The organism is Streptomyces sp. NPDC057694, from assembly GCF_042799415.1.
Taxonomy (GTDB): Bacteria; Actinomycetota; Actinomycetes; order Streptomycetales; family Streptomycetaceae; genus Streptomyces.
This window is the reverse complement of sequence record NZ_JBHVIX010000005.1, coordinates 57,672-109,945: the sequence shown is the minus strand read 5'-3', so window position 1 is coordinate 109,945 and position 52,274 is coordinate 57,672. Positions and strand designations below refer to the sequence as shown.

Sequence of the window (52,274 nt, the reverse complement as noted above, 5' to 3'; positions counted from 1 at the left end):
TGCGCTCGCGAGGTTTCCCCCGCGGCGACATGGACAACAATACCAAGCTTTGGGGGCGTTCTTCACCTGCGTATCCGCCCACCGGGGCCCCGCGCGACGCCCCTTCACCGTACGTGACCGGGCGGTCGCGTCAGCGTCCGGGAAGGGGCTTCGACCTCGGGTTTTGCCGTCGGTGGGCGGATCTGCGGAGCTACTGCGGAGCGGCCTCCGACGGGCCGGTCACGGCATCAGGTGGTACTCGGGGAAGTTCCCGGGCAGCCGCTCCCCCGTCGGTCCCTGCGTGACGGCGCGCACCAGCAGCTCGCCACCGACGAATGCGCCGCGCCATGACGCTCCGAACCCGCCGAACAGCTCGTCCCGGTCGCCGCGCGAGCGCGGTTTGCCGTGGCCGACCTTGAAGGCGCGGATCTGCGGGGCGAGGCGCTCGTACGTCTCCTCGTCGTCGGTGGAGAGGGTCGCCACCAGGGCGCCGTTCGACGCGTTCATGGCCGCGAGCAGCTCCGCCTCCGTATCGACCAGGACGATGGTGTCGACCGGGCCGAAGGGTTCGGCGTGATGCAGCGGTGAGGACGGGGGCGGGCTGAGGAGCGTCACCGGGTGGACGTAGGCGCTGGTGTCCTGGCCGGGCAGGAAGAGGTCAGGGTCGGGTACTGCGCGGTGCAGGGGCACGGCGCCGCGGTCGATCGCCTCGCTGACCTGGTCGGTGAGTTCCTTGGCCTTGGCCGCGTTGATGAGCGGACCGAAGTCGAGCCGCGGGTACGGGTCCCCGGCGTCCTCGACGGCGAGCGGATGTCCGACGCGCAGGGTGCGTACGGCGGGCAGGTACGCGGCGAGGAACGCGTCGAAGGCGTCGCGCTGGACGACGAAGCGCGGGTAGGCGGTGCAGCGCTGCTTGCCGTAGTCGAAGAGCTTGGGGATCGCGGCCTTCAGCCCGTCCCAGTCCGTGTGGTTCCAGATGCCCCAGGTGTTGAGCCCTTCCTGTTCGAGGATGTGCCGCTTGCCGAGGTCGGCGACGGCCGTGGCCACGGCCGCGCCGGTGTCGCGTCCGCCGACGAAGGACACGCAGCCGATCTCGGGCGCCCGCACCAGCGCCTGGGAGAGCTGCCCGCCGCTGCCGCTGACGAGCGTGACGGGGATGCCCTCGCGGGCGGCGAGGGCGCAGGCGAGGGTCAGGCAGGAGACGCCGCCGTCGGTCGGGGTCTTGGCGATGACCGCGTTCCCTGCCAGTGCCTGTACCAGCATGGCGTGAACGAGCACGCTCATCGGATAGTTCCAGCTGGCGATGTTGGACACCGGTCCGGCCAACGGCGTGCGGTCGCTGAGCAGTTCGTCGATGCCGTCGACGTACCAGCGCACTCCGTCGATGGCCCGGTCCACGTCGGCCTGCGCGAGGCGCCACGGCTTGCCGATCTCCCAGACGAGGAGCAGGGCGAGCAGTTCGCGGTGCTGGGTGAGGGCGTCGAGGGTGGCGGCGACGCGGGCGCGGCGCTCGGGCAGGGGGACGTGCCGCCAGGCGCGGTGCTGGTCGAGACTGGCGCGGACCGCCTGGTGGGCGGTGTCGGCGTCGAGGCGGGGCGGGCCGGCGATGGGGCTGCCGTCGACGGGGGTGGTGGCGGGCAGCGCACGGCCGTCGGCCTGCCATTCGCCGTTCCAGAGGTTGAGGACGCGGTCGTCGCGGAAGGCCTCGGGGGCCGCGCCGAGGCAGCGCTGCCAGGCGTCGTTCCATGACGTTCCTGCTTTGAGGGTGGTTGCCATTGCTTTCGGTCTCCGCTCACGGTGCACAGTCGGGGCGGGCGTCTTGCTGGCTGTTGGTGCTGTGGACGGGAGGTGCCCGCTGGACACCTCCCGTATGCCAAGGACCGTACGGGGGTCGGCGGTTGGCACGTATGAAACGCGTCACTCGCCGCCGGCGAGACGTTCCGTCACGAGCCGCGCCGTCTCGGTCGGTGTCGAGCCGACGCGTACACCGACCGCTTCCAGCGCCTCCTTCTTGGCCTGCGCGGTGCCGGAGGAGCCGGACACGATGGCTCCGGCGTGGCCCATGGTCCTGCCCTCGGGGGCGGTGAACCCGGCGATGTAGGCGACGACGGGCTTCGTGACGTGGTCGCGGATGTAGGCCGCGGCCCGCTCCTCCGCGTCGCCGCCGATCTCCCCGATGAGAACGACCAGATCGGTCTCCGGGTCGTCCTGGAACGCGGCGAGGCAGTCGATGTGGCTGGTGCCGACGACGGGATCGCCGCCGATGCCGACACAGGTCGAGAAGCCTGTGTCCCGCAGCTCGTACATGAGTTGATAGGTGAGCGTGCCCGACTTGGAGACGAGTCCGATGGGGCCCGGTTTGGTGATGTCGGCGGGAATGATGCCCGCGTTGGACGCGCCCGGCGTGATCAGGCCCGGACAGTTCGGGCCGATGACGCGAGTGCCCCTGCGTCGCGCGTACGCGTGGAAAGCGACGGAGTCGTGCACCGGGATGCCCTCGGTGATGACGACGGCGAGGGGAATGCCCGCGTCGGCCGCCTCGACGACGGCGGCCTTGGCGAAGGCGGGCGGTACGAAGAGGACGGTGACGTCGGCGCCGGTGCGGGCCATGCCGTCGGCCACGCTGCCGAACACGGGGACGGCCCGGTCGTCGAAGTCGACGGTGCGGCCGGCCTTGCGGGGGTTGACACCGCCGACCACGTTCGTGCCCGCGGCGATCATGCGGCGGGTGTGCTTCATGCCCTCGGCACCGGTCATGCCCTGGACGAGGACCCTGCTCTCCTTGGTGAGATAGATGGCCATGTCCCGGCTCCTCAGTCGGTGTTGGTCGCGAGGTCGGCGTGGGTCGCGAGGTCGGCGTGGGTCGCGAGGTCGGCGGCGCGCCGTGCGGCGCCGTCCATGGTGGGCGCCTGCTGGATCAGCGGGTGAGCGCGGGTGTCGAGGATGGCGCGGCCGCGGGCGGCGTTGTTGCCGTCGAGGCGGACCACGAGCGGCTTGGTCAGCCGGACGCTGTCCAGGGCGCTGACGATGCCGTCGGCGACGGCGTCGCAGGCGGTGATGCCGCCGAAGACGTTCACGAAGACGGACTTCACGGCCGGGTCGGAGAGGATGACGTTCAGGCCGTCGGCCATGGTCCGGGCGGAGGCGCCGCCTCCGATGTCGAGGAAGTTGGCGGGGCGGGCGCCGCATCCGGCGACGACGTCGAGGGTGGACATGACCAGCCCCGCGCCGTTGCCGATGATGCCGACCTCGCCGTCGAGCTTCACATAGTTGAGGCCCTTGGCCGCGGCTTCCGCCTCCAGCGGGTCGTAGTGTGTGACTTCCTGACTGCCCCAACGCTCGCGCCGGAAGCGGGCGTTGTCGTCGAGGGTGACCTTGCCGTCGAGGGCGAGGATCTGCCCCTGCGCGGTGCGCACCAGGGGGTTCACCTCCACGAGGACGGCGTCCTCGCGCGTGAGGACGCCCCAGAGGCGTACGAGGACGTCGACGGTCTGTGGCGGCAGACCGGCGGCTGCCGCGATCTGCGCGGCCTTGGCCGTGGTGACGCCCTCGGCGGGGTCGACCGGGATCCGGGCGACGGCCTCGGGCCGCGTGGAGGCGACCTCCTCGATCTCCATGCCGCCCTCGGCGGACGCGATGGCGACAAAGGTGCCGACGGCGCGGTCGAGCACGTAGGAGACGTAGAACTCGCTGTCGATGTCGACCGGTTGGGCCAGCATGACCGTGCCCACGGTGTGGCCCTTGATGTCCATGCCGAGGATCTGGCGTGCCGTCAGCTCGGCGGCGGCCGGGTCGGCGGCCACCTTGACGCCGCCTGCCTTGCCCCGTCCACCGGTCTTGACCTGGGCCTTGACGACGACACGCCCGCCGAGCCTGCGGGCGATCTCGCGCGCTTCCTTCGAGGAATCGGTGATCTCCGCCCGCGGCACCAAGATGCCGTGTTCCGCGAAGAGTTCCCTTGCCTGGTGTTCGTACAGGTCCATCTCGGCTCCTGACTGAAAGTGCCGCACGCCCCCTGGACACCACCCACAGGATGCGGGATAACAAGGTTCATACAGTATTCGTCGACTGTATGCAATGTACGAGCGACGCACGAGAGCCGTGCCCCAGCCGTGCTGAACCTCGGCCGAAACGGCTCGTCAATCCCCTACGAAGGGACGGGACTTCGCCATGCCCCAGTCGTCCACCGCGGACAACGGCCAGGAACAGATCTCCGGAGGTCATCTGGTCGCCAAGGCACTGAAGGCCGAGGGGGTGGAGGTCATCTACACCCTGTGCGGCGGCCACATCATCGACATCTACGACGGCTGCGTCGACGAGGGGATCGACGTCGTCGACGTACGCCATGAACAGGTCGCGGCCCACGCGGCGGACGGATACGCCCGCATCACCGGCAAGCCGGGCTGCGCGGTGGTCACGGCAGGGCCCGGCACCACGGACGCCGTCACCGGCGTCGCCAACGCCTTCCGCGCCGAGTCACCGATGCTGCTCATCGGCGGCCAGGGAGCGCACACGCAGCACAAGATGGGCTCGCTCCAGGACCTGCCGCACGTCGACATGATGACGCCGATCACCAAGTTCGCGGCGACGGTGCCGGACACCGCGCGCGCGGCCGACATGGTGTCCATGGCGTTCCGCGAGTGCTATCACGGGGCGCCCGGCCCCTCCTTCCTGGAGATACCCCGGGACGTGCTCGACGCCAAGGTGCCGGTGGACAAGGCGCGCGTCCCGAAGGCGGGCCAGTACCGCGCCTCCACCAAGTCGGCCGGCGACTCCGAGGCGGTCGAGAAGCTCGCCGACCTCCTGGTGCACGCCGAGAAACCCGCGATCCTGCTGGGCAGCCAGGTGTGGACGACGCGCGGCACAGAGTCCGCCATCGAGCTGGTACGCACGCTGAACGTGCCCGCCTACATGAACGGCGCGGGCCGCGGCACCCTGCCGCCCGGCGACCCGCACCACTTCCAGCTGTCGCGCCGCTACGCCTTCTCCAACGCCGATCTCATCGTCATCGTCGGCACGCCCTTCGACTTCCGTATGGGCTACGGCAAGCGGCTGTCGCCGGACGCGACCGTCGTCCAGATCGACCTCGACTACCGCACCGTCGGCAAGAACCGCGACATCGACCTCGGGATCGTCGGTGACGCGGGCCTCGTTCTCAAATCCGTCACCGAGGCCGCCTCGGGACGGATCAACGGGGGCGCCGCCAAGCGCAAGGAATGGCTCGACGAGCTGCGCGCCGCCGAGCACACCGCCATCGAGAAGCGGCTGCCGAACCTGCGCTCCGACGCCTCCCCCATCCACCCGTACCGGCTGGTCAGCGAGATCAACGACTTCCTCACCGAAGACTCGATCTACATCGGCGACGGCGGCGACATCGTCACCTTCTCCGGTCAGGTCGTGCAGCCCAAGTCGCCAGGACACTGGATGGACCCGGGGCCGCTCGGCACCCTCGGCGTCGGCATCCCGTTCGTCCTCGCCGCCAAGCAGGCCAGGCCCGACAAGGAGGTCGTGGCGCTCTTCGGCGACGGCGCGTTCTCCCTCACCGGCTGGGACTTCGAGACCCTCGTGCGCTACGACCTGCCCTTCGTCGGGATCGTCGGCAACAACTCGTCGATGAACCAGATCCGGTACGGCCAGAAGGCCAAGTACGGCGACGCGCGCGAGCGGGTCGGCAACACCCTCGGCGACGTCCACTACGACAAGTTCGCCCAGATGCTCGGCGGTTACGGCGAAGAGGTCCGCGACCCGGCCGACATCGCACCGGCGCTGCGCCGCGCGCGCGAGTCCGGCAAGCCGTCCCTGATCAACGTATGGGTCGATCCGGACGCCTACGCCCCCGGAACCATGAACCAGACGATGTACAAGTGAGGTGAGTCCCTCGTGACCAAGGCCCTCGAAGGCATCCGCGTCCTCGACATGACCCACGTCCAGTCGGGCCCCTCCGCCACCCAGCTCCTCGCGTGGCTCGGCGCCGACGTGATCAAGCTGGAGGCGCCGACCGGTGACATCACGCGCAAGCAGTTGCGCGACATCCCCGACGTCGACTCCCTGTACTTCACGATGCTCAACTGCAACAAGCGGAGCATCACCCTCAACACCAAGTCCGAGCGCGGCAAGGAACTGCTGACCGAACTGATCCGGCGGTCGGACGTCATGGTCGAGAACTTCGGGCCGGGCGCCGTCGACCGCATGGGGTTCACCTGGGACCGCATCCAGGAGATCAACCCGCGGATCGTGTACGCCTCCATCAAGGGCTTCGGCGACGGCCCGTACACCAACTTCAAGGCGTACGAGGTCGTCGCCCAGGCCATGGGCGGCTCGATGTCCACCACCGGCTTCGAGGACGGGCCGCCGCTCGCCACCGGCGCACAGATCGGCGACTCGGGCACCGGCATCCACGCCGTGGCCGGCATCCTGGCCGCCCTCTTCCAGCGGGAGAACACCGGGCGCGGGCAGCGCGTGAACGTCGCCATGCAGCACGCGGTCCTGAACCTGTGCCGGGTCAAGCTGCGCGACCAGCAGCGGCTCACCCACGGCCCGCTGGCCGAGTACCCGAACGAGGACTTCGGCGACGAGGTGCCGCGCTCCGGCAACGCGTCGGGCGGCGGGCAGCCCGGCTGGGCCGTGAAGTGCGCGCCGGGCGGTCCCAACGACTACGTGTACGTCATCGTGCAGCCGGTCGGCTGGGAACCGCTCACCCGGCTCATCGGGCGGCCCGAGCTCGCCGAGGACCCCGAGTGGGCGACTCCGGAGGCGCGGCTGCCGCAGCTCACCAAGATGTTCCAGCTGATCGAGGAGTGGTCCTCGACGCTGCCCAAGTGGGACGTCCTGGAGAAGCTCAACGCCCACAACATTCCGTGCGGCCCGATCCTGTCGACCAAGGAGATCATCGAGGACGCCTCCCTGGCGGCCAACGAGATGGTCGTCGAGGTGCCGCACCCGCAGCGCGGCTCCTTCACCACCGTCGGCTCCCCCCTCAAGCTCTCCGACTCCCCCGTGGACGTGCGCAGTTCGCCGCTGCTCGGTGAGCACAACGAAGAGGTCTTCATCGGCGAACTCGGCCTCGGTGACGAGGAACTGCGCCTGCTCAAGTCGAACGGGGTGGTCTGATTGATGGCCGAGGACCGGACGCTCACGGTGCGGGCGCTGCTCGACGCCGTGCGGGCCGAGGGACGTACGGCGCTCACCGCGCCCGAGGGCAAGGTGATCGCCGACGCGTACGGGATCGCCGTCCCCGGCGAGGAGTTGGCGGCCGACGTCGACGAGGCGGTGGCGGCCGCCGCCCGCTTCGGCAAACCGGTGGTACTGAAGATCGTCTCCCCCGACATCCTGCACAAGACCGACGCCGGCGGCGTCGTGGTGGGAGTGGAGGGCGCGGCCGACATACGGGCCGCGTTCCACCGGATCATCGACAACGCGCGCGCGTACGCACCAGAGGCCCGTATCGAGGGCATTCAGGTGCAGGAGATGCTGCCGACCAGCGGCGACGCCCAGGAGGTCATCGTCGGGGCGGTCACCGATCCGACGTTCGGGAAGGTCGTCGCCTTCGGACTCGGGGGTGTGCTGGTCGAGGTCCTGAAGGACGTCACGTTCCGGCTCGCGCCCGTCGACGCCGACGAGGCGGTGGGAATGCTCGACTCGATCAGGGCGGCTGAGGTGCTGCGCGGAGTGCGCGGCGCCCGGGGTGTCGACCGGTGGGCGCTCGCCGAGCAGATCCGCCGTGTCTCCCGGCTGGTCGACGACTTCCCCGAGATCGCCGAGGTCGATCTCAATCCGGTGATCGCGACACCCGAGGGCGCGGTCGCGGCCGACATCCGGGTGATCCTCGCCGAGGGGACGGCCACGCCGCGGCGCACGTACACGCGCGAGGAGATCCTGACCAGCATGCGGCGTCTCATGGAGCCGCGGTCGGTGGCCGTGATCGGGGCCTCCAACGAGCAGGGCAAGATCGGCAATTCGGTGATGCGCAACCTCGTCGACGGCGGCTTCTCCGGGGAGATCCACCCGGTGAACCCCAAGGCCGATGACATCCTGGGCCGCAAGGCGTACAAGAGTGTCACGGACGTCCCCGGTGAGGTGGATGTGGCGGTCTTCGCGATCCCCGCCAAGTTCGTGGCAGCGGCCTTGGAGGAGGTGGGACGCAAGGGCATCCCGAACGCGGTGCTGATCCCCTCGGGCTTCGCGGAGACCGGTGAACAGGCGCTCCAGGACGAGATCGTGGCGATCGCGGAGCGGCACGGCGTACGACTCCTCGGGCCGAACATCTACGGCTACTACTCGACGTGGCAGGACCTGTGCGCCACGTTCTGCACCCCGTACGACGTGAAGGGCGGCGTCGCGCTGACCTCCCAGTCCGGGGGCATCGGGATGGCGATCCTGGGCTTCGCGCGCACCACCAAGACGGGTGTGTCGGCGATCGTGGGCCTCGGCAACAAGTCGGACCTGGACGAGGACGACCTCCTCACCTGGTTCGGCGAGGACCCCCACACCCAGTGCATCGCGATGCACCTGGAGGATCTGAAGGACGGGCGCGCCTTCGTGGAGGCCGCTCGGGCGACGGTGCCCAAGAAGCCCGTCGTCGTCCTGAAGGCGGGCCGTACGGCGGCCGGTGCGAAGGCAGCCGGGTCGCACACGGGCGCGCTCGCGGGCGACGACGCCGTGTACGACGACATCCTCAGGCAGGCCGGCGTCATCCGGGCCCCCGGCCTGAACGACATGCTGGAGTACGCGCGGGCGCTGCCCGTGCTGCCCGCCCCGCAGGGCGACAACATCGTGATCATCACCGGCGCCGGCGGTTCCGGCGTCCTGCTCTCGGACGCGGTGACCGACAACGGGCTCCGGCTCATGGAGATCCCGGACGACCTGGACGCGGCCTTCCGGACGTTCATCCCGCCCTTCGGTGCCGCGGGCAATCCCGTCGACATCACGGGCGGCGAACCCCCGTCGACGTACGAGGCGACGATCCGGCTCGGTCTGGAGGATCCGCGCATCCACGCGCTCGTGCTCGGCTACTGGCACACCATCGTCACCCCTCCCATGGTCTTTGCGGAGGTAACGGCCCGTGTGGTCGCGGAGTTCCGGGAGCGCGGCATCGAGAAGCCGGTGGTCGCGTCGCTGGCCGGGGACGTCGAGGTCGAGGAGGCGTGCCAGTACCTGTTCGAGCGGGGCGTGGTCGCGTATCCGTACACGACCGAGAAGCCGGTCGCGGTGCTCGGGGCCAAGTACCGCTGGGCCCGCGCGGCGGGGCTGATGGGGGGCGGTCGATGAGGTGATCCCCGGCGGGTCCGGTCGGCGGTGCGCGTCGGCCGGACCCAGGACCCGTGCGCGCACGAAAGCAATTTGGACAGGGGGCGCTGGCCAGATCTTTCGACGCAAGGGGTGCGACCGTCATGACGACCACCGACCTATCCTCGTCCGGTCCCGTCAGGGAGGTGAGGGACGAGAACGGCCGCCTGTACCGGATCGGACAGAGCGATCGGGACATCATGGGGCGACCACGATGGACCATGGTGCTCTTTCCCTGGATGGGCATGCTGGGCATCAGTTCCTCGGAGTACGCGTTCACTTCGGCCGAGGACACGCTGCACGAAGCCCACTTGTGGGACAGCGGGCACATCTTCTGGCTGATGGGTGTCTGGATCTTCTTCCAGGCGGCCGTGGCCTTCCCCGCCGGGCAGTTGCGGGAGAGCGGAAAGCTGCCGGCCCGGTACGCGATGATGCTGGGCGCCTGCGGCACGCTGTGCGGCTACCTGTCGCTGGCCTACGCACCACATGTGACCGTCGCCTATCTCGGCTTCGGTGTGTTCAGCGGTATCGGGGCCGGCCTGGTCTACGCGACCAGCGTCAACATGGTCGGCAAGTGGTATCCGGAGCGCAAGGGCGGCAAGACGGGCCTGGTAAACGGCGGTTTCGCCTATGGCTCCGTGCCCTTCGTGTTCGTCTTCACGTCCTACATGGACCTGTCGAACTACGAGGGCGTCCTGGTCATGGTCGGCGTGATCTGCTGCGCCGTGGTGGCCTTCGCTGGCTGGTTCCTGAAGGACCCGCCCAAGTACTGGTGGCCCGCGCATGTGGACCCCCTGAAGGTGACGAACGACCCGCGCGTGCAGCGTGCTCTGAAGAAGAACCCGCCGGCCGTGCACCAGTACACCCCGCGTGAGGCGGCCCGTCAGCCCGTGCTGTGGATGATGTGGTTCTGCCTGCTGTGCACCGCCGGGATCAACATCTACGGGATCGCCATGCAGGTTCCCTTCGGTAAGGAGATGGGGTTCGCCGGCGGCATCGTGGCCACCGCCATGTCGCTGAAGGCCATCGTGAACGGGACCGGCCGCGGCGTGATCGGCTGGATCTCGGACCGCGCCGGACGCCGCAACACATTGATCATCGTCTGTCTGGTCCTGGGGACCGCGCAGTTCGGTGTGTTCGTCTCCGGAAACATGGGCTCGATGCCCTTCTTCCTGTTCTGCTCGATGGTCTCCGGATTCGGCGGCGGGGCGATCTTCCCCTTGTTCGCGGCCATGACCGCCGACTTCTTCGGCGAGAACAACAATGCCTCCAATTACGGCATGGTCTACAGCTCGAAGCTGGTCTCCGGCCTGGTGGGCGCCGGCGGCGGGGCATTCCTCGTCGACGCCTGGGGATATGGGGGCGCCTTCGCGTTCGCCGGTTCCATCGGACTCGGCTCGGCCGTGCTCGCACTCTTCCTCAAGGCGCCCGGCAAGCCAAAACCCCAGAGGCAGCGCCGGATCGTACCCAACCCGCAACCGCTCGGTGAGGAGATGGCTTGATATGACGGCGGAGCCCATCGCCGCAGGAGATTCGAGATCGTCGACCGGCGCCTCGTATCGAGAGATCACCGATGAGAACGGCCGCGTCTACCGCATCGGAGAGACGGACCGCGACATCCTCGGCCATTCCCGTAAGTTCATGGTGTATCTGCCATGGGTCGCGATGATGGCCATCAGCGTGTCCGAGTACGCGTACGGCTCGGCGGAGGACACCCTGTCCGCCGCCCACGGCTGGACCCAGTCGAACACCTTCTGGATCCTGAGCGTCTGGGTGTTCTTCCAGGCGGGTATCGCCTTTCCGGCCGGATGGCTGCGGGAGAAGAACATTCTGCCTGCCAAACGGGCCGTGATGATCGGCTCGTTCATGTGCATGCTGGGATTCCTCGCGCTGTCGCACATGCACAACGTGTGGCTGGCGATCCTGGGATTCGGTGTCATCGGCGGACTGGGCTCCGGCCTCGTCTACTCGACCTGTATCAACATGGTCGGCAAATGGTTCCCGGAGCGCAAAGGAGGAAAGACCGGATTCGTCAACGGCGGCTTCGCCTATGGCTCGCTGCCCTTCATCTTCATCTTCAACTACGCCTTCGACACCTCCAACTACCACCGTGTGCTGGACATGATCGGCGCGTACGTCCTGGTGGTCGTTCTGGTCTGTGCGTTCTTCTTCCGTGACCCGCCGAAGAACTGGTGGCCGCACGACGTCGATCCGCTGGACAAGACCGGGACGAGCAAGCGCGCGAAGTCACTGGCGAAGAATCCGCCCGCGGTGCGCCAGTTCAGCCCGATGGAAGCCGTCAGGACCGGAATGCTGCCCCTCATGTGGCTGAGTCTGGTACTCACGGCCGGTGTGTCGATCTTCGGTATCTCGTTCCAGGTGGACTTCGCCAAGGAGGTCGGTTTCGGGCCGCTGGTCGCGGCCTCCTCGATGGGCGTCATGGCGGTCATCAACGGCGTCGGCCGGGCCGTCGTCGGCTGGCTGTCGGACATCTGGGGCCGCAAGAAGAGCCTGGTCTTCGTGATCGTCGTGCTGGGCCTCGCCCAGTTCGGCGTCATCTGGGCCGGCGACATCAAGAGCGAGTGGCTGTTCCTGTTCTTCGCGTTCCTGTCCGGCTTCGGCGGCGGCGCGTTCTACCCGATGTTCGCGGCGCTGACCCCGGACTACTTCGGTGAGAACTACAACGCCACCAACTACGGGCTCGTCTACAGCGGCAAGCTGATCAGCGGCCTGTTCGGCGGCGGGCTCGGCTCGATGGTGGTCGCCGCGTGGGGCTACAACGGGGCGTACGCGCTGGCCGGCGGGATATCCATGGTGGCGGCCGCCTTCGCGCTGCTGCTGCGTCAGCCGGGGCGCAAGGAGGTGGAGCAGGCCGTGGTCCACGGCTGAGCCATGCACCGCACGACGGAGGGCCCGGCCGGTCGGCCGGGCCCTCCGCGCGCCTCACGCGCGTGGTGCGGCGATCACTTCTTGCGCAGTGCGGCCAGGTTTCCGTAGCCGATCTTCGCGTGCTTCAGGGACTGGCCGAGGTCGGTGGAGGAGGGTGCGTTGTCCTGCTCGACCATGGGGTTGTGGTAGTTCTTCGCGCCGACCCGGCTGAAGAAGGTGGTGTAGTCGATGACTCCCGTGCCGAAGGGCACCATGTCGTAGCCCTCGCCGCTGGTGTCGTTGCGCGTGCCGTCCTTGGCGTGGAACAGCGGGTAGCGCTTGTTGTTGCGGCTGACCAGGGCCGCGGGGTCGAAGACCTTCTCCCGCTGGGAGCCGTCGTGCGCCGTGTAGGTGTGGAACTTGTACTGGGCGACGTGGGCCCAGTAGATGTCCATCTCCAGCCATACGGTCTTCGGGTCGGTGGCCTTGAGGAAGTGCTCCAGCTTGCGGGTGCCGGAGCTGCGCGTCGGACGGCCCTGCGCGTCCAGCGGTCCGCCGTCCAGGAGGAAGCCGTAGGCCGCGTCGTGGTTGTGGGTGTAGAGCTTGATGCCGGCGCGGCGGGCGATCTCGCCCAGGGCGTTCCACTTGTCGGCGGCCACGTCCCAGTCCGCCTTGTACGAGCTGCCGGTGGGGTCGCCACCGGTGCCCATGTGGTCCATGCCGAGGGTGTTCGCGATCTCCAGGTGCTTCTTGAAGGTGTCGAGGTCGGGCTGGGTGAACGGCCACGACGACGGGATGAAGCCGTGGTTGCCCTGGGCGCGCAGTCCGTACTCGTCGAGCCAGGAGCGGAGCAGCTTGGCGCCCGCGACCGATTCGAGGTTGGCGCCGCCCGGTGCGTTCGCGTGCTGGCCGTAGCCCGCGAACTCGACCTGCCGGTAGCCGTACCGGGCCAGCTCCTTGAACACCTCGCGGAAGCCGGAGGGCAGGTCGGAGGCGAGCGGGTCGCGGCCGGTCGCGTCGCGCACGGTGTAGAGGATGATGCCGCGCTTGTCGGCCGGCACCAGTTCGTGGCCACGGCCGTGCCCATGGCCGTGGCCGCCGTGCCGGGGCTGGGCGAGGGCGGGTGCGGCGCCGAAGACGGGGGCCGCGATCGCTCCGGCGCCGACGGCCGTGCAGGTGCTGAGGAAGCGGCGCCGGTTGATGCCGAGGCGCTGTCTGAGGGCGTCGTCGGCGGAGGGGACGGCGGGGGCGTCGTGGAAGTCGGTCACGGGTGCCTCTTTCCGGTTCTCGTGCGGGTTGCGTGCGGATGCGTGCGGGATGTCCCGGTCGGATTTCGCTGTGCGGGTCGGACGCCACTGGCGTGTTGTCGGTGGCGTGTGCTTCACTCTCTGTAACTGCTCCTCTGCGGGCGGGTCTTGGGACGGCGTGTGCCTCAGCCCAGACCTGCCAGCTCCAGGAGCAGGGACTTCACGGCGGTCGCGGGGACGCGGCCGGGGAACGCATGGGGGGTGGAGCTGATGAGGACAGGTCCGTCGTCACTGTCGGTGTCCGAGGGAAGGCGGCCGTGGCTGCCGCGAATAGGTGACGGGTCGAGCGGGACGACCGCCATCCGGTAGCGCATGCCGAGCTTCTTGCGGGCGAGCGCGCCCGCGGCCTTCACCTTGACGTAGGGGTCCTGCGGGTCCATGAACAGTTCGACCGGGTCGTAGCCGGGCTTGCGGTGGATCTCGACGAGCTGCGCGAAGTCGGGCGCGCGAGCGTCGTCGAGCCAGTAGTAGTACGTGAACCAGGCGTCGGGTTCCGCGACGGCGACGAGTTCGCCGGCGCGGGGGTGGTCGAGATGGTGGGCCTTCTTGCCCTCGTCGTCGAGGAGTTGCTCGATGCCGGGCAGGCCGTCGAGGGCCGCGCGGGTTGCGTCGAGGTCTTCGGGGCGGCGCACGTAGATGTGCGCGATCTGGTGGTCGGCGACGGCGAAGGCGCGTGAGGCCATCGGGTCGAGGTACTCCATGCCGTCCTGTGTGTGCACCTCGAGCAGGCCGGCACGGCGCAGCACACGGTTGATGTCGACGGCGCGCTCGACGCGGGTGATGCCGTACTCGGACAGGGCGACGACGGTGCGGCCCTCGGTCTTGGCGTCGTCGAGCAGTGGGGCGAGGGCGGTGTCGAGTTCGGCGGCGGCCCGGTGCGAGCGGGGGTCGTCGGGGCCGAAGCGCTGCAGGTCGTAGTCGAGATGAGGGAGGTAGCACAGCGTCAGATCCGGGTGGCGGGTGGCCATGACATGCCGGGTGGCGTCGATGATCCACTGGCTGGAGACCAGGTCGGCGCCCGGGCCCCAGAAGTGGAAGAGGGGGAACGTGCCCAATTTCTCGGTGAGTTCGTCGTGCAGGGCAGGGGGCCGGGTGTAGCAGTCGGGCTCTTTGCGGCCGTCGGCGTAGTAGACGGGACGGGGGGTGATGGTGATGTCGGTGTCGGCGCCCATGGCGTACCACCAGCAGATGTTGGCGACGGTGTAGCCGGGGTGGGCGCGGCGGGCGGCGTCCCAGAGTTTGTCGCCGGCGACGAGGCCGTTGTGCTGGCGCCACAGCAGGACGTCACCGAGTTCGCGGAAGTACCAGCCGTTGCCGACGATGCCGTGTTCGGAGGGCATGGTGCCGGTCAGGAACGTGGACTGGGCGGCGCAGGTCACCGCGGGCAGCACGGTGCCCAGGGCCGCCCGGGTGCCGGACTGGCCGAGGGACTTGAGGTGCGGCATGTGGTCGAGCAGTCGTGGGGTGAGCCCGACGACGTCCAGGACGAGGAGGGGGGTCGGCTTCGAGGGCGTGTCCGTCATGGCAGTTCCTTCAGGCCGAGGTCCGTCAACAGGTCGCGGGCGAGGGTCAGTTCGGCGGCGATGCCGTCGGCGAGCTGAGGGCGGGCCCGGGGACGCAGCTCTGGCGGGAGCGCCTGCCAGGTGTACGTCTCGACCTCCAGGTGGTGGGTGAGCGGGTGCGGTCCGCCGACGAGGCGGGTCAGCGTGTCCTTGAGGACGTCGAGTGTGGAGGTGAGCGGGGCGGCGGGAGCCGCGTGCAGGGGGACGTGGAAGTGGGCGCGCCAGGCGGTGGCGTCCGGCAGTGCGGCACCGTTCAGGGCGGGGCCGAGGTCGTCGGTGCCGTGCAGTCCCTGGTCGGTGAGGGTGCGGGTCTGGTGCAGGAAGCGGGGCTCGTCGAAGGCGGCGAGTGCTTCGCGGACCGCGGGAGTACGGGGGTGTTCGGCGTGCAGGGCGGCGGAGAGCTGGGATTTGACGACGGGGACATGCGCGGCGGCGAGACCGTCCAGTGCGGTCTCCGGGTCTTCGAAGGAGGTGGCGAGGTGACAGGTGTCGAGGCACAGGCCGATGCGGTCGGGCCGACCGACGGCGGTGAGCGGGGCGATGGCGTCGGCGGTGGTCTCGACGACGCAGCCCGGTTCGGGTTCGAGGCCGATCCGGATCGATTGCCCGGTGAGTTCTTCGAGGGCGTCGAGGCGTTCGGCGAGGGTGACCAGCGCGGTGCGGGCGGTCTCGGCCCGTGGGGTGTCGTAGGCGGTGCGCCAGGCCAGCGGGAGGGTGGAGATGGTGCCCTCGGTGACGTCCGCGGGGAGCAGCTGGGCGAGCAGGCGGGCCAGGTCGCTGGTGTGGGAGAGGCGTTCCGGGTCGGCCCAGTCGGGCTGGTAGACGCGGTACTTGACCTCTTCGGCGCCGAAGCCCTCGTAGGGGAAGCCGTTGAGGGTGACGACTTCGAGGCCGCGTCGTTCGAGCTCGGTGCGCAGTCCGCGCAGTGCCGCCGGGTCGGTGGTCAGGGAGCGGGCGGCGTCCTTGGCGAGCCAGAGGCCGATGCCGAGCCGGTCGCGGCCGAGGCGGCGGCGGACGGGTTCGCAGTGGTCGCGCAGTTGGGCGAGGACGCCGTCGAGGTTCTCGGCGGGGTGCACGTTCGTGCAGTAGGCGAGGTGGACGGTGGAGCCGTCGGGGTGGCGGAAGCGCATGGCTCACGCCCCGCCGCGGAGGATGGAGTTGCCCTCGTGGGTGGGCGACGCCGGTTCGGTGAGGTCGAGTTGGAGTCGTCCACTGAGGCCGTAGAAGGCGATCGGGTTGCGCCACAGGACCAGGTCGACGTCGTCGTCGCCGAAGCCGGCCTTCAGCATCGCCTCGCCGACCCGCCGGGTCTTGAGCGGGTCGCTCTTTCCCCAGTCGGCGGCCGAGTTGACCAGGACTTTCTCGGTGCCGTAGGTGCGCAGGATCTCGACCATGCGGTCTTCGTCCATCTTGGTGTCGGGATAGACGGAGAAGCCGAGCCAGCTGCCGGCGTCCTTGGCGTCCTTGACCGTCGTCTCGTTGAGGTGGTCGATCAGGACCCGGTCGACGGGCAGTGCGGACTCCCGGACGACGTCGAGGGTGCGGTGCAGGCCGGTGAGCTTGTCGCGGTGCGGGGTGTGCACGAGGGCGGGCAGTTCGTGGTCGGCGGCGAGTTGCAGCTGGGTGGCGAGGGCGGTGTCCTCGGCGGGGGTCATCGAGTCGTAGCCGATCTCGCCGACGGCGACGACGCCGTCCTTGTCGAGGTAGCGCGGCAGGGCGTCCAGGACCGGGGTGCAGCGGGGGTCGTTGGCCTCTTTGGGGTTGAGGGCGATCGTGCAGTGGTGGGCGATGCCGTACTGCGCGGCCCGGAAGGGTTCCCAGCCGAGGAGTGCGTCGAAGTAGTCGAAGAACGAGGCGGGCGAGGTGCGGGGCTGGCCGAGCCAGAAGGCGGGTTCGACGAGGGCGCGCACGCCCGCCTCGTACATGGCCTCGTAGTCGTCGGTGGTGCGCGATGTCATGTGGATGTGGGGGTCGAAGATGCGCATCAGGACTCCTTCGCCGTGGGGGCTGCCGGGGAGGTCAGGGCGAGGACACGGGGCAGGTCCGTGGGGACGGGCCGGCCGGCGGCCGTGCGTTCCTGCGCGAAGTCGCCGAGCATGCGGGCGAGTTCGGCGTCGCCGTGGGCCCGCTGCGGCAGTGCGGCGACGGTGTCGGTGGGCACTCCGGTGAACAGGCATTTGAGGACGGCGTGCCGCCATGGGTGCGCGGGCAGGTGCTCGGCGGCGTACGGGCCGACGGCTGCGGCGACCAGGCGGGTGTCGTTGGTACGCAGGGCGTCCTCGACGAGGGGCAGGCCCTCGGGTCCCGGGACGAGATGGGGCAGGGCGTGCAGGACGGCGCGGCGTTCGGCGGCGGTGCCCTGCGCGTACAGGCGGGTGAGGGTGCCGGTGTCGGCTCGGGCGGCGTGCAAAAGCAGGACGCGGGCGAGGTCGGCGTGGTCCTGGCCGGTGCGGCGGCCGGCTTCGGCGAACCGCGACTCCCAGAGGGTGGGCTGGGCGTCGTCACCGGCCGGATCGGTGGCCGCCGCCTCGTCGAGGGCCTGGTCGAGCCAGGCGCGGGCGGCGCCGGGCAGGGCGGTGTCGAGGTGGGCCCGGAGGGCGGCGATGGTTGTCGGTCCGCTCATGCGCTGCTGCCTCCTTGCGCTGCGGCTCGGAGGAACGAGAGCGATTCGGCCGCGAGTTGGGGGCCCGCGTGGGAGTGGCGGGGCAGTTCGACGACGGTCAGGCCCTGGTAACCGACGGCCGCGAGCGCGTCGAGGACGGGCGGGAAGTCGATCTCTCCCTCGCCGAAGGGCAGGTGTTCGTGGACCCCGCGGCGCATGTCCTCGATCTGGACGTGGCGCAGCCAGGGCGCCGCCGCGCGCACGCAGTCGGCGGGCGGTTCGGGCTCCAGGCACTGGCAGTGGCCGAGGTCGAGGGTGAGGCCGAGCGCGTCGGGGCTGCCGAGGGTGCGGCGCAGGTGGTGGAAGTCGGCGAGCGTGGCGAGGAGGTGGCCGGGCTCGGGCTCGATGGCGAGAGGGATTCCGGCGCCGTCGGCTGCTTGCAGGACGGGTTCGAGGGCGTCGGCGAGGCGCTTCCAGGCCGTGTCCCGGTCGGTGTCGTCCGGGGTGATGCCGCTGAAGCAGTGCACGGCGTGCGCGTCCAGGTCGGCGGCGACCTGGACCGCGCGGACGAGGAGGCGGACGCGGGCCGCGCGGGCGTCCGGATCGGGGTCGAGAAGGGAGGGGCCGTGTTTGCGGCGTGGATCGAGGACGTAGCGGGCGCCGGTCTCGACGGTGGCCGTGAGGTGGTGGCGGTGCAGGGCGCGGGCGACCTGGCGGGTGCGGGTCGCGAGATCGGGGGCCAGGGGGTCGAGATGCATGTGGTCGAGAGTGAGGCCGACGCCGTCGTAGCCGAGGTCGGCCAGGAGGGCGAGGGCGTCGTCGAGGCGGAGGTCGGTGAGGCCGTTGGTGCCGTAGCCCCAGCGCGGGGCGGTGGGCTGCGCGGCGTGGGTCATGTGACGCTCACCTTCTTCGCGAAGCGCCGGGCGAGCGGGGCGAGGGCGGCGGTGAGCAGGGCCGTCGCCGGGGCGCCCGCGCGGGCCGCCAGGGCTGCCTGGAGCGGGATCATCGCGCGGATGCCGGCGCCCACGGCGCGCTGGGTCAGGGGTGGGGAGGGGTTGAGCGCTGCGTGGAGCAGGGGGCGGGCGGCGGTCACGGCGTATGCGGTGGGACCCGGTAGGCCGAGGGGGGCTGCGGCGCCTCGGCCCACCGGGGTTCTGAGGAGGGCGCTGGTCAGGGTGGCGGTGGTGACCAGGGCCGCTGTGGGTGCGAGGGCGTTGCCGCCCGTCGTCTCGTGGCGGGACACCGCGGTGACGGCCGTGGTGTGGACGGTCATGGTCAGGGCGGCGCCGGTGGCCGAGGGCAGGGGCTTTGCTCCGTCGCGGTGGGAGGCGCCCGCTCCCAGCAGGACGTCGAGGCCGCGGGCCGCACCCATGGCGACCGGCCCGGCGGGGGTGCGTTTCAGGCCGAGGTCGTACGCCCAGACCGTGGCCGCCAGCGCGGTCGAGATCACCGCGGGCACCCGCCCGGCCCGGGCGGCGAGTCCCACTCCGGCCGCGGTGAGCAGGCCCGCCGCGGCGAGGGCGGTGCCGGGGCGGATGCGGCCGGACGGGATGGGCCGGTGGGGGCGGTCGACGGCGTCCTCGGCGCGGTCCGCCCAGTCGTTGAGCGCCATCCCCGCCTCGTACAGGCACACGGAGGAGCCGATGGCCAGGAAGGTGCCGCGGCCGGGGCGGGCGCCCACCGCGGCCGCGCCGACGAGGGCGTCGCCAGGGACGGTGAACAGGGCGGGAAGACGCAGGAGTTCGGCCCAGGCGCGCAGGGTCGTCTTGCTCATCGGGCGTCTCGCAGGCGGTCCGCGAAGTCCACCAGGGCGGCGTACTGCTCGCCGAGTGCCGCGCCCGCTCCGGGGTCCGGGTCCTTGAAGTAGAAGCCCAGTTCGGGGCGCGGGCCGGTGAGTCCGACGGTGTGGGCGCGCAGCAGGAGCCGGGCCAGGTCCAGGACCAGAGGGGCGGCGAGCGCGGAGTCGCAGCCCTGCCAGGTGGTCTGCAGGACCATGCGGGCGCCGAGGAAGCCGTCGAAGGCGATGTGGTCCCAGGCGGTCTTCCAGTCGCCGAGGGCGGGGACGTCGTCGATGTGGACCTCCCCCTGCGGGGCGGCGCCGAGGGTGTCGGTGAGGACACGTTCCTTGCCGGCGTTCTTGGCGGCGGCCGCGGCCGGGTCGGCGAGGGCGGCGCCGTCGCCGCCGCCGAGGAGGTTGGTGCCGGACCAGGCGCGGACGGCGAGGGCGCGCTGCAGGAACATCGGGCCGAGCACGGAGCGCAGGAGAGTCTGTCCCGTCTTGCCGTCGCGGCCCGCGTGGGGGACGGAGGCAGTCGCGGCCTCGGCCGCGAGGGCGGCGTGGTGCAGGCCGGACGAGGGGGTGAAGTTGACGTAGGGGCAGCCGGCGCGGAGGGCGGCGGCCGCGTAGAGGGAGCTGGGCGGCAGGGTGTCGCCGGTGGGGACGGGTTCGGTCGAGGCGACGTTCACGACGACGGCGCCGGCGAGGTGCTGGTCCTCGACGAAGGCAACGATGTCGGCGGCGAACGCGTCGATCAGTTCGTCCTGCGAGCGGGGGTCGTCGTGGCCGGTGAGCGGGCCGCCGGGCCTGATCTCCCGGTCGGCCGTCGCGAGTTCGGCGTGGACGGCGGCGGGCAGGCCGTGCGGCAGGACACCGCCTTCGGCGAGGTGCTCGGCGCGTTTGGGCAGCGGGCAGTCGACGGTGTCGTGGCCGCCGAAGACGAGGGAGGACAGCGGCGGAAGGCCGCAGGAGAGGAAGGGGGTGGTCTCGGTGACCATGCCGGTCGGCGGATGGAGTCCGGCGGCGACGGCGGCACAGCCGGCGATCGCGGTCGTGGCGACGGAGCCGCGTGCTCCGATCAGCCAGACACCGAAGCGGGGGGTGGGGGTGGGGAGGGACGGTTCGGCGGACATGGGCAGCCTCCTTGTCGTACGCGAACCGGGGGTGGCGCGAGAGCCGGCCGGAGTGTGCGGGATCCTGCGCCCGGCAGGAAGCCGGGCGGGACGGCGGGCGGAGGTCCGGCGTCCTCCGCCCGCCGCCGTTCGGGGTGCCCTAGCTGGGCAGTTCCTTGAGCTGGATGTTGCGGTAGGAGACCTGGTCGTCGGCGCCGTGGTTCTGGATGCCGACGTAGCCGTCGGTCAGGCTCCGCTCGGGGTCCTTGTTGGTGAAGTCGTTGATCTTGACTCCGTTGAGGAACACCTGGAGGCGTTCGCCCTGGACCTTGATCTCGTAGGAGTTCCACTGGCCGGGCGGGCGCAGGACCGCGTCACGGGCCTTGGTGTTCGCCGCCTTGAAGGTGTAGATCGAGCCGGTGGTGCGGTCGGGTGCGTCGGTGGCGTCGATCTGGATCTCGTAGCCCTTGTTCACCGCGGACCAGGGGTCGTCGGAGGCGGGGAAGCCCACGAAGACTCCGGAGTTGTCGTCGCCCCGCATCTTCCAGTCGAGCTTGAGGGAGTACGACTTCAGCTCCTTGGCCTGGTACCAGAGCAGGCCCATGCCGCCCTCGGACTCCAGGGTGCCGTCCTTGACGTTGAACTTGCCGGGGCCCGCCTGCTTCCAGCCGTCCAGGGACTGGCCGTTGAAGATCGGCCGGTAGTCCTTGTTCGGCTTGCAGTCCGCCTTGGCCTGACCGGTGGCGTACTTCAGGCCGCCGAGCAGGTGGGTGCGGAAGGCGTCGTCGGCGTAGGACTCCTTGGTGTGGCCGAGGCCGGTGTAGAAGGAGCGGCCGCCGCCGTAGCTCTGGCACCAGGCGATCGGGTGGTCGCCCTTCATGTTGCCGCCCGTGTACGTGGTCTCGTCGAGGGTGGCGAGGACGTGGACCTTGTCGCGCGGGTTGGTGCGGTAGTTGTACAGCTCGTCGGTGCGCTCCCAGGCGTCGTCGAGGTGGGCGGTGGCCGGGTTGGTCTTGTCCTCGACGCGCACGGTGGCCTTCTGGATGGCCGGGTGGGAGTCGAAGTAGGCGCCGACGAGGCCGCCGTAGTAGGACCAGTCGTACTCGGTGTCGGCGGCGGCGTGGATGCCCATGTAGCCGCCGCCCTTGGCGATGTACTCCTCGAACGCCTTCTGCTGGGCGTCGTTGAGGACGTCACCCGTGGTGGACATGAAGACCACCGCGTCGTAGCGGGCGAGGTTGTTGGAGGTGAACTGGGCGGCGGACTCGGTGGCGTCGACGGTGATGTCGCTGCTCTTGCCGAGTTCCTTCAGGGCGGCGATGCCCTCGGGGATCGCGTCGTGGCGGAAGCCGGCCGTCTTGGAGAAGACGAGGACCCGCTTGGCGCCCTTCACGGGGGCGTCGCTGGTGATCTCGAAGTCGTCGACGTCGTAGAGCGCGCCGTCACCGCCCTTGAACACGAGGTACAGGTCGGTGGTCTTCTTCGGGACGTTCTTCAGCGGGACGTCGACGTTCTGGAAGGTGTCCCAGCTGCCGGTGACGGGGACCGTCGTGGAGCCCAGCAGGGTGCCGGTCGGCGATCCGGTGCGCACCTCCAGGAAGCCGCCCGCGCCGTCGGAGGAGATCCGGGCGGTGAGCTTGTTGGCTCCGGTGAGGTTGTACGGGGTGAAGGAGATCCAGTCCCCGTCGTTGATGTCACCGACGGTCTTGCCGCCGTTGGCCGAGGTCTTGCTCTGCTGTGTGGTGCCCTGCTGCTTGGTGTAGTGCTCGGCCTGGCGGTGACGCGGCTGGAGCTGGACCTGGTCGTGGCTGGTCAGGGAGGCCTGGCCGCCACCGCCGCCGTCGGAGTACTCGGCGTCGAGCACGCCGTAGATGTTGGCGTTCGGGTCGTGCTCGGAGTCCGCGGGCACGGTGATGGTGCCTTCGCAGCCCTTGACCGAGGTCAGCTCGTGGGCGTGGTTGTCGTGGCCCAGGAGGTACCGCACGGTGACCTTGGAGCAGTCGATCGTGCCGTCCTCGGGGTCGCTGACGGCGACCTTGAACGGGATCTTGTCGCCGAACTTGAACAGCGAGCCGTTGGCCGGGTTCTGGAACTTCACCGTCGGGGCGGTGTTGCCGACGGTGATGTGGACGCTGGCGTTACCGGTGCGCCCGGTGCCGTCGTCACCGGTGACGGTCGCGACGTAGGTGCCGTCCTTGCGGTAGGTGTGGCTCGGGTTCGCCCCGGTCCCCTTGGTGCCGTCGCCGAAGTCCCAGCTGTAGGTGATGGGGTCGTCGTCGGCGTCGGTGCCGGTCGCCGTGAAGGTCGTGCGCAGCGGCGACTGGCCGGAGGTCTTGTTGGCCTTGGCCTCGACGATCGGCGAGTGGCCGTCGGTGGCGTTCTCGATGCGGTACAGCGCCGAGTTCTCGTCACCGCCGAACCAGGAGAGGCCGTAGTCGAGGACGTAGAGCGCGCCGTCGGGACCGAAGGCGCTGTCCATGACCTGGGTGCCGGTCCACGGGAAGTCGTTGATCTTGGAGACGTTGCCGTCGCCGTCCTGCTCGATCCGCTTGATCCACTGGCGGCCGAACTCGCCGGCGAAGAAGTCGCCGTCGTACTCCTCGGGGAACTTCACCGGGGAGTCGAGGTCCGCGTCGTAGCGGTAGACGGGTCCTGCCATGGGCGACTCGGAGCCGGAGCCGAACTCGGGGACGCTGCCGTTGTCGTACGGGATCCAGGCGGGCTGGGCCGCGGGCAGGTCGGTGATGCCGGTGTTGTTCGGCGAGGTGTTCTTCGGCGCGGCGCAGTCGAAGGTCTCGCCGGACGCCTTGGTGGCGAAGTCGTAGTCGACGTAGGCGTCGTTCTTGCCGGTGCAGTACGGCCAGCCGAAGTTGCCCGCCTTGGTGATCTTGGCGAACTCGACCTGTCCCGCCGGGCCGCGCTTGGGGTCGGCGGCGCCCGCGTCGGGGCCGTAGTCACCGACGTAGACGGTGCCGGTGGGCTTGTCGACGCTGATGCGGAACGGGTTGCGGAAGCCCATCGCGTAGATCTCGGGGCGGGTCTTCTCGGTGCCCGGCGCGAAGAGGTTGCCCTCGGGGACGTCGTACGTCCCGTCGGCCTTCACCTTGATACGGAGCACCTTGCCGCGCAGGTCGTTGCTGTTGCCCGAGCTGCGCTGCGCGTCGAAGGCGGGGTTGCGGTCGGCCCGCTCGTCGATCGGGGTGTAGCCGTCGGAGGCGAAGGGGTTGGTGTCGTCGCCGGTCGACAGGTACAGGTTGCCGTCGGCGTCGAAGTCGATGTCGCCGCCGACGTGGCAGCAGGTGCCGCGGGAGGTCTTTACCTCGATGACGTTCTTCTCGCTGGCCTTGTCGAGGGTGCCGTCCTCCTTGAGGACGAAGCGGGCCAGCCGGTTCACGCCGTCGAACTTGGCGAAGTCGGCGGCCGTCCCGGTCTCGGGGGCGTCCCCGCTCGGGGTGTCCAGCGGCGGCGCGTAGTAGAGGTAGATGAACCGGTTGTCCTTGAAGCCCGGGTCGACGCCGACGCCCTGGAGGCCCTCCTCGTCGTGGCTGTACACGTCGAGCTTGCCGGCGACGGAGGTGCTGCCGCCCTCGTCGGTCAGGCGCAGGGTGCCGTCGCGGGAGGTGTGCAGGACGCTGCGGTCCGGGAGCACGGCGAGCGACATGGGCTCGCCGGTCTCCTCGGCACCCTTGGCGAGGGTGACCTGCTGGAAGTCCGATGCGGCGGCCGGCTCGTCGGGGTGGTCCGGGTGGGCGCTGGCCGTGCCCGGCGCGGCGAGCGCCAGGGACGAGCCGATCAGTACCGAACCGGTCAGCAGGGCGAGGCTGGTGCGGAGCCTGGAGTGCCGTGCGGGCCCGTTTCGGGTTCTGCTGCGGGTTCTGCTTCTGCTGCTGTGCACGAAAGTCCCTCCGGGAACGGGGTGGGCCGTATGGGATGGGTGCGTAGACGTGCGGTGCGGGCGCCGGGGTGCGCCGTCACCCCGGAAGGTTCATCTAGGCCATGTACACGGCAGGAAGTTAGCCGCGTTTGTCTTGCGCCGATAGACCTTGTGCGCGGGTTCGTTTTTCTTTCTCCTGCGCCTGGACAAAGAGGTATTCGGGCAGGGTTCAGCGGCGGCTCGACCGTCGTGGCTGAGCGCGCCACGCGGCGGAGCCGCACATCGATACAGCCCCGCGCCCCTTACGGGGCGCTAGTTGCTGAACGCCGAATCGAAGGACGAGCTGGGCGGGTCGAAGTCGAAGGACTTCAGGCGGGTCAGCGCCTCAGGGGCGCCCTGGAGGCGGTCCATGCCCGCGTCCTCCCATTCCACGGAGATCGGGCCCGCGTAGTCGATCGAGCGGAGCATGCGGAAGACGTCCTCCCAGGGCACGTCGCCGTGTCCGGCCGAGACGAAGTCCCAGCCGCGGCGCGGGTCTCCCCACGGCAGGTGGGAGCCGAGGCGGCCGTTGCGGCCGTCCAGGCGCCGGCGGGCCTCCTTGCAGTCGACGTGGTAGATCCGGTCGCGGAAGTCCCACAGGAAGCCGACCGGGTCGAGGTCCTGCCACACGAAGTGCGAGGGGTCGAAGTTGAGGCCGAAGGCGGGGCGGTGGCCGACGGCCTCCAGCGCCTTCTGCGTGGTCCAGTAGTCGTACGCGATCTCGCTCGGGTGGACCTCGTGGGCGAAGCGGACCCCTTCGGTGTCGAAGACGTCCAGGATCGGGTTCCAGCGCGTCGCGAAGTCCTCGTAGCCGCGCTCGATCATCGTTTCGGGCGCGGGCGGGAACATGGCGACGAGGTGCCAGATCGACGAGCCGGTGAAGCCGATGACGGTGTCGACGCCGAAGGCGGCCGCCGCGCGGGCGGTGTCCTTGATCTCGGCGGCGGCGCGCTGCCGGACGCCCTCGGCGTCACCGTCGCCCCAGATGCGGGCGGGCAGGATCGCCTCGTGGCGTTCGTCGATGATGGCGTCGCAGACGGCCTGGCCGACCAGGTGATTGGAGATCGCCCAGCACTTGAGGCCGTACTTGTCGAGGAGCGCGTGCCGACTGTCGAGATATCCGGGATCCTTCAGCGCCTTGTCGACCTCGAAGTGGTCGCCCCAGCAGGCGAGTTCGAGGCCGTCGTAGCCGAAGTCGCGGGCCAGGCGGCAGACCTCCTCCAAGGGCAGGTCCGCCCACTGGCCGGTGAAGAGAGTGAACTGACGTGGCACGGGAGGGCCTCCTCAGACCGGTACGGGGGTGTAGACCGAGTTCTTCGCCGCGCTCTCCTCGACGGCGGCCAGCACGCGCTGGACCTGCAGTCCGTCGGCGAACGACGGGGCGGGCGGGGCGCCTTCGGCGATGGCCCGCACCAGGTCGTGGGCCTGGTGCACGAAGGTGTGCTCGTAACCGAGGCCGTGGCCCGGCGGCCACCACGCCTCCAGGTAGGGGTGTTCGGGTTCGGTGACGAGGATGCGGCGGAAGCCCGCGCTGACACCGGGTTCGGTCTGGTCGTGGAAGTAGAGCTCGTTCAGGCGCTCCAGGTCGAAGGCGAGCGAGCCGCGCTCACCGTTGAGTTCGACCTTGAGGGCGTTCTTGCGGCCGGTCGCGAAGCGCGTCGCCTCGAAGGAGGCGAGGGCGCCGGAGGCGAAGCGGCCGGTGAAGAGCGCCGCGTCGTCGACGGTGACCTGGCCGAGGCCCGGTTCCCCTCCCCCGGGGCCGCCGGCCGCCGAGAGGCCGGAGGAGGCGCCGACCGGCAGGGGACGTTCACGGACGAACGTCTCGGTGAGCGCCGACACCCCGGCGACCGGCTCGCCCGCGAGGAACTGGGCGAGGTCCACGGCGTGCGCCCCCAGGTCACCGAGGGCGCCCGAGCCCGCGTACGGCTTCTGCAGCCGCCAGGTCAGCGGGAACGACGGGTCGACGAGCCAGTCCTGGAGATAGCTGACGCGCACGTGCCGCAGGGTGCCGACGCGTCCCTCCGCGACCATGCGGCGGGCCAGGGCCATGGCCGGGACCCGCCGGTAGTTGAATCCGGTCATCGCCACCTGCCCGCGCCGGGCGGCGCGTTCGGCGGCCTCCGTCATCGCCTGCGCCTCCTCGACGGAGTTGGCGAGCGGCTTCTCGCACAGCACGTGCTTGCCCGCTTCGAGCGCGGCGATGGCGATCTCGGCGTGGCTGTCGCCGGGTGTGCACACATCGACGAGGTCGACGTCGTCGCGGGCGATCAGCGCCCGCCAGTCCGTCTCCGCCGCGGCCCAGCCGAGCCGGTCGGCCGCGGCGCGCACGGCCTGTCCGTCGCGGCCGCAGACCGCGGCGAGGCGCGGCGCGAGCGGCAGGTCGAAGACGCGGCCCGCGGTGCGCCACCCCTGGGAGTGGGCGGCGCCCATGAACGCGTAGCCGACCATGCCGACGCCGAGGACGGGCTTGGAGGCGTCGGGCACCACCCGATTCACGTCGTCGTCGCCGTCACCGCCCGGTTCACGGGCCGTCGTGCCGCTGCTGCTTCCTGCCATGCCGAAGTCCTCCTCGTCCACGCCGTGTTCGCCGGATGCGCCGTGCCCGTGGGCCGCATCACTTGAAGCCGGTGGACATGTACTTGTCGATGTTCGTCTCGTCGACGACGGCCGAGTACAGGGTCACGTGGGCCGGGATCTCGAACTCGGCCATGCCGCCGATCCCCTTCCCCTGGCCGAGGGCGCGGGCGAGGTCGATGGCGGACGCGGCCATCGTGGGCGGATAGAGCACGGTGGCCTTCAGCACACCGCGACCGCTCTTGATCGCGTCGAACGCGGAGAGGGCGCCCGCGCCGCCGACCATCAGGAAGTCGTCGCGGCCGGCCTGCTCGATGGCGCGCAGGGCACCGACGCCCTGGTCGTCGTCGTGGTTCCAGAGCGCGTCGAAGTTCTTCTGCGCCTGGAGCAGCTGGGCCATCTTGGCCTGGCCCGACTCGACGGTGAAGTCGGCGGCCTGGCGGGCCACCTTCTTGATGTTCGGGAAGTTCTTCAGGGCGTCGTCGAAGCCCTGGCTGCGCTGCTTGGTCAGTTCGAGGTTGTCGAGGCCGGCGAGCTCGACGACCTTGGCGTTCTTCTTGTCCTTGAGCTTCTCGCCGATGTAGTTGCCGGCCGACAGGCCCATGCCGTAGTTGTCGCCGCCGATCCAGCAGCGGTACGCCTGCGGGGTGTCGAAGATCCGGTCGAGGTTCACGACGGGGATACCGGCGCGCATCGCCTTCAGGCCGACCTGGGTCAGCGCCTTGCCGTCGGCGGGGAGCACGACGAGGACGTCGACCTTCTTGTTGATGAGGGTCTCGACCTGGCCGATCTGGGCGGCCGTGTCGTTCGAACCCTCGGTCGCCTCCAGCGTGACGTCGGAGTACTTCTTCGCCCGCTCCTTGGCGTTGTCGTTGATCGCGTTGAGCCAGCCGTGGTCGGCCTGCGGCCCGGCGAACCCGATGGTGACCTGCTTGCCCGGCTTGCTGTCCGCGACCGGCTGATCCGCGGGCTTGCTGCCGCCGTCGCCCTTGTCGCTCGGCTCGTTGCTGGTACAGGCCGTGAGCAGGCCGCCCGCGGTGACCGCGGCGGCAGCGCCGAACAGGAGGCTTCTGCGGCTCGACACACTTGTCGACTCTGGCATGGCGTCGTCCCTTCCCGGACTCATGAAGTGGTGTTGGCCGTACGTCGCTGGAGCAGGACCGCCGCGACGATGATCGCGCCCTTGGCGATCTGCTGCGTCGCTGTCTCCAGGTTGTTCAGCGCGAAGATGTTCTGGATCGTGATGAAGATCAGGACGCCGAGGACGGAGCCGACGATGCTGCCGCGGCCGCCGGTGAGCAGGGTGCCGCCGATGATGGCGGCGGCGATGGCGTCGAGTTCGTACAGGTTTCCGTTGGTGTTCTGGCCCGACCCCGCGAGGACGAGCAGCAGGAACGCGGCGATGCCGCAGCACAGGCCGGACAGCAGGTACAGGTACAGGCGCTGCCGGCGTACGTCGATGCCAGCCAGCCGGGCCGCCTCGGGGTTGCCGCCGACCGCGACGGAGCGCCGGCCGAACGTGGTGCGGTTCAGGACCAGCCAGCCGACGACGGTGACCGCGGCGAAGACGAGGACGAGCGGAGGGATGCCGAGGATGTAGGAGTCGCGTTCGCCCAGCTTCAGCACCGAGTCGACCGTGATCATCTGGGTCTTGCCGTCGGTGATCTGGAGGGCGAGGCCGCGGCCCGACGCCAGCATCGCCAGGGTGGCGATGAAGGGGACGATGTTGCCGTACGCGATGAGCACGCCGTTCACCAGGCCGCAGCCGACGCCGACGAGGATCGCCGTGAGCAGGATGCCGAGGAAGCCGTACTCCTGCGTCGCGACGGTCGAGGCCCACACGCTGGCGAGCGCCACGATCGCGCCGACGGAGAGGTCGATGCCGCCGGAGATGATCACGAAGGTCATGCCGACGGTGACGACGCCGATGACGGAGGCCTGGGTCAGGATCAGCTGGACGTTGTCGCCGTCCAGGAAGCTGTCGGGCTGGGTGATGCCGCCGATGACGATCAGGGTGGCGAGGACGCCGAGCAGGGAGAGTGTGCGGATGTCCAGGCGGAGGGCGCCGAGGGTTTTGGGGTGGGATTTGGTGACGGCGGCGCGGTTCGGCTCCGCCGGGCGGGTGGGTGAGGCGGGCTGCGTCATCGCGCCGGGTCCCTTCTTGTGGGGTGCGGCTCGGGGGTGTTCGGTCGGGTGTCGGGTGCCGGTTGTGTGTGGCTGGTCGCGCAGTTCCCCGCGCCCCTTTCAGGGGCGTTCCCTCGGATGCCGCGTGCGGGTTGTGTGTGGTTGCTCGCGCAGTTCCCCGCGCCCCCTACGGGAGCCTTCGGGCACCCCCTGGCGGGGCGGTTCACGTCGGGGTGCCTTCCATTACCAGGTCCAGGACTCGGTGTTCGGTCAGGGCTTGGGCCGGGGCCTCGTGGACGACCGTTCCTTCGCGCAGGACCAGGACTCGGTCGGCCAGGCCCAGGACCTCGGGGACCTCGCTGGAGACCAGGAGGACGGCGAGGCCCTCGTCGGCCAGGCGGCGGATCACGGCGTAGAGCTCGGCGCGGGCGCCGACGTCGACGCCGCGGGTGGGCTCGTCGAGGAGGAGGACCTTGCAGCCGCGCAGCAGCCAGCGGGCGAGGACGGCCTTCTGCTGGTTGCCGCCGGACAGGGTGCGTACGGGAGCCGAGGGGTTGTCGGGGCGGATGTGAAGCTCGCGGGTGGCCTCCAGCGCCGCCGCCCGTTCCCCGCGCCGGTCGAGCCAGCCGGCGCGTGCGAAGCGGGACATGGAGGAGACGGAGACGTTGCGGGTCACCGACTCCAGCATCAGCAGGGCCTGTGCCTTGCGTTCCTCGGGGGCGAGTCCGAGACCGGCGCGGACCGCCGCGCGCACGCTGCCAGGCCGCAACTCCCCTCCGTCGACAGTGACCTGACCCGACGTCGGTTTCCGGGCGCCATAGATCGTCTCCAGGATCTCGGAGCGGCCGGAGCCGACCAGACCGGCCAGGCCGACGATCTCGCCGGGGCGCAGATCGAGGTCGAGGGGGGCGAACTCGCCCTCGCGGGACAGGTTGCGCGCCCTGAGCACCGGCTCGGCGGTGGAGGCCGCGGCCGGCCGGTCCGGGAAGACGTACTCCACGTTGCGGCCCGTCATCAGGGAGACCACGTCGCGGGTCGGGGTGTCCTTCGCGGGGAGGCCGTCGGCCACCGCGCGGCCGTCCTTGAGGACGGTGACCCGGTCGCCGATGCGGCGGATCTCCTCCAGGCGGTGCGAGATGTAGACGACGGCGACGCCGTCCGCGGTGAGGCCCGTGACGATGCGGAAGAGGTTGTCGACCTCGTCGGGGTCGAGCGCGGCGGACGGCTCGTCCATGACGATCAGGCGGACGTCGTGGGAGAGGGCGCGGGCCATGGAGACGATCTGCTGTCCGGCGGCCGGCAGCTCGCCCACCAGGGTGGCCGGATCGATCTCGCCGTGCCCAAGTCGTTTGAGCAGCGCGGCTGTTGAGGCCTTGGCGTCGCGACGGCGTACGACGAATCCGGCAGCCGTCGGCTCGTGGCCGAGATGGACGTTCTCGGCCACCGACAGGTGCTGCACCAGGTCGAGCTCCTGGTAGATGGTGGCGATACCCAGCCGCATCGCGGCGATCGGCGAGCGCAGGGTGACCGGTTCCCCGCGCCAGGTGATGGCTCCCTCGTCGGGCTGGTGGACGCCGGCGAGGACCTTGATGAGGGTGGACTTGCCCGCGCCGTTCTGGCCGAGCAGACAGTGCACTTCACCCGCGCGGACCTCCAGGTCCACGCCGTCGAGGGCGCGGACACCGGGGAACGACTTGGTGATGCCGGACATGGTGAGCAGCGTTGACTGTGGTGCCGTTGGTTCCTGTGGTGCCTGAGGTGCCGATGGTGCCGTGGGTGCCATGGCGGTTCCCTTTTGAACGGGTGCGGGCCGGGTTCAGGGCAGAGCAGGGCGGAACGGGGTGGAACAGGGTGCGGCGGAGCAGCGTGCGGCCGTGCGTCGGAACGAGGTGCGGCGGAGCGACGTGCGTCAGGGCAGGGCGGAGCTGAGCGCTGTACTGAGATGCCGGTCCCGCGACGGTGGCTACGCGGGTGAGAACAGGTGGTCGCTGATCAGACGGGCGCCGCCGATGACTCCGGCGGCGGGGCCCAACTCCCCGAGAACGATGGGGAGATTGCCGGTCGCCAGCGGGAGTGACTGGCGGTAGACCTGGGTGCGCAGCGCGGCGAGGAGGGTGTGACCGAGTCCGGTGACACCGCCGCCGATGACGACCAGGCCGGGGTTGAAGAAGCTAACGAGGGAGGCGATGACCTGGCCGGTGCGGTTGCCGCCCTCGCGGATCAGTTCGAGGGAGGTGCCGTCACCGGTGGCCGCCGCCACCGCGACGTCGGACGCGCTGAGCCGGCCCGACGCCTCGAGGCGGGTGGCCAGTTCCGGTGAGCGGCCGTCGCGGGCGGCCTCCTCGGCGTCGCGGGCGAGCGCCGCGCCGCTGAAGTAGGCCTCCAGGCAGCCCTTGTTGCCGCAGGCGCACTGGCGGCCGTCCGGCTCTACCTGGATGTGCCCGATGTCGCCCGCGGAGCCGGTCGTGCCGCGGTAGACCTCGCCGCCGACGACGATGCCGCAGCCGATACCGGTGCCGATCTTGACGCAGAGGAAGTCGCGGGCGGTGCGGGCGACGCCCGCGTGCTGCTCGCCCATCGCCATCAGGTTCACGTCGTTGTCGACCATGACCGGGCAGCCCAGGTCCTGACTGAGTGCCTCGCGGACCGGGAAGCCGTCCCAGCCGGGCATGATCGGCGGGGCGACCGGGACGCCCTCGGGGAAGCGGACGGGACCGGGCACGCCGATGCCCGCTCCGTCGAACCCCTCGGCGAGTCCGGAAGCCCTCAACTTGGCTGCCATGGCGAGGACTTGCTCGAAGACCGCGACCGGGCCCTCGCGGACGTCCATGGGCTGGGTGATGTGTCCGAGTACCTCCAACTCGGCGTTGGTGACGGCGACATCGACCGAGGTCGCGCCGATGTCGACGCCGAGGAAGCGGAGTTCGGGCGCGAGCCGGATGTTGTGGGAGCGACGGCCGCCGCGCGATGCGGCCAGTCCGTCGGCGACCACGAGTCCGGTCTCAAGAAGCCGGTCCACCTCGACGGCCAGCTTCGACCGTGAGAGGTCGACCTGATCTCCCAGCTGGGCACGGGAGTTGGGCCCACCGTCGCGCAGCAGTCGCAGCAGCCGCGCCTGGTGCGCGTTCGCGGGCCGAGCCGTCATGCGTCTCACGTGCCCCTCCCCGCCTCTTCGGGCTCCGTCGGACCGTCGCTCGTGTTCACCGGCGTTTCCGCCCGGCAGCTCGGTCCGGCTTTCGATGGGGAACGTAGCAGCGGCTGCCGGGAGTGGGAAGAAGTTGCACAGGAATTACCCACGACTTTCTCCCGTCACAGGACAAAGCTCGATGCGGAACCTCCGTCGGCGTCCGGCCCGTAGGCTGTCCGCCGCCAGAACGCGCCACGTCGGAGGGGGTCCGGGGATGACACCGGAGGCGGCACCGCCGCACCAGGCAGACATATCGACCGCGCGGGGTCCGCAGGCCCCGCAGCCGGTCACGACGCTCGAGTTGTTCTTCGATCTGGTCTTCGTCTACACGCTGACCCAGCTCACCGTGGTCATCGCCCACGATCTCTCCTGGGCCACGGCGGGCCGGGTCACGCTGCTCTTCGCGCTGCTTTATTGGATGTACTCGGCGTACGCGTATCTCACCAACCAGGTGCCGCCGGACCGTCCGTCGCGGCGGCTGCTGATGCTGTTCGGCATGGGCGCGTTCCTGATCTGCGCGCTGTGCATCCCGCATGTCTTCGACCCGGAGTCGAACGCGGGCGTCGTCTTCGGTCTCGGATTCCTGCTGGTCGTCGTGGTGCACAGCGTGCTGTACACGCGCAGCCACGGTGGCGATGTCATCTGGTACGCGGTGCCCAACTCGCTGGCCGCGCTGGCCGTCACCGGGGCGGGGCTGTGCTCGGGACTCGTCGCGGACGGGCTGTGGGTGCTGGCCATCGCGGTGCAGTTCCTGACGCCTCGGCTCGCGGAGTACGGGCCGGCGCGGCGCGGCGGGCGGTCGACGTCCGAACTCCGGGTCCAGCTGGGCGGGTTGCACCCGGGGCATCTCGTGGAGCGGCACGGTCTGCTGCTCATCGTGTCGTTCGGGGAGTCCGTCGTCGCGATCGGGGTGGGCGTCGGCGATCTGCCGTTCACGCCGGGGGTGTTCACCGGGGTGTTTCTCGCGCTCACGCTCGCCGGGGCGCTGTGGTGGACGTACTTCGTGCGGGACGAGGGCGGGGCCGAGCACGCGTTCGCGGCGACGCCGCCCGAGCGGCGCTGGTGGCTCGCCATGACGGCGTACTACTACGCGTTCGTGCCGATGCTGCTCGGGGTCGCGTTCCTCGCCGCCGGGATCAAGAAGGCGCTCGGGCACATCGGGGAGCAGCTGCACGCCGGACCCGCGCTGGCCCTGGCCGGTGGGGTGGCGCTGTTCCTCGGCGGGGATGTGGCGTTCCGCTACGCGATGCGGATGTTTCCCGTGGGGTATCGGGTCATGGCGGTGCCGGTGGTGTTGGCCACGGTGGTGCTCGGGATGCGGGTCTCGGCGTTGGCTCAGCTTCTGGGTCTTGTGGTGGCGCTGGTGCTCATGCTGGGGGTCGAGGCGCGGTGGTCGTCCTGCGCGGGGCGGCTCCGCGCCGGGCCTGTGGGGTGATCTTCTTCGGGTGCCGGCTGTGTGGGGGCCGGGCGCGCAGTTCCCCGCGCCCCTGGCGGGGCTGGTTCACGGGCCCGCATCGGTCTGCTCCCCCAGTGCAGGGGCGGGGAAGCTCATCGTCGTCGAGTTGCGGTCGTCTAGGGCTGAGCGCGCAGTTCCCCGCGCCCCTGGCGGGGCGCCCCCCCACCCCCGGCGCTCACACGCGACGGTTCGTCAGTCTCGGTCTCGGTGGTGGTAGGTCTCTCGGGTGTGTTCCGTGTGGGTGCGCATGATGGCTGTCGCGCGGGATTCGTCGCGGGCCGAGATCGCCGCGATGAGTTCGCGGTGCTCGATCCAGGACTGCTTGCCGCGCTGGCGGGCCACCGGCTGGTAGTACCAGCGGACCCGGCGGTCGACCTGGCCGGCCAGCTCGGCGAGGACGACGTTGCCCGCCAGTTCCATGACCTTCGCGTGGAACTCGGCGTTCGTCGCGACGACCAGGTCCACGTCCCCGTCGGCCACCGCGCGCTCGCCCTTGGTGCAGAGCTCCTCCAGGGCGGTGATCCCGGACTTGCCCGCGTTGGCCGCCGCGAGCCGGGCGGCGTCGGCCTCCAACAGCGTACGGACCGCGAGGAGTTGATCGGCCTCCTCCTCCGTGGGCTCGTGCACGAAGGCGCCCTGAGCCGGACGCAGATCCACCCAGCCCTCGGTGTTCAGGCGCTGCAACGCCTCCCGCACCGGCTGGCGCGAGACGCCCAGGTGCCCGGCGAGCTCGCTCTCCACCAGGTGCTGACCGGGCTGCAGGGCGCGCGTGGTGATGAGCTCCAGCAGTGCCTCGTAGACCCGCTCGCGCAGTGGTCCCGGGCGCTCGAGCTTGGGCACCGCCCCCTGCGGCAGTCCTGTGGACAACATCGCGGTCCCCCTCCTGGGCTTCGGACGATCCGGCGAGCCGATTCCGACGGATTGTCTTTGGAATACAGTTTACCGAGCACAATCGCTACAGCTAGGGGCAGTTGGCCTCGTCACATCCAGATGCCCCGGGTACCCCGGAAACCCGCACGTCACGGGCAGCGGACGACCTGGCCGGCGTAGGAGAGATTTCCGCCGAAGCCGAAGAGCAGCGCGGGCGACCCGCTCGCCAGCTCCCCGCGTTCGACCAGCTTGGACAGGGCCATCGGGATGCTCCCGGCCGAGGTATTGCCGGAGTCGACGACGTCCCGCGCGATCACGGCGTTCACGGCGCCGATCTTCTCCGCGAGGGGTTCGATGATGCGCAGGTTCGCCTGGTGCAGGACGACGGCGGCCAGGTCCGCCGGGGCGAGACCGGCCCGCTCGCAGGCCTCGCGGGCCAGGGGCGGCAGGAAGCGGGTGGCCCAGCGGTAGACGGACTGGCCCTCCTGGGCGAAGCGCGCGGGCTCGCCCTCGATCCGTACGGCGTTGCCCATCTCGGGGACCGAGCCCCACAGCACCGGGCCGATGCCGGGTTCCGTCCCGTCCGCGCACGGCTCGATCACGACGGCGCCCGCACCGTCGCCGGTCAGCACGCACGTGGTGCGGTCGGTCCAGTCGGTGACGGCGGACATCTTGTCGGCGCCGACGACGAGGGCGCGCCGTGCGGCCCCGGCGCGCAGCGTGTGGTCGGCGGTGGCGAGGGCGTGGGTGAAGCCGGCGCACACGACGTTCAGGTCCAGGGCGGCCGGGGACGGGACGCCGAGGCGGTGGGCGACGCGGGCCGCCGTGTTCGGGGAACGGTCCACCGCCGTGGAGGTGGCGACGACGACCAGGTCGATGTCCTCGGCGGTCAGGCCCGCCGCGGCCAGCGCCTTGGCGGCGGCGTGCGCGGCGAGCTCGTCGACCGGTTCGTCGGGGCCCGCGATGTGCCGGGTGCGGATGCCGACGCGCGAGCGGATCCACTCGTCGTTGGTGTCGACCATGCCCGCCAGGTCCTCGTTGGTCAGGATCCTGGCGGGCTGGTAGTGGCCGATGCCGACGATGCGCGAACCGTTCATGGAGGGTCCCCTCAAGTGCCTTGCCCGCGGGCCCTGTGTCCCCGTCCGAGCTGCGGACATTCCAGTCTGGTCAGCGACCGGTGAGTAACCGGTGACGTATGCGACAGGAATGCGGGGCAAGGCTTGGAGAGTTCCGACCGATCAACCCGTAAACAGCTGCGTCGCCTTTTGCACCAGTTCGTACAGTCCGTAGGCGAGCGGAGCGCCCACCCACAGCCAGGCGAAGGCGATGAGAGCCCGGCGGTCAGGCGGATTGCTGCTGGTCTCGGGCGGGGGCGGCTGCGTCATCGGCGGACTCCTCGGGCGCGGGTACGTGGTGGTGGCGGGCATGGACCGGCCGGACGAGTTCGTTGGCGACGAAGCCGACGACGAGCAGGCCGATCATGATCGTGAGCGACAGGCCGTAGAGGGACGCGCCGTGCTTGCCCGCGCTCTCCTGGCTGTCGGCGATCCGGTTGACGATGAGCGGGCCGAGCACACCCGCAGTGGACCAGGCGGTGAGCAGCCGGCCGTGGATGGCGCCCACCTGGTAGGTGCCGAACAGGTCCTTCAGGTAGGCGGGGATCGTCGCGAAGCCGCCTCCGTAGAAGGAGAGGATCACGAGGGCGCAGAGCACGAAGAGGGGTTTCGAGGAGTCGCCCCAGAGCGCGATGAGGAGATACATCAGGGCGCCCACGCCGAGGTACAGGCGGTACACGTTCTTACGGCCGATGAGGTCGGAGGTGGAGGACCAGCCGATGCGGCCCGCCATGTTCGCGGCGGAGAGCAGGGCGACGAAGCCTGCGGCGGCCGATGCGGATACCGGGGTGCTGGAGGTCTGGAAGAAGTCGGTGATCATCGGGGCGGCTTTTTCCAGGATGCCGATGCCCGCCGTGACATTCATGCAGAGGACGATCCACAGGCACCAGAACTGGGGGGTGCGGATCGCCTGGTTCGCTGATACCTGCGGGCCGGTGGGGGTTGCTCGCGCAGTTCCTCGCGCCCCTGGCAGCGAATCCGCTCGCGGCACTCGTATCAGCAGCACGCCCAGCGACATGAAGACCGCGTACACGACGCCGTGCACCAGGAACGCCAGTTCCAGGCCGCCGTTGCCCGAGCCGAACGACTCCAGCATCTGGGCGCTCCACGGGGACGCGATCAGCGCGCCGCCGCCGAAGCCCATGATCGCGATGCCCGTGGCCATGCCGGGCCGGTCGGGGAACCACTTGATCAGCGTGGAGACCGGCGAGATGTAGCCGATGCCCAGGCCGATGCCGCCGACGAAGCCGTAGCCGAGGACGATCAGCCAGAACTGTTCAAGTCCCGCGCCCAGTGCGGAGATCAGGAAGCCGGACGAGAAGCAGATCAGGGAGACGGTCATCGCCCAGCGCGGTCCGTTGCGCTCGACGAGCGTGCCGCCGAACGCCGCGGACAGCCCGAGCATCACGATGGCCAGCTGGAACGGCAGCGCGCTCTGCGTGCCGCTCACATGCAGGGCGTCCTCGATGGCGGGCTTGAAAACGCTCCAGGCGTAGGCCTGGCCGATGGACAGATGGACCGCGAGAGCGGCTGGGGGGACGAGCCAGCGGCTCCAGCCGGGGGGTGCAACAGGGGGCCTCATGATCCAGAACCGTAGGTAGGAGCGGAGGAGTTGGGAAGGGGGCGTACGGGATCGGTCGACCGTATGCAATGAACCTGCACATCCATGAACCCGCGCATCCGTGACGACGCGCATCCGTGCGCGGACCCTTGTCGACCCAACTTCCATACTGTAGACAATATTCCATCGGCTCCATCGATTCCTCCGGACCGCCACCGCCCGTGCGAGCGGGGCGGAGCCGGCACCCTCGACCGGACGGAGCGCTCCAGTGAAAGTCGCAGTTCTCGGCGCCGGAGCGATCGGCGCCTACGTCGGAGCCGCCCTGCATCGCGCGGGCGCCGACGTCCATCTCGTCGCCCGCGGACAGCACTTGGCGGCCATGAGGCGGGACGGTGTACGGGTGAGCAGTCCGCGCGGCGATTTCACCGCCCGGGTGCACGCCACCGACGACCCGGCCGACATCGGCCCGGTCGACCATGTCTTCCTGGGCCTGAAGGCCACCTCGTACGCGGCGTGCGGGCCGCTGATCGAGCCGCTTCTGCACGCTCGTACGTCGGTGATCGCGGCGCAGAACGGCATTCCCTGGTGGTACTTCCACGGGCACGGCGGCCCGCACGACGGGCACCGGCTCGACAGCGTCGATCCGGGGGGCGCGGTCAGTGCGGTGCTCGCGCCCGAGCGGGCGATCGGCTGTGTCGTGTACGCCGCGACCGAGCTGGCGGCGCCGGGCGTGGTCCGGCATCTCGAAGGCACCCGGTTCTCCATCGGGGAGCCGGACCGGACCGTGTCGGCCCGCTGCGTGGAGTTCAGCGACGCGATGAGGGCCGGCGGCCTGAAGTGTCCCGTCGAACCCGAACTGCGCGCCGACATCTGGATCAAGCTGCTCGGCAACATCTCGTTCAACCCGATCAGCGCCCTGGTGCGCGCCACGATGCGGCAGATGTGCCGGCACGGCGGCACCCGGCGGGTCATCGAAGTCATGATGACCGAGACGCTGGAGGTCGCCGCGGCTCTCGGCTGCCGGCCGGACATCTCCGTCGAGCGCCGTCTCGCCGGTGCCGAGCGGGTCGGCGACCACCGCACCTCCACCCTCCAGGACCTGGAACGCGGAAAGCCCCTGGAACTGGACGTGTTGCTGGCCGCGGTGGTGGAGCTGGCCGACATCACCGGCGTCGAGGTGCCGACCCTGCGCACCGTGCACGCCCTCTCGGATCTGCTCGCCCACGGCATGAGGAGGGACGCCGCATGAAGCAGAAGCGTCGCGACCGCACCCCGAACGGCCGCAACGGCCGCAACGGCAACCAGAAGAGCTACACCCGGCTCACCCAGCCGCTGCTGCGCGAGGTGCCCGGCGACCGCACTTCGCCCTTCAGGCAGGCGACTTGGGACGAGGCGCTGGACGCGGCGGCGGCCGGGTTCCGGCGGGCGCGGGCCGCGCACGGCCCCGACTCCTTCGCGATGCTGTCCTGCGCCCGCGCCACGAACGAGATGAACTTCGTGGCGCAGAAGTTCACCCGGGTCGTCATGGGCACCAACAACGTCGACTCCTGCAACCGGACCTGTCACGCGCCGAGCGTGGCCGGGCTGTCGGCCGTCTTCGGCTCGGGCGGCGGCACCTCCTCGTACGAGGAGGTCGAGCACACGGACCTGATCGTGATGTGGGGATCCAACGCCCGTTTCGCGCACCCGATCTTCTTCCAGCACGTGCTGAAGGGGATCCGCAACGGGGCGCGGATGTACGCCGTCGACCCGCGCCGCACCTCGACCGCCGAGTGGGCGGAGAGCTGGCTCGGGCTCAACGTCGGCACCGACATTCCGCTCGCGCACGCCGTCGCCCGCGAGATCATCGCGGCCGATCTGCACAACAAGGCGTTCGTGGAGCGGGCGACGACCGGCTTCGAGGAGTTCAAGGCGCTCGTCGAGCCGTGGACGCTGTCGCTCGCCGAGAAGGTCACGGGCGTCCCGGCGGCGGCCGTCCGCGATCTCGCGCACGCCTACGCGACGGCCGAACGCGCCCAACTGTGCTGGACGTTGGGGATCACCGAGCACCACAACGGGACCGACAACGTCCGGGCGCTCATCAATCTGTCGCTGCTGACCGGGCACGTCGGCCGGTACGGCGCCGGGGTGCAGCCCCTGCGCGGGCAGAACAACGTGCAGGGCGGCGGCGACATGGGCGCCATCCCCAACCGGCTGCCGGGCTTCCAGGACATCCTCGACGACGGGCACCGGCTGAAGTTCGAGCGTGCCTGGGACACCGTGATCCAGCCCCGGTACGGCATGACCCTCACCGACATGTTCGAGGCGATGGAGCACGGCTCGCTGCACGCCGTGTACTGCATCGGGGAGAACCCGGCCCAGTCCGAGGCCGACAGCGAGCAGGCGGCGCGCCGGCTCGCCGCGCTCGACCACCTGGTGGTGCAGGACATCTTCCTGACGAAGACCGCGGAGATGGCCGATGTCGTGCTCCCCGCCACCGCGTCGTGGGCGGAGACCGAGGGCACGACGACCAACAGTGAACGGCGCGTTCAGCGGGTGCGGGCCGCGCTGCGGGCGCCGGGCGAGGCGCGTGAGGACATCGACATCATCTGCGACGTGGCCGGGCGGCTCGGCCACGACTGGAAGTACCCGGACGCCGAGACGGTCTGGAACGAGCTGCGCGCCCTGTCCCCCGACCACTTCGGGATGACCTACGACCGGCTCGACGCGCACCAGGGCCTGCAATGGCCGTGCCCGGACGTCGACGAGCTGCCGTCCTCCTATCTGCACGGGCGGCTGTGGGAGGCCGACCCGGAGCGGCGGGGGCGGCTCGCGGCGTTCGGGCTCGTCGAGCACGATCCGCCGGTCGACCTGACCGACGAGTCGTACCCGATCCGGCTGACCACCGGGCGCCGTCTCGACTCGTACAACACCGGTGTGCAGAGCGGGAGTTTCGCCTCCCCGCTGCGCCGCGGCGAGTACGTCGAGCTGTGCCCGGAGGACGCGGAGCGGTACGGCGTCGTGGTCGGCGAGGAGGTCCGGGTGTCGTCCCGGCGCGGCGTGGTGACCGCGCCGGTCTGGGTCGACCCGGGGCTGCGTCCCGGGCTCGCCTTCATGACCATGCACTTCCCCGACGAGGTGGACACCAACGCGCTGACGATCGAGGCCAATTGCCCCATCGCCGGGACGGCGGAGTTCAAGGCGTCGGCGATCCGAGTCGAGAAGATCTCGGACTCGGATTCCGAGAAGCTGACGGTGAGGGGCTGACGGTGGATCTGCGCTTCGGGGACAGCAAGCCGACCGACGAGGAGCGGGCGGCCGTCGACGCGCTGCTCGGACCGCCGGCCACCGCGTGGGAGGCGCCTGCCGGGGAGTGGGTCGACCGGCCGGACGCCGATCTGCGGTGGGCCCGGGGCGGGCGGGCCGCGCGCGACCGGCGTGATCTGCTGCTGCCGGGGCTGCACGCCGTCAACGACCGGGTGGGGTGGATCAGCGAGGGGGCGCTCGCCTATCTGTGCCGGCGACTCACGGTGCCGCCCGCCGAGGCGTACGGGGTGGCGACGTTCTACTCCATGTTCTCGGTGCGGCCGCGGGCTTCCACCGTGCTGCACGTGTGTACCGATCTGGCGTGTGCGCGGGTGGGCGGTGCCGATCTTTGTACGTCGTTGAAGGCGCGGGGCGGGAACGGTGTGGCTGTCGAGGAGTCGCCGTGTCTCGGGGTGTGCGAGCGGGCGCCTGTCGCTCTGCGTGTGTCGGCCGGGGCCCCTGGTTCCGCCGAGACCGTCGTACTGCCACGGGGCTCCGCCCCGGACCCCGCTCCTCAATCGCCGGAGGGGCTTGATCTGCCCCAGGCCGGTGACGACGGGCTGATCCTCCTCCGGCGCGTCGGCGTCGTCGATCCCGCCGGCCTCGACGACTACCGGGCCCACGGCGGTTACCTGGCCCTGCGGCGGGCCTTCTCCATCGGGGCCGCCGGTGTGATCCGGGAGGTCACGGACGCGGGGCTCGTGGGGAGGGGCGGGGCCGCGTTCCCGACCGGGCGGAAGTGGCAGGCCACCGCCGCTCAGCCGGACGGGCCGCACTATCTCGTGTGCAATGCCGACGAGTCCGAGCCGGGCACCTTCAAGGATCGGGTGCTGATGGAGGGCGACCCGTACGCGCTCGTCGAGGCGATGACGATCGCGGCGTACGCGACCGGCGCCCACCACGGCTATCTGTACCTGCGCGGCGAGTATCCGCGCGCCCTCGCCCGGCTGACGCATGCCGTCGAACAGGCGCGTGCCCGTGGGCTGTTGGGCGACGACATCCTCGGGCAGGGCTTCGCCTTCGACATCGAGATCCGGCGGGGGGCGGGCGCGTACATCTGCGGTGAGGAGACGGCTCTGTTCAACTCCATCGAGGGGTACCGGGGCGAGCCGCGCTCCAAGCCGCCGTTCCCGGTGGAGAAGGGGCTGTTCGGCAAACCGACGGCGGCGAACAACGTCGAGACGCTTCTCAACGTGCTGCCGATCCTGACCATGGGCGCCGAGGCGTACGCGGCCATCGGCACCGGCCGGTCCACCGGGCCCAAGCTGTTCTGCGTCTCCGGCGCCGTCGCCCGCCCCGGCCTCTACGAACTGCCCTTCGGGGCGACCCTCGGCGACCTGCTCGCCCTCGCCGGGACCCCGCACCCGCTGCGCGCGATCCTGCTCGGCGGCGCGGCGGGCGGCTTCGTCCGGCCCGACGAGCTGGACATCCCGCTGACCTTCGAGGGCACCCGGGAAGCGGGCACCACGCTCGGCTCCGGGGTCGTCATGGCCTTCGACGACGCGCTGCCGCTGCCCCGGGTCCTGCTGCGCATCGCCCAGTTCTTCCGCGAGGAGTCGTGCGGGCAGTGCGTGCCCTGCCGGGTGGGCACGGTGCGCCAGCAGGAGGCGCTGCACCGGATCGCGGAGCGGCGGGGCATCGACGCCGAGGACGACATCGCGCTGCTGCGCGAGGTGGGGCGGACCATGAAGGACGCCTCGATCTGCGGTCTCGGCCAGACCGCCTGGAACGCCATCGAGTCCGCCATCGACCGTCTGGGGGCGTACGCATCATGACGACGACCGTGCCGCTGGGGATACCCCGCCGGCTGATGGAGTTCACCCTCGACGGGGAGCCGGTGCGCGCGCCCGAGGGTTCGACGATCCTCGACGCGTGCCGTGCCGCGGGGAAGGACGTCCCGACGCTGTGCCAGGGCGACACCCTCACCCCCAAGAACGCCTGCCGGGTGTGCGTCGTCGAGGTGGAGGGCGCGCGGACCCTGGTGCCCGCCTGCTCGCGCCGGGCGGAGCCGGGCATGGAGGTCCGCACGGACACCGAGCGGACCCGGCACAGCCGCAAGGTCGTCCTCGAACTCCTCGCGTCGAGTGTGGACTTGTCGACGACTCCACAAGTCGCCACATGGATCAAGGAGTACGAGGCGAAGCCGGACCGGTTCGGCCCGGACGCGGCCCGCCTCGGCGAGGAACCCAGGGTCGACAACGACCTCTATGTCCGCGACTACGACAAGTGCATCCTCTGCTACAAGTGCGTCGACGCCTGCGGCGACCAGTGGCAGAACTCGTTCGCGATCTCCGTCGCCGGACGCGGTTTCGACGCCCGGATCGCCGTCGAGCACGACGCCCCGCTGACCGACTCCGCGTGCGTGTACTGCGGCAACTGTGTCGAGGTGTGCCCGACCGGCGCGCTGTCGTTCAAGTCGGAGTTCGACATGCGGGCGGCCGGCACCTGGGACGAGTCGGCGCAGACGGAGACGACGACGGTGTGCGCGTACTGCGGAGTCGGGTGCAACCTCACGCTCCATGTGCAGGACAATGAGATCGTGAAGGTCACCTCGCCGCACGACAACCCGGTGACCCACGGCAACCTCTGCATCAAGGGCCGCTTCGGCTACCAGCACGTACAGAACCGGGACTGATCAAGACATGGGACGAGTCACGGAACGGCGCAAGGTCATCCGCATCAGGGGCGGGCAGGTCTCGTCCCGGCCGGACACCCTTGTCGCCGAGGAACCCCTGGAGATCCGGCTGAACGGCAAGCCGCTCGCCATCACCATGCGCACCCCGGGCGACGACTTCGCGCTCGCGGCGGGCTTCCTGGTCAGCGAGGGGGTGCTGGCCGGCGCCGACGATCTGCAGAACATCGTGTACTGCGCCGGTGCGACGCAGGACGGCTCGAACACGTACAACGTGGTGGATGTGCGGACGGCCCCCGGGATCGTCCTCCCCGACATCACGCTCGAACGCAATGTGTACACGACCTCGTCCTGCGGGCTGTGCGGCAAGGCCAGCCTGGACGCGGTGCGCACCACGGCCCGCTTCCCGATCGCCGACACTCCCCCGGTCCGGCTCACCCCCGAGCTGCTGACCTCGCTCCCCGACCGGCTGCGCGAGGCACAGCGGGTGTTCGACCGGACCGGGGGCCTGCACGCGGCGGCGCTCTTCGACGAGGAGGGCACGCTCGTCGACATAAGGGAGGACGTCGGGCGGCACAACGCCGTCGACAAGCTGGTCGGGCGTGCGCTCCAGAGCGGCGATCTGCCGCTGTCGCGCTCGATCCTGATGGTCTCCGGCCGCGCCTCCTTCGAGCTGGCGCAGAAGGCGGTCATGGCGGGCATCCCGGTGCTCGCGGCGGTCTCGGCGCCGTCGTCCCTCGCCGTGGACCTGGCCGCCGAGACCGGACTCACGCTGATCGGCTTCCTGCGCGGCGCCAACATGAACGTGTACGCGGGTGAACACCGGCTCGACCTGCGGGTTCCGGCCGCGTCGAACTGACGCGGGACCCGCGGCACGCCGGACGGGGTCCCGGTGCGACGGGGAGCGCCCCCTGCGTCGGCCGGGCCCCGTCCTCGGCGTGCCGGGCTCTCCTTCGTCGTCGACGTCGACCGATCCGGCGTCACTCGTTCGGGGAAGCGGCCAATCCGGACGGCGCACGGTGCCGGATTACTGGCGACGGGGGCAGAGCGTCCTCGCTGACCAGAACGCCGAGGGATCGTCATGCAGACTCCAGTACGCCGGATCGCCGTCGCAGTCGCCGCCGCGGGCATGCTTCCGCTGGCCCTGACCGCCTGCTCGGACAGCGGCTCCAAGGACAAGGCCTCCGACTCCTCTTCGTCGTCCTCGTCCTCCTCGAAGGACAAGGCCAGCCCCTCCGAGGGCACGTCGGCCATGAGCGAGCCGTTCGGCCCGGGCTGTTCCTCCGTCCCCAAGGAGGGCTCCGGCTCCTTCGACGGGATGGCCAAGGACCCGGTCGCCACCGCCGCCTCCAACAACCCGGCGCTGTCCACGCTGGTCACCGCCGTGAAGAAGGCCGGCCTGGTCGACACGCTCAACAACGCCCAGAACGTCACCGTGTTCGCGCCGACCAACGACGCCTTCGCGAAGATCCCGAAGGCCGATCTCGACAAGGTCCTCAACGACAAGGCGACGCTGACCAAGATCCTCACGTACCACGTGGTCGGTCAGAAGCTCGCGCCGAAGGACCTGGCGAACGGCTCGTTCCCCACGCTGGAGAAGTCGAAGCTCATGACGTCCGGCTCCGGCGAGTCCTACAAGGTCAACGGCTCGGCCAACGTGGTCTGCGGCAACGTGAAGACCGCGAACGCCAATGTCTACCTCATCGATTCGGTCCTGATGCCGAAGAGCTGACGCCGACGCCTGCCCCGGCCGTCCCGGCCGGGGTACGGGCCGGTACCGCGTCCGGTGCGCCGTCCGCGGATTCCCCGGCGTCGTCGGGGTCCTTCGCGCGGCGCTTGGCGAGGACCGCGCACACCATCAGCTGCATCTGGTGGAAGAGCATCAGCGGCAGCACGGCGAGCGAGGCGTGGGCGCCGAACAGCACGCTCGCCATGGGCAGTCCGGACGCCAGGGACTTCTTCGACCCGGCGAACTGGATCGCGATGCGGTCGCCGCGGTCGAAGCCGAGCGCCTTCGCGCCGTACCAGGTCACGGCCAGCATCACGGCGAGCAGCACCGCCTCGACGGCGAGCAGTCCGGCCAGCCGGACGGCGCTCACCTGGTGCCAGATGCCCTGGACCATGCCCTCGCTGAACGCCGTGTAGACGACGAGCAGGATCGAGCCGCGGTCGACGTAGCCGAGGACCTTCTTGTGGCGGGTGAGGAACCCGCCGACCCAGCGGCGCAGCAACTGGCCCGCGACGAACGGCACCAGCAGTTGCAGCACGATCTTCACGACGGAGTCGGCCGAGAAGCCTCCGCCGTTGTTGCCGAGCAGGGCCGCCGCGAGCAGCGGCGTGAACACGATGCCGGCGAGCGACGAGAAGGAGCCCGCGCAGATCGCCGCCGGGACGTTGCCGCGTGCGATCGAGGTGAACGCGATCGAGGACTGGATCGTCGACGGGACGAGGGTGAGGAAGAGCAGCCCGTCGTACAGGTTCTGCGGCAGGAGCACCGGGACCAGGCCGCGGGCCGCGAGGCCCAGCAGCGGGAACAGGACGAAGGTGCAGGCCAGGACCGTGATGTGGAGGCGCCAGTGGCGCAGGCCGTCCATCGCCTCACGGGTCGACAGACGGGCCCCGTACAGGAAGAAGAGGAAGGCGACGGCGGCGGTCGAGGCGCCGGACGCCACGTCGGCCGCGCCACCGCGAGCGGGGAGCAGGGCGGCGACGCCCACGGTCCCGATCAACGCCAGGATGTAGGGGTCGATCGGCATCCAGGACGGCCAGCTCAGGCGTTTCATTGGTTCCTTGGTCTGTGGTTCGCGGTTCATGTCGTGCCCTCTCCATCGTCCACCTCCCACGCTTGATCGGGAATCCTGTATACCGCTCTGACTGTGATCGTGTTCCGTGATGAGCGGGGGTAGGGTCGGGGCATGTACGACCCCGGGCAGCTGAGGACGTTTCTGGCCGTCGCGCAGACGCTGAGCTTCACGCAGGCCGCGCGGCGGCTCGGTCTGCGGCAGTCGACGGTGAGCCAGCATGTGCGCCGCCTGGAGGACGCGACGGGGCGCACCCTGTTCACCCGGGACACGCACTCCGTGGAGCTCACCCCGGACGGGGAGGCGATGCTCGGGTTCGCGCGCCGGATCCTGGAGGTGCACGAGCAGGCGGCCTCCTTCTTCACGGGGACGCGGCTGCGCGGGCGGCTGCGGTTCGGGGCCTCGGAGGACTTCGTGCTGACCCGGCTGCCGGAGATCCTGGAGGCGTTCCGGGTCGAACACCCTGAGGTGGACCTGGAGTTGACCGTCGAGCTGTCCGGGACGCTGCACGAGCAGTTGGACGCGGGCAAGCTCGACCTGGTGCTCGCCAAGCGGCGGCCCGAGGATCCGGGCGGGCAGTCCGTGTGGCACGACCGGCTGGTGTGGATCGGCTCGGAGCGCCTGCGGATCGATCCCGAGCGCCCGGTGCCGTTGATCGTGTATCCGCCGCCGGGGATCTCCCGGGCGCTCGCCCTGGAAGCGCTGGAGCGGCATGGGCGGGCCTGGCGCATCGCCTGTACGAGCGGTTCGCTGAACGGGCTGATCGCGGCGGCCCGGGCCGGGCTCGGGGTGATGGCCCATTCCCGGGGCCTCATCCCTCCGGGGCTGGTGCGGGTGCCGGAGCGGGTGGGGTTGCCGGAGCTCGGGGAGGTGGATTTCGTCCTGCGGGGTTCCGCGGGGCGGGGGCCGGGGGCCGTGCTGGCGCAGGCCATTCTGGGCGGCGGGGAGCGGTTGCACCGGGCCGCGGGGTGAGGGGCCGGGTCATCGGGTGCGGGTCTCGTCGTGGCTGGTCGCGCAGTTCCCCGCGCCCCTGGAAGCGAGCTTCGCTCGCTCAGGGGAGGCTGCGCGTAGCGCATGCCTCAGGGGCGCGGGGAACTGCGCGAGAAGCGGCCACCGGCCCGCAGCCGACCGACTACCACCTGGCCGGAGGCCGATAGGTCAACTGCTTCACGCGCCGCAGGTACGGCGCCGTCTCGACGTGTTCCACACCTTTCAGGTGGCCCAGCTTGCCGCTGACGTACCGGTAGAAGTCGGCCGTGTCGCGAGCCAGCGCCGTGGCCACCAGGTTGGAAGGACCGGCGGTGGCCGCGGCGTGGGCGATCTCCGGGTGGTCGGCCAAGGCCCGGCCGACGTCGTCGAGGTGGCGGGGCGCCGCGGTGATCCAGAGCATCGCCGTGACCCCGTACCCGAGGCGCAGGGTGTCGTACTCGACGTCGATGAAGAGCGCCCCGGACCCGAGCAGCTGGCTCAGCCGGCGCTTCACCGCGGACTCGGATCTGCCCGTGGCACGCTGCAGTTCGGGGTAAGTGGCGCGACCGTCGCGCTTGAGGGCGGCCAGCAGCGGGGCGTCCTCCGGGGTGAGCGACACCGGCTCGGCCGCGACGGGCGGCGGCCGCAGCGCCGCGATCCGCTCCGGGGCGAGCGGCCCGTACTTGCGCAGCCAGCCCTCGGGCCCGCCGAAGAAGCGGTGCAGCACCTGGTGCGCCCGGATCTCCACGATGTGCGGGGTGCGCGGAAGCTTGCCGAGGAGGAGGTCGTCGTGGTCGCCGGGGGTGCGCGGCACCGTGCCGCAGACGATCTCGGTGCCGCCCGAGGTCAGCCCGATCCAGGAGGTGTCGGGGCGCCGGGCCAGCGCCGCGGCGATGGTCTCGGCCCCTTCGGGGGCGCAGCGCAGCCGCAGCATCCAGTTGTCGTGGCCGAGGACCTGGCTGTCCTGGAGGCCGACGACGCGCAGGCCGCCGTCCGCGACGAGCTTGCGGTAACGGCGGGCCACGGTCTGGTCGGAGACGCCGAGCACCTCCGCGATCCGGCTGAACGGCGCCCGTCCGTCCGCCTCCAGGGCCTGGAGGATGCCGAGGTCCAGGTCGTCGAACGGGGTGGATTCCATGTTCCGGCCTCGCTTCGATGTCGGATTCCGTCACTTCGGAGCAGGTGATCACGGCGGTCGGCCGTTCCCCGCTCATCGTACGGAGCACAGCGCATCCGCTGAGAACGACCAGACCGACGAGAACTCTGGCGAAAGGCCACCACCATGCGTACTTGGGGACCCCTGACGGCGGTCTGCCTCGGCACATTCATGCTGCTGCTCGACGTGACGATCGCCGTCGTCGCACTGCCCGACATGGCGGGCGCCCTGCACGCCTCGCTCAGTGATCTGCAATGGGTGATGGACGGCTACGCCCTGGCGCTGGCCGCCCTGCTGCTCGGTACCGGGGCCGCCGCCGACATCCTGGGGCGGCGGCGCGTGCACGTCGTGGGCGTGGTCGTCTTCGCGGCCGCGTCCCTGGTGTGCGGGCTCGCGGGCGGGCCGGCGACGCTCGTCGCGGCCCGGGTCGTGCAGGGCCTCGGCGCGGCGGCGATGTTCGCGACGACGCTGCCCATCATCGGAGCCGTCTACCAGGGGCGGCAGCGCTCCGTGGCGCTCGGCGCGTTCGGCGCGGTCAGCGGCGGGGCGGCGGCGATCGGGCCTGTCCTCGGCGGGCTGCTCACCGAGGGGCCGGGGTGGCGGTGGATCTTCTGGGTCAATCTGCCGGTGAGCGTCGCGGCGGTGTGGCTGACGCTGCGCCATGTGCCCGAGTCGCGCGGGCCGAGGGAGCGGCGCATCGACTGGGCGGGGACGGCGGCGTTCGCGGCGTTCGCGGGCTCGGCGACGTACGGCGTGATCAGGGCGGGCGAGCGGGGCTGGGGCGAGCGGGGTGCCGCTCTCTCCTTCCTCGTCGCCGCCGTGGCGCTGGTCTGCTTCGTCGTCGTCGAGCGGCGCTGCGCCCATCCGATGCTGGATCTCGGGCTGCTGCGCCGGCCCGCGTTCGTGGGGGTGATGGTGGGCGCCTTCGCGTTCAACGCGGCGGCGTTCGGTGTGCTGCCCTACACCTCGCTGTGGCTGCAGACGCTGCTGGGGATGAGTCCGGTCCACGCCGGTCTCGTCTTCCTGTCCCTGTCGGGGGCGTCGATGGTGGTGGCGATCATCGGGGGCAGGCTGCTGCACGGGGTGCCGGCCCGGATCACGGTGGGCGGCGGGCTGCTCCTCGTCGGCGTGGGGGTGTGCTGCCAGGCGGTGCTCGGCGCCGACTCGACCTGGACGGCGCTGGTCCCCGGGCTGCTGCTGGCCGGGGTGGGCGTGGGCCTGGTCTCGCCCGGGATCGCCGGCGCCGCGCTCGCCGCCGTGGAACCCCGGCGGGCGGGAATGGCGGGCGGCTCCATGAACACGTTCCGGCAGCTGGGGTACGCGCTCGGCATCGCCGTCTTCGGCACGGTCGTCATCTCCCGGATGCAGGACACGCTGCCGCGCGGGGCGGCGCACGCACTGGCGGGCGGCGGGGCGGACGGGCTGCGGGGGCAGGTGTCGCGGCGGGCGCTGCACACGGCGTTCGCGCAGGGGCTCAACTCGGCATCGGTGCTGGCCGGTTGTGTGGCGATCGGCGCGGGATTCCTGGTGCTCGTCCTGGTACGGTCCCCCGAGGCGCCGATAGTGGAACCGACCGCTCCGTCCAAAAAGACGGCGCCCGCTCCCCGGTGACCCCGGTGACCTCTCCGTACAGATTCGGTGGAGACGGATGGGAGACCGATGACGAACGGTGAAGAGCGCCGGGAGATTACGCCACCGAAACTTACTGAAAGGTAAGTCTTCTGTCCCGTCGCTTCCCTTGTGGCCGCATTTAAACGGCTGACCTGTGCATATTCCGCGCGCCACCGGTGAGACGGACCCTCTCCCGCCGGGGCGCGCGGTCCGGTACCGTCGCCGACGCTGTGCGGAGCGCCACAAGGAGCAACATTGCGTGAGTTCACCACCCCCGCTCTGGCGTCGGCGCCGCCGGTGGGCGGCTTGGCCGACGCCGTGTTCGACCATGCGCTGGACGACCCGGACCATGTCGCCTTCGGGCGCAAGGACGCCGAGGGCCATTGGCGCGACGTGACCTCGGGCGAGTTCCGGGACGAGATCCTGGCACTGGCCAAGGGCCTGCTCGCGCAGGGCATCAGATTCGGCGACCGGGTCGCCATCATGTCCCGTACGCGCTACGAGTGGACGCTGTTCGACTTCGCGCTGTGGACCATCGGCGCCCAGGTCGTCCCCATCTACTCGACGTCCTCGGCCGAGCAGGTCTTCTGGACGCTGTACGACGCCCAGGTGTCGGCGGCGGTCGTCGAGCACGAGGACCATGCGATGACCATCGCCACGGTCATCGACCGGCTCCCCCATCTGCACCGGCTGTGGCAGCTGGACGGCGGCGCCGTGGAGGAGGTCAGCGCGTCCGGCACCCACGTCGACGACGAGACGGTGCACCGGCACCGCAAGGCGGTCACCCCGGACTCCACCGCCACGATCATCTACACGTCCGGCACGACGGGCCGTCCCAAGGGCTGTGTCATCTCGCACGCGAACTTCATGTTCGAGGCGGACACGATGGTGGCGCGCTGGGAGCCGGTGTTCGCCTCCAAGCGGGAGCGGGTGGCGTCCACCCTGCTGTTCCTGCCGCTCGCCCACGTCTTCGGGCGGATGGTGCAGGTAGCGGCGGTGCGCGGCGGGGTGAAGATGGGCCATCAGCCGCAGCTGAACGCGGCCGCGCTCCTGCCCGACCTCGTGGCCTTCCGGCCGACGTTCATCCTCGCGGTCCCGTACATCTTCGAGAAGGTCTTCAACGCGGCGCGGAGAAAGGCCGAGAAGGACGGCAAGTCGGGCCCGTTCGACAAGGCCGTCGAGTGCGCCGTGAAGTACGCGGACGCGCAGGAGGCGAAGGCGTTCGGCACGGGCTCGGGTCCGTCCGCGTCGCTGCGCATGCAGCACTCCCTCTTCGACAAGCTCGTCTACTCCAAGGTCCGCGAGGCGATGGGCGGCCGGATCCGGCACGCCATGTCCGGCGGCAGCGGCATGGACCGCAGGCTCGGGCTGTTCTTCGCCGGCGCGGGCGTCGCGATCTACGAGGGCTACGGTCTGACCGAGTCGACGGCCGCGGCCACCGCCAATCCGCCCGAGCAGACCCGCTACGGAACGGTCGGCAAGGCGATCCCGGGCACCACCGTGCACATCGCGGACGACGGCGAGGTGTGGCTCTACGGCGGCAATGTCTTCCAGGGCTATCTCAACGACCCGAAGGCGACCGACGGCACCCTGCACGACGGCTGGCTCGCCACCGGTGACCTGGGCGCGCTCGACGAGGACGGCTATCTGACCATCACCGGCCGCAAGAAGGAGATCCTCGTGACCTCCGGCGGCAAGAGCGTCGCGCCGCAGCAGCTGGAGGAGCGGGTGCGCGACCATCCGCTGGTCGCCCAGTGCATCGTCGTCGGCAACGACCGCCCGTACATCGCGGCCCTGGTCACGCTGGACACGGAGGCGGTCGAGCACTGGCTCGGCATGCGGAACAAGCAGATGATGCACCCGGCCGAGCTGGTGCGCGACCCGGACCTGGAGATGGAGGTGCGCCGCGCGGTCGTGGCGGCGAACACGCTGGTCTCGCAGGCCGAGTCCATCCGCACCTTCCGGATACTGGCCCACCAGTTCAGCGAGGAGCACGGGCTGCTCACGCCGTCCCTGAAGCTGAAGCGCAAGGCGATCGAGACGGCGTACGCGACGGAGGTCGAGGCGCTCTACCGCGGCTGACCTCCGGCGGGCACGGATCCGGACCTTCCCGTACGTTCGAGGGTGAGGCACCCGGAACCTGCGGAAGGCCGAACGATGAGCAGCGCACCCCCCGCGGCCCCGAACGGCGGCTACGGACCGTCCGGCGGCGAGCCCTCGCACACGCCCTACCGGCACCCCACGGCGGGCTGGGGAGCGGCGAAGTCCGTGGGCAAGGTGCTGGCGAAGGCGAAGGAGCCGGTCGACAGCGCGCGGATCATGACGCGGATGAACCACGCGGAGCGCGGTTTCGACTGTCCGGGGTGTGCCTGGCCCGACGACCAGCACGGGCTGGCGCTCGACCTGTGCGAGAACGGCATCAAGCACTCGACCTGGGAGATGACGCCGAAGCGCGCGGGCGCCGAGTTCTTCGCCCGGCACACGGTGACCGAGCTGGCGGCGTGGCCCGACCACGACCTGGAGGACCA

General features: G+C 70.5%; 39 protein-coding genes (1 of these 39 only partly in view). 16 read left to right on the top strand and 23 right to left on the bottom strand.

Annotated features, from left to right (window positions below):
* Positions 1–219: 219 nt before the first annotated feature.
* From ACFVDP_RS14855 to sucC, 3 genes are all read right to left on the bottom strand, one after another.
* Positions 220–1,755 (bottom strand): aldehyde dehydrogenase family protein, encoded by a 1,536-nt coding sequence (locus tag ACFVDP_RS14855; protein ID WP_383488813.1) that lies wholly within the window; start codon positions 1,753–1,755, stop codon positions 220–222.
* Between the two features lie 141 nt (positions 1,756–1,896).
* Positions 1,897–2,781, bottom strand: coding sequence for a succinate--CoA ligase subunit alpha (gene sucD, locus ACFVDP_RS14850; RefSeq protein WP_383488810.1), 885 nt, complete (start codon positions 2,779–2,781; stop codon positions 1,897–1,899).
* An 11-nt stretch (positions 2,782–2,792) separates the two neighbouring features.
* The gene (gene sucC, locus ACFVDP_RS14845) at positions 2,793–3,962 is read right to left on the bottom strand and encodes an ADP-forming succinate--CoA ligase subunit beta (RefSeq protein ID WP_383488807.1); all 1,170 of its coding nucleotides are present in this window, start codon (positions 3,960–3,962) and stop codon (positions 2,793–2,795) included.
* Positions 3,963–4,149: 187 nt separating this feature from the next.
* Between sucC and ACFVDP_RS14840 the strand changes: the two genes are divergently transcribed.
* The 5 genes from ACFVDP_RS14840 (at position 4,150) to ACFVDP_RS14820 (ending at position 12,153) form a co-directional block, all read left to right on the top strand.
* A complete protein-coding gene (locus ACFVDP_RS14840) occupies positions 4,150–5,847 on the top strand; it encodes a thiamine pyrophosphate-binding protein (protein WP_383488804.1) in 1,698 nt (565 codons plus the stop codon).
* A 12-nt stretch (positions 5,848–5,859) separates the two neighbouring features.
* A complete protein-coding gene (gene frc, locus ACFVDP_RS14835; protein WP_383488801.1) occupies positions 5,860–7,089 on the top strand; it encodes a formyl-CoA transferase in 1,230 nt (409 codons plus the stop codon).
* Positions 7,090–7,092: 3 nt separating this feature from the next.
* A complete protein-coding gene (locus ACFVDP_RS14830; protein ID WP_383488798.1) occupies positions 7,093–9,246 on the top strand; it encodes an acetate--CoA ligase family protein in 2,154 nt (717 codons plus the stop codon).
* A gap of 122 nt (positions 9,247–9,368) precedes the next feature.
* A complete protein-coding gene (locus ACFVDP_RS14825; protein ID WP_383488795.1) occupies positions 9,369–10,766 on the top strand; it encodes an OFA family MFS transporter in 1,398 nt (465 codons plus the stop codon).
* Position 10,767: 1 nt separating this feature from the next.
* Complete coding sequence (locus tag ACFVDP_RS14820; protein ID WP_383488792.1) at positions 10,768–12,153, top strand: OFA family MFS transporter; 1,386 nt, start codon at positions 10,768–10,770, stop codon at positions 12,151–12,153.
* A gap of 74 nt (positions 12,154–12,227) precedes the next feature.
* On the opposite strand, the gene ACFVDP_RS14815 is transcribed toward ACFVDP_RS14820, so the two are convergent.
* The 15 genes from ACFVDP_RS14815 to ACFVDP_RS14745 all read right to left on the bottom strand — a co-directional run bounded on the left by ACFVDP_RS14815 (position 12,228) and on the right by ACFVDP_RS14745 (position 32,248).
* On the bottom strand, positions 12,228–13,400 hold the full coding sequence (locus tag ACFVDP_RS14815) for a sugar phosphate isomerase/epimerase family protein (protein ID WP_383488790.1): 1,173 nt from the start codon (positions 13,398–13,400) through the stop codon (positions 12,228–12,230).
* 164 nt (positions 13,401–13,564) lie between these two features.
* Positions 13,565–14,962 (bottom strand): alkaline phosphatase family protein, encoded by a 1,398-nt coding sequence (locus tag ACFVDP_RS14810; protein WP_383488788.1) that lies wholly within the window; start codon positions 14,960–14,962, stop codon positions 13,565–13,567.
* Positions 14,959–16,131 carry a metabolite traffic protein EboE gene (gene eboE / locus ACFVDP_RS14805; protein WP_383488785.1) on the bottom strand — a complete coding sequence of 391 codons (1,173 nt, stop codon included), beginning with the start codon at positions 16,129–16,131 and terminating at the stop codon, positions 14,959–14,961. Before eboE ends, ACFVDP_RS14810 begins: the two co-directional genes overlap by 4 nt.
* A 3-nt stretch (positions 16,132–16,134) precedes the next feature.
* Complete coding sequence (locus ACFVDP_RS14800) at positions 16,135–16,986, bottom strand: TatD family hydrolase (protein WP_383488783.1); 852 nt, start codon at positions 16,984–16,986, stop codon at positions 16,135–16,137.
* Positions 16,986–17,624, bottom strand: coding sequence for an EboA domain-containing protein (locus tag ACFVDP_RS14795; RefSeq protein WP_383488780.1), 639 nt, complete (start codon positions 17,622–17,624; stop codon positions 16,986–16,988). Before ACFVDP_RS14795 ends, ACFVDP_RS14800 begins: the two co-directional genes overlap by 1 nt.
* Positions 17,621–18,496: a sugar phosphate isomerase/epimerase family protein gene (locus ACFVDP_RS14790; RefSeq protein ID WP_383488777.1), complete on the bottom strand. Its 876-nt coding sequence runs from the start codon at positions 18,494–18,496 to the stop codon at positions 17,621–17,623. Before ACFVDP_RS14790 ends, ACFVDP_RS14795 begins: the two co-directional genes overlap by 4 nt.
* Positions 18,493–19,377, bottom strand: coding sequence for an SCO3242 family prenyltransferase (locus tag ACFVDP_RS14785; RefSeq protein WP_383488774.1), 885 nt, complete (start codon positions 19,375–19,377; stop codon positions 18,493–18,495). Before ACFVDP_RS14785 ends, ACFVDP_RS14790 begins: the two co-directional genes overlap by 4 nt.
* Positions 19,374–20,513, bottom strand: coding sequence for an inositol-3-phosphate synthase (locus tag ACFVDP_RS14780; RefSeq protein ID WP_383488773.1), 1,140 nt, complete (start codon positions 20,511–20,513; stop codon positions 19,374–19,376). The genes ACFVDP_RS14785 and ACFVDP_RS14780 overlap by 4 nt, the downstream gene beginning before the upstream one ends.
* Positions 20,514–20,652: 139 nt before the next feature.
* Positions 20,653–24,306, bottom strand: a complete 3,654-nt coding sequence (locus tag ACFVDP_RS14775; RefSeq protein WP_383489549.1) for a ThuA domain-containing protein — start codon at positions 24,304–24,306, stop codon at positions 20,653–20,655.
* Between the two features lie 372 nt (positions 24,307–24,678).
* Positions 24,679–25,677 carry a sugar phosphate isomerase/epimerase family protein gene (locus ACFVDP_RS14770; RefSeq protein WP_383488770.1) on the bottom strand — a complete coding sequence of 333 codons (999 nt, stop codon included), beginning with the start codon at positions 25,675–25,677 and terminating at the stop codon, positions 24,679–24,681.
* 12 nt (positions 25,678–25,689) lie between these two features.
* A complete protein-coding gene (locus ACFVDP_RS14765; protein WP_383488767.1) occupies positions 25,690–26,961 on the bottom strand; it encodes a Gfo/Idh/MocA family protein in 1,272 nt (423 codons plus the stop codon).
* A 58-nt stretch (positions 26,962–27,019) separates the two neighbouring features.
* A complete protein-coding gene (locus tag ACFVDP_RS14760) occupies positions 27,020–28,081 on the bottom strand; it encodes a substrate-binding domain-containing protein (RefSeq protein ID WP_383488764.1) in 1,062 nt (353 codons plus the stop codon).
* A 20-nt stretch (positions 28,082–28,101) separates the two neighbouring features.
* Positions 28,102–29,124: an ABC transporter permease gene (locus tag ACFVDP_RS14755; RefSeq protein WP_383488761.1), complete on the bottom strand. Its 1,023-nt coding sequence runs from the start codon at positions 29,122–29,124 to the stop codon at positions 28,102–28,104.
* Between the two features lie 202 nt (positions 29,125–29,326).
* The gene (locus tag ACFVDP_RS14750) at positions 29,327–30,814 is read right to left on the bottom strand and encodes a sugar ABC transporter ATP-binding protein (protein WP_383488759.1); all 1,488 of its coding nucleotides are present in this window, start codon (positions 30,812–30,814) and stop codon (positions 29,327–29,329) included.
* A gap of 252 nt (positions 30,815–31,066) precedes the next feature.
* On the bottom strand, positions 31,067–32,248 hold the full coding sequence (locus ACFVDP_RS14745) for an ROK family protein (RefSeq protein ID WP_383489546.1): 1,182 nt from the start codon (positions 32,246–32,248) through the stop codon (positions 31,067–31,069).
* A 256-nt stretch (positions 32,249–32,504) separates the two neighbouring features.
* Here ACFVDP_RS14745 and ACFVDP_RS14740 point away from each other — a divergent pair, with 256 nt between their 5' ends.
* Entirely contained in the window at positions 32,505–33,725 is a 1,221-nt protein-coding gene (locus ACFVDP_RS14740; RefSeq protein ID WP_383488756.1) for a low temperature requirement protein A, read from the top strand.
* A gap of 213 nt (positions 33,726–33,938) precedes the next feature.
* On the opposite strand, the gene ACFVDP_RS14735 is transcribed toward ACFVDP_RS14740, so the two are convergent.
* From ACFVDP_RS14735 to ACFVDP_RS14725, 3 genes are all read right to left on the bottom strand, one after another.
* A complete protein-coding gene (locus ACFVDP_RS14735) occupies positions 33,939–34,616 on the bottom strand; it encodes a GntR family transcriptional regulator (protein ID WP_383488753.1) in 678 nt (225 codons plus the stop codon).
* A 149-nt stretch (positions 34,617–34,765) separates the two neighbouring features.
* Positions 34,766–35,713 carry a beta-ketoacyl-ACP synthase III gene (locus tag ACFVDP_RS14730; protein ID WP_383488750.1) on the bottom strand — a complete coding sequence of 316 codons (948 nt, stop codon included), beginning with the start codon at positions 35,711–35,713 and terminating at the stop codon, positions 34,766–34,768.
* A 244-nt stretch (positions 35,714–35,957) separates the two neighbouring features.
* Positions 35,958–37,313: an OFA family MFS transporter gene (locus tag ACFVDP_RS14725; RefSeq protein WP_383488747.1), complete on the bottom strand. Its 1,356-nt coding sequence runs from the start codon at positions 37,311–37,313 to the stop codon at positions 35,958–35,960.
* Positions 37,314–37,560: 247 nt separating this feature from the next.
* Between ACFVDP_RS14725 and ACFVDP_RS14720 the strand changes: the two genes are divergently transcribed.
* From ACFVDP_RS14720 to ACFVDP_RS14695, 6 genes are all read left to right on the top strand, one after another.
* The gene (locus ACFVDP_RS14720; RefSeq protein ID WP_383488744.1) at positions 37,561–38,541 is read left to right on the top strand and encodes a 2-dehydropantoate 2-reductase; all 981 of its coding nucleotides are present in this window, start codon (positions 37,561–37,563) and stop codon (positions 38,539–38,541) included.
* Entirely contained in the window at positions 38,538–40,538 is a 2,001-nt protein-coding gene (locus ACFVDP_RS14715; RefSeq protein ID WP_383488741.1) for a molybdopterin oxidoreductase family protein, read from the top strand. Before ACFVDP_RS14720 ends, ACFVDP_RS14715 begins: the two co-directional genes overlap by 4 nt.
* 2 nt (positions 40,539–40,540) lie before the next feature.
* Positions 40,541–42,352, top strand: coding sequence for an NADH-ubiquinone oxidoreductase-F iron-sulfur binding region domain-containing protein (locus ACFVDP_RS14710; RefSeq protein WP_383488738.1), 1,812 nt, complete (start codon positions 40,541–40,543; stop codon positions 42,350–42,352).
* On the top strand, positions 42,349–43,212 hold the full coding sequence (locus ACFVDP_RS14705; protein ID WP_383488735.1) for a 2Fe-2S iron-sulfur cluster-binding protein: 864 nt from the start codon (positions 42,349–42,351) through the stop codon (positions 43,210–43,212). Before ACFVDP_RS14710 ends, ACFVDP_RS14705 begins: the two co-directional genes overlap by 4 nt.
* Before the next feature lie 7 nt (positions 43,213–43,219).
* Complete coding sequence (gene fdhD / locus ACFVDP_RS14700; RefSeq protein ID WP_383488733.1) at positions 43,220–44,068, top strand: formate dehydrogenase accessory sulfurtransferase FdhD; 849 nt, start codon at positions 43,220–43,222, stop codon at positions 44,066–44,068.
* Positions 44,069–44,290: 222 nt separating this feature from the next.
* On the top strand, positions 44,291–44,941 hold the full coding sequence (locus tag ACFVDP_RS14695) for a fasciclin domain-containing protein (RefSeq protein ID WP_383488730.1): 651 nt from the start codon (positions 44,291–44,293) through the stop codon (positions 44,939–44,941).
* Here ACFVDP_RS14695 and ACFVDP_RS14690 read toward each other — a convergent pair.
* Entirely contained in the window at positions 44,910–45,992 is a 1,083-nt protein-coding gene (locus tag ACFVDP_RS14690) for a bile acid:sodium symporter family protein (RefSeq protein WP_383489543.1), read from the bottom strand. The genes ACFVDP_RS14695 and ACFVDP_RS14690 overlap by 32 nt on opposite strands.
* 132 nt (positions 45,993–46,124) lie before the next feature.
* Here ACFVDP_RS14690 and ACFVDP_RS14685 point away from each other — a divergent pair, with 132 nt between their 5' ends.
* Positions 46,125–46,982, top strand: coding sequence for a LysR substrate-binding domain-containing protein (locus ACFVDP_RS14685; RefSeq protein ID WP_383488727.1), 858 nt, complete (start codon positions 46,125–46,127; stop codon positions 46,980–46,982).
* Between the two features lie 160 nt (positions 46,983–47,142).
* Here ACFVDP_RS14685 and ACFVDP_RS14680 read toward each other — a convergent pair whose 3' ends face one another.
* Positions 47,143–48,117 (bottom strand): Lrp/AsnC family transcriptional regulator, encoded by a 975-nt coding sequence (locus tag ACFVDP_RS14680; protein WP_383488724.1) that lies wholly within the window; start codon positions 48,115–48,117, stop codon positions 47,143–47,145.
* A gap of 144 nt (positions 48,118–48,261) precedes the next feature.
* On the opposite strand from ACFVDP_RS14680, the gene ACFVDP_RS14675 reads away from it, so the two are divergent.
* From ACFVDP_RS14675 to ACFVDP_RS14665, 3 genes are all read left to right on the top strand, one after another.
* Positions 48,262–49,746, top strand: a complete 1,485-nt coding sequence (locus tag ACFVDP_RS14675; RefSeq protein ID WP_383488721.1) for an MFS transporter — start codon at positions 48,262–48,264, stop codon at positions 49,744–49,746.
* A 255-nt stretch (positions 49,747–50,001) separates the two neighbouring features.
* Positions 50,002–51,828: an AMP-dependent synthetase/ligase gene (locus tag ACFVDP_RS14670; protein ID WP_383488718.1), complete on the top strand. Its 1,827-nt coding sequence runs from the start codon at positions 50,002–50,004 to the stop codon at positions 51,826–51,828.
* A 75-nt stretch (positions 51,829–51,903) separates the two neighbouring features.
* Positions 51,904–52,274, top strand: partial view of an FdhF/YdeP family oxidoreductase gene (locus tag ACFVDP_RS14665; RefSeq protein WP_383488716.1) — the 5' end (the start) only. Its footprint extends 1,936 nt past the window's final position; 371 of the gene's 2,307 nt are visible here — the first part of the coding sequence; the start codon lies at positions 51,904–51,906; the stop codon falls past the right edge of the window.

Bases quoted from the DNA above. Each gene is read 5' to 3' on its own strand.
- ACFVDP_RS14855 (WP_383488813.1), bottom strand. From the start codon at position 1,755: ATGGCAACCACCCTCAAAGCAGGAACGTCATGGAACGACGCCTGGCAG.
- sucD (WP_383488810.1), bottom strand. From the start codon at position 2,781: ATGGCCATCTATCTCACCAAGGAGAGCAGGGTCCTCGTCCAGGGCATG.
- sucC (WP_383488807.1), bottom strand. From the start codon at position 3,962: ATGGACCTGTACGAACACCAGGCAAGGGAACTCTTCGCGGAACACGGC.
- ACFVDP_RS14840 (WP_383488804.1), top strand. From the start codon at position 4,150: ATGCCCCAGTCGTCCACCGCGGACAACGGCCAGGAACAGATCTCCGGA.
- ACFVDP_RS14830 (WP_383488798.1), top strand. From the start codon at position 7,093: ATGGCCGAGGACCGGACGCTCACGGTGCGGGCGCTGCTCGACGCCGTG.
- ACFVDP_RS14825 (WP_383488795.1), top strand. From the start codon at position 9,369: ATGACGACCACCGACCTATCCTCGTCCGGTCCCGTCAGGGAGGTGAGG.
- ACFVDP_RS14820 (WP_383488792.1), top strand. From the start codon at position 10,768: ATGACGGCGGAGCCCATCGCCGCAGGAGATTCGAGATCGTCGACCGGC.
- ACFVDP_RS14810 (WP_383488788.1), bottom strand. From the start codon at position 14,962: ATGACGGACACGCCCTCGAAGCCGACCCCCCTCCTCGTCCTGGACGTC.
- eboE (WP_383488785.1), bottom strand. From the start codon at position 16,131: ATGCGCTTCCGCCACCCCGACGGCTCCACCGTCCACCTCGCCTACTGC.
- ACFVDP_RS14800 (WP_383488783.1), bottom strand. From the start codon at position 16,986: ATGCGCATCTTCGACCCCCACATCCACATGACATCGCGCACCACCGAC.
- ACFVDP_RS14795 (WP_383488780.1), bottom strand. From the start codon at position 17,624: ATGAGCGGACCGACAACCATCGCCGCCCTCCGGGCCCACCTCGACACC.
- ACFVDP_RS14790 (WP_383488777.1), bottom strand. From the start codon at position 18,496: ATGACCCACGCCGCGCAGCCCACCGCCCCGCGCTGGGGCTACGGCACC.
- ACFVDP_RS14785 (WP_383488774.1), bottom strand. From the start codon at position 19,377: ATGAGCAAGACGACCCTGCGCGCCTGGGCCGAACTCCTGCGTCTTCCC.
- ACFVDP_RS14780 (WP_383488773.1), bottom strand. From the start codon at position 20,513: ATGTCCGCCGAACCGTCCCTCCCCACCCCCACCCCCCGCTTCGGTGTC.
- ACFVDP_RS14765 (WP_383488767.1), bottom strand. From the start codon at position 26,961: ATGGCAGGAAGCAGCAGCGGCACGACGGCCCGTGAACCGGGCGGTGAC.
- ACFVDP_RS14760 (WP_383488764.1), bottom strand. From the start codon at position 28,081: ATGCCAGAGTCGACAAGTGTGTCGAGCCGCAGAAGCCTCCTGTTCGGC.
- ACFVDP_RS14755 (WP_383488761.1), bottom strand. From the start codon at position 29,124: ATGACGCAGCCCGCCTCACCCACCCGCCCGGCGGAGCCGAACCGCGCC.
- ACFVDP_RS14750 (WP_383488759.1), bottom strand. From the start codon at position 30,814: ATGTCCGGCATCACCAAGTCGTTCCCCGGTGTCCGCGCCCTCGACGGC.
- ACFVDP_RS14745 (WP_383489546.1), bottom strand. From the start codon at position 32,248: ATGACGGCTCGGCCCGCGAACGCGCACCAGGCGCGGCTGCTGCGACTG.
- ACFVDP_RS14740 (WP_383488756.1), top strand. From the start codon at position 32,505: ATGACACCGGAGGCGGCACCGCCGCACCAGGCAGACATATCGACCGCG.
- ACFVDP_RS14735 (WP_383488753.1), bottom strand. From the start codon at position 34,616: ATGTTGTCCACAGGACTGCCGCAGGGGGCGGTGCCCAAGCTCGAGCGC.
- ACFVDP_RS14730 (WP_383488750.1), bottom strand. From the start codon at position 35,713: ATGAACGGTTCGCGCATCGTCGGCATCGGCCACTACCAGCCCGCCAGG.
- ACFVDP_RS14725 (WP_383488747.1), bottom strand. From the start codon at position 37,313: ATGAGGCCCCCTGTTGCACCCCCCGGCTGGAGCCGCTGGCTCGTCCCC.
- ACFVDP_RS14715 (WP_383488741.1), top strand. From the start codon at position 38,538: ATGAAGCAGAAGCGTCGCGACCGCACCCCGAACGGCCGCAACGGCCGC.
- ACFVDP_RS14705 (WP_383488735.1), top strand. From the start codon at position 42,349: ATGACGACGACCGTGCCGCTGGGGATACCCCGCCGGCTGATGGAGTTC.
- fdhD (WP_383488733.1), top strand. From the start codon at position 43,220: ATGGGACGAGTCACGGAACGGCGCAAGGTCATCCGCATCAGGGGCGGG.
- ACFVDP_RS14695 (WP_383488730.1), top strand. From the start codon at position 44,291: ATGCAGACTCCAGTACGCCGGATCGCCGTCGCAGTCGCCGCCGCGGGC.
- ACFVDP_RS14690 (WP_383489543.1), bottom strand. From the start codon at position 45,992: ATGAAACGCCTGAGCTGGCCGTCCTGGATGCCGATCGACCCCTACATC.
- ACFVDP_RS14685 (WP_383488727.1), top strand. From the start codon at position 46,125: ATGTACGACCCCGGGCAGCTGAGGACGTTTCTGGCCGTCGCGCAGACG.
- ACFVDP_RS14680 (WP_383488724.1), bottom strand. From the start codon at position 48,117: ATGGAATCCACCCCGTTCGACGACCTGGACCTCGGCATCCTCCAGGCC.
- ACFVDP_RS14675 (WP_383488721.1), top strand. From the start codon at position 48,262: ATGCGTACTTGGGGACCCCTGACGGCGGTCTGCCTCGGCACATTCATG.